This window comes from Zhongshania sp. (assembly GCF_047636175.1).
Taxonomy (GTDB): domain Bacteria; phylum Pseudomonadota; class Gammaproteobacteria; order Pseudomonadales; family Spongiibacteraceae; genus Spongiibacter.
Genome location: NZ_JBLIKC010000013.1, coordinates 1 through 57,671, shown reverse-complemented (window position 1 = coordinate 57,671; position 57,671 = coordinate 1). Strand labels below are relative to the sequence as shown.

General features: G+C 46.0%; 47 protein-coding genes and 1 pseudogene (1 of these 48 running past the window's edge). 15 read left to right on the top strand and 33 right to left on the bottom strand.

Annotated features, from left to right (window positions below; genetic code table 11):
• The 6 genes from metK to ACI955_RS09495 all read left to right on the top strand — a co-directional run.
• On the top strand, positions 1–875 hold the 3' portion of the coding sequence (metK, locus tag ACI955_RS09520) for a methionine adenosyltransferase (protein WP_415243511.1). 334 nt of this gene lie to the left of the window's left edge; the window shows 875 of its 1,209 coding nt (coding positions 335–1,209); its start codon lies off the left edge, out of view; the stop codon is at positions 873–875.
• Between the two features lie 35 nt (positions 876–910).
• Complete coding sequence (ahcY, locus tag ACI955_RS09515) at positions 911–2,314, top strand: adenosylhomocysteinase (RefSeq protein WP_415243510.1); 1,404 nt, start codon at positions 911–913, stop codon at positions 2,312–2,314.
• A 119-nt stretch (positions 2,315–2,433) separates the two neighbouring features.
• Positions 2,434–3,267 (top strand): methylenetetrahydrofolate reductase [NAD(P)H], encoded by an 834-nt coding sequence (gene metF, locus ACI955_RS09510; RefSeq protein WP_415243509.1) that lies wholly within the window; start codon positions 2,434–2,436, stop codon positions 3,265–3,267.
• A gap of 603 nt (positions 3,268–3,870) precedes the next feature.
• Positions 3,871–4,749 carry an LLM class flavin-dependent oxidoreductase gene (locus ACI955_RS09505; RefSeq protein WP_415243508.1) on the top strand — a complete coding sequence of 293 codons (879 nt, stop codon included), beginning with the start codon at positions 3,871–3,873 and terminating at the stop codon, positions 4,747–4,749.
• A 341-nt stretch (positions 4,750–5,090) separates the two neighbouring features.
• A complete protein-coding gene (locus ACI955_RS09500) occupies positions 5,091–5,684 on the top strand; it encodes a cytochrome b (protein WP_415243507.1) in 594 nt (197 codons plus the stop codon).
• Positions 5,681–6,262, top strand: coding sequence for a YceI family protein (locus ACI955_RS09495; RefSeq protein WP_415243506.1), 582 nt, complete (start codon positions 5,681–5,683; stop codon positions 6,260–6,262). Before ACI955_RS09500 ends, ACI955_RS09495 begins: the two co-directional genes overlap by 4 nt.
• 92 nt (positions 6,263–6,354) lie before the next feature.
• Here the strand turns inward: ACI955_RS09495 and ACI955_RS09490 are convergent, their stop codons facing one another.
• Entirely contained in the window at positions 6,355–7,764 is a 1,410-nt protein-coding gene (locus ACI955_RS09490; protein ID WP_415243559.1) for an ABC1 kinase family protein, read from the bottom strand.
• Positions 7,765–7,861: 97 nt separating this feature from the next.
• On the opposite strand from ACI955_RS09490, the gene ACI955_RS09485 reads away from it, so the two are divergent.
• Both ACI955_RS09485 and ACI955_RS09480 read left to right on the top strand, forming a co-directional pair.
• On the top strand, positions 7,862–9,061 hold the full coding sequence (locus tag ACI955_RS09485; protein WP_415243505.1) for an Nramp family divalent metal transporter: 1,200 nt from the start codon (positions 7,862–7,864) through the stop codon (positions 9,059–9,061).
• A gap of 84 nt (positions 9,062–9,145) precedes the next feature.
• Positions 9,146–9,343, top strand: a complete 198-nt coding sequence (locus ACI955_RS09480) for a hypothetical protein (RefSeq protein WP_415243504.1) — start codon at positions 9,146–9,148, stop codon at positions 9,341–9,343.
• A 330-nt stretch (positions 9,344–9,673) separates the two neighbouring features.
• On the opposite strand, the gene ACI955_RS09475 is transcribed toward ACI955_RS09480, so the two are convergent.
• From ACI955_RS09475 to ACI955_RS09460, 4 genes are all read right to left on the bottom strand, one after another.
• Positions 9,674–11,104, bottom strand: coding sequence for a hypothetical protein (locus tag ACI955_RS09475; protein WP_415243503.1), 1,431 nt, complete (start codon positions 11,102–11,104; stop codon positions 9,674–9,676).
• A 12-nt stretch (positions 11,105–11,116) separates the two neighbouring features.
• Entirely contained in the window at positions 11,117–11,542 is a 426-nt protein-coding gene (locus ACI955_RS09470; protein WP_415243502.1) for a thrombospondin type 3 repeat-containing protein, read from the bottom strand.
• Between the two features lie 305 nt (positions 11,543–11,847).
• The gene (locus ACI955_RS09465; protein WP_415243501.1) at positions 11,848–12,618 is read right to left on the bottom strand and encodes a dienelactone hydrolase family protein; all 771 of its coding nucleotides are present in this window, start codon (positions 12,616–12,618) and stop codon (positions 11,848–11,850) included.
• A gap of 283 nt (positions 12,619–12,901) precedes the next feature.
• Positions 12,902–13,159, bottom strand: a complete 258-nt coding sequence (locus tag ACI955_RS09460) for a hypothetical protein (RefSeq protein ID WP_415243500.1) — start codon at positions 13,157–13,159, stop codon at positions 12,902–12,904.
• Positions 13,160–13,330: 171 nt separating this feature from the next.
• On the opposite strand from ACI955_RS09460, the gene ACI955_RS09455 reads away from it, so the two are divergent.
• Together ACI955_RS09455 and ACI955_RS09450 are read left to right on the top strand one after the other, a co-directional pair.
• Complete coding sequence (locus ACI955_RS09455; protein ID WP_415243499.1) at positions 13,331–14,305, top strand: class 1 fructose-bisphosphatase; 975 nt, start codon at positions 13,331–13,333, stop codon at positions 14,303–14,305.
• 33 nt (positions 14,306–14,338) lie between these two features.
• Positions 14,339–15,172 (top strand): 23S rRNA (adenine(2030)-N(6))-methyltransferase RlmJ, encoded by an 834-nt coding sequence (locus ACI955_RS09450; protein ID WP_415243498.1) that lies wholly within the window; start codon positions 14,339–14,341, stop codon positions 15,170–15,172.
• 89 nt (positions 15,173–15,261) lie between these two features.
• Here ACI955_RS09450 and ACI955_RS09445 read toward each other — a convergent pair whose 3' ends face one another.
• Both ACI955_RS09445 and ACI955_RS09440 read right to left on the bottom strand, forming a co-directional pair.
• A complete protein-coding gene (locus tag ACI955_RS09445) occupies positions 15,262–16,284 on the bottom strand; it encodes an LLM class F420-dependent oxidoreductase (protein ID WP_415243497.1) in 1,023 nt (340 codons plus the stop codon).
• 369 nt (positions 16,285–16,653) lie between these two features.
• Positions 16,654–18,018 carry a cytochrome P450 gene (locus ACI955_RS09440; protein ID WP_415243496.1) on the bottom strand — a complete coding sequence of 455 codons (1,365 nt, stop codon included), beginning with the start codon at positions 18,016–18,018 and terminating at the stop codon, positions 16,654–16,656.
• A gap of 165 nt (positions 18,019–18,183) precedes the next feature.
• Here ACI955_RS09440 and ACI955_RS09435 point away from each other — a divergent pair, with 165 nt between their 5' ends.
• The gene (locus tag ACI955_RS09435) at positions 18,184–18,777 is read left to right on the top strand and encodes a TetR/AcrR family transcriptional regulator (protein ID WP_415243495.1); all 594 of its coding nucleotides are present in this window, start codon (positions 18,184–18,186) and stop codon (positions 18,775–18,777) included.
• A 149-nt stretch (positions 18,778–18,926) separates the two neighbouring features.
• Here the strand turns inward: ACI955_RS09435 and ACI955_RS09430 are convergent, their stop codons facing one another.
• Positions 18,927–19,802, bottom strand: a complete 876-nt coding sequence (locus ACI955_RS09430; RefSeq protein ID WP_415243494.1) for a TIGR03619 family F420-dependent LLM class oxidoreductase — start codon at positions 19,800–19,802, stop codon at positions 18,927–18,929.
• A 435-nt stretch (positions 19,803–20,237) separates the two neighbouring features.
• Between ACI955_RS09430 and ACI955_RS09425 the strand changes: the two genes are divergently transcribed.
• The gene (locus ACI955_RS09425) at positions 20,238–21,203 is read left to right on the top strand and encodes a ribonuclease Z (protein WP_415243493.1); all 966 of its coding nucleotides are present in this window, start codon (positions 20,238–20,240) and stop codon (positions 21,201–21,203) included.
• A 292-nt stretch (positions 21,204–21,495) separates the two neighbouring features.
• On the opposite strand, the gene galE is transcribed toward ACI955_RS09425, so the two are convergent.
• The 25 genes and pseudogenes from galE to ACI955_RS09300 form a co-directional block, all read right to left on the bottom strand.
• Positions 21,496–22,512, bottom strand: coding sequence for a UDP-glucose 4-epimerase GalE (gene galE, locus ACI955_RS09420; RefSeq protein WP_415243492.1), 1,017 nt, complete (start codon positions 22,510–22,512; stop codon positions 21,496–21,498).
• Between the two features lie 1,356 nt (positions 22,513–23,868).
• Positions 23,869–25,212, bottom strand: coding sequence for a UDP-glucose dehydrogenase family protein (locus ACI955_RS09415; RefSeq protein ID WP_415243491.1), 1,344 nt, complete (start codon positions 25,210–25,212; stop codon positions 23,869–23,871).
• Between the two features lie 682 nt (positions 25,213–25,894).
• The gene (locus ACI955_RS09410; protein WP_415243490.1) at positions 25,895–27,106 is read right to left on the bottom strand and encodes a glycosyltransferase WbuB; all 1,212 of its coding nucleotides are present in this window, start codon (positions 27,104–27,106) and stop codon (positions 25,895–25,897) included.
• 6 nt (positions 27,107–27,112) lie between these two features.
• Positions 27,113–28,540, bottom strand: coding sequence for a mannose-1-phosphate guanylyltransferase/mannose-6-phosphate isomerase (locus tag ACI955_RS09405; RefSeq protein WP_415243489.1), 1,428 nt, complete (start codon positions 28,538–28,540; stop codon positions 27,113–27,115).
• Positions 28,537–28,995, bottom strand: coding sequence for a GDP-mannose mannosyl hydrolase (locus ACI955_RS09400; protein ID WP_415243488.1), 459 nt, complete (start codon positions 28,993–28,995; stop codon positions 28,537–28,539). The genes ACI955_RS09405 and ACI955_RS09400 overlap by 4 nt, the downstream gene beginning before the upstream one ends.
• Entirely contained in the window at positions 28,992–29,951 is a 960-nt protein-coding gene (fcl, locus tag ACI955_RS09395; protein ID WP_415243487.1) for a GDP-L-fucose synthase, read from the bottom strand. Before fcl ends, ACI955_RS09400 begins: the two co-directional genes overlap by 4 nt.
• A gap of 11 nt (positions 29,952–29,962) precedes the next feature.
• The gene (gene gmd / locus ACI955_RS09390; RefSeq protein WP_415243486.1) at positions 29,963–31,084 is read right to left on the bottom strand and encodes a GDP-mannose 4,6-dehydratase; all 1,122 of its coding nucleotides are present in this window, start codon (positions 31,082–31,084) and stop codon (positions 29,963–29,965) included.
• A gap of 744 nt (positions 31,085–31,828) precedes the next feature.
• Complete coding sequence (locus ACI955_RS09385) at positions 31,829–33,034, bottom strand: glycosyltransferase (protein ID WP_415243485.1); 1,206 nt, start codon at positions 33,032–33,034, stop codon at positions 31,829–31,831.
• Entirely contained in the window at positions 33,034–34,149 is a 1,116-nt protein-coding gene (locus tag ACI955_RS09380) for a glycosyltransferase family 4 protein (RefSeq protein ID WP_415243484.1), read from the bottom strand. Before ACI955_RS09380 ends, ACI955_RS09385 begins: the two co-directional genes overlap by 1 nt.
• 348 nt (positions 34,150–34,497) lie before the next feature.
• Positions 34,498–35,247 carry a hypothetical protein gene (locus ACI955_RS09375; RefSeq protein WP_415243483.1) on the bottom strand — a complete coding sequence of 250 codons (750 nt, stop codon included), beginning with the start codon at positions 35,245–35,247 and terminating at the stop codon, positions 34,498–34,500.
• Between the two features lie 409 nt (positions 35,248–35,656).
• On the bottom strand, positions 35,657–36,001 hold the full coding sequence (locus ACI955_RS09370) for a hypothetical protein (protein WP_415243482.1): 345 nt from the start codon (positions 35,999–36,001) through the stop codon (positions 35,657–35,659).
• Positions 36,001–37,296 carry a hypothetical protein gene (locus ACI955_RS09365; protein WP_415243481.1) on the bottom strand — a complete coding sequence of 432 codons (1,296 nt, stop codon included), beginning with the start codon at positions 37,294–37,296 and terminating at the stop codon, positions 36,001–36,003. Before ACI955_RS09365 ends, ACI955_RS09370 begins: the two co-directional genes overlap by 1 nt.
• The gene (locus ACI955_RS09360; protein ID WP_415243480.1) at positions 37,293–38,474 is read right to left on the bottom strand and encodes a glycosyltransferase family 4 protein; all 1,182 of its coding nucleotides are present in this window, start codon (positions 38,472–38,474) and stop codon (positions 37,293–37,295) included. The genes ACI955_RS09365 and ACI955_RS09360 overlap by 4 nt, the downstream gene beginning before the upstream one ends.
• 154 nt (positions 38,475–38,628) lie before the next feature.
• Entirely contained in the window at positions 38,629–39,609 is a 981-nt protein-coding gene (locus ACI955_RS09355; RefSeq protein ID WP_415243479.1) for a hypothetical protein, read from the bottom strand.
• A 126-nt stretch (positions 39,610–39,735) separates the two neighbouring features.
• Positions 39,736–40,857 carry a hypothetical protein gene (locus tag ACI955_RS09350; protein WP_415243478.1) on the bottom strand — a complete coding sequence of 374 codons (1,122 nt, stop codon included), beginning with the start codon at positions 40,855–40,857 and terminating at the stop codon, positions 39,736–39,738.
• Positions 40,858–41,417: 560 nt separating this feature from the next.
• The gene (locus tag ACI955_RS09345) at positions 41,418–42,119 is read right to left on the bottom strand and encodes an acyltransferase family protein (RefSeq protein WP_415243477.1); all 702 of its coding nucleotides are present in this window, start codon (positions 42,117–42,119) and stop codon (positions 41,418–41,420) included.
• A gap of 81 nt (positions 42,120–42,200) precedes the next feature.
• Positions 42,201–42,362, bottom strand: a pseudogene (locus ACI955_RS09340) (DapH/DapD/GlmU-related protein); the annotation flags it as partial.
• 320 nt (positions 42,363–42,682) lie between these two features.
• Positions 42,683–43,510, bottom strand: a complete 828-nt coding sequence (locus ACI955_RS09335; protein WP_415243476.1) for a glycosyltransferase family 32 protein — start codon at positions 43,508–43,510, stop codon at positions 42,683–42,685.
• Between the two features lie 10 nt (positions 43,511–43,520).
• Positions 43,521–44,471, bottom strand: a complete 951-nt coding sequence (locus tag ACI955_RS09330) for a glycosyltransferase family 2 protein (RefSeq protein ID WP_415243475.1) — start codon at positions 44,469–44,471, stop codon at positions 43,521–43,523.
• Positions 44,468–45,679: a DUF2264 domain-containing protein gene (locus tag ACI955_RS09325; RefSeq protein ID WP_415243474.1), complete on the bottom strand. Its 1,212-nt coding sequence runs from the start codon at positions 45,677–45,679 to the stop codon at positions 44,468–44,470. Before ACI955_RS09325 ends, ACI955_RS09330 begins: the two co-directional genes overlap by 4 nt.
• Before the next feature lie 8 nt (positions 45,680–45,687).
• A complete protein-coding gene (locus ACI955_RS09320) occupies positions 45,688–46,482 on the bottom strand; it encodes an acyltransferase (protein ID WP_415243473.1) in 795 nt (264 codons plus the stop codon).
• Positions 46,483–46,547: 65 nt separating this feature from the next.
• The gene (locus ACI955_RS09315; RefSeq protein ID WP_415243472.1) at positions 46,548–48,080 is read right to left on the bottom strand and encodes a hypothetical protein; all 1,533 of its coding nucleotides are present in this window, start codon (positions 48,078–48,080) and stop codon (positions 46,548–46,550) included.
• Entirely contained in the window at positions 48,077–49,297 is a 1,221-nt protein-coding gene (locus tag ACI955_RS09310) for a glycosyltransferase family 4 protein (protein ID WP_415243471.1), read from the bottom strand. The genes ACI955_RS09315 and ACI955_RS09310 overlap by 4 nt, the downstream gene beginning before the upstream one ends.
• Before the next feature lie 352 nt (positions 49,298–49,649).
• Positions 49,650–50,576: a sulfotransferase family protein gene (locus ACI955_RS09305; protein WP_415243470.1), complete on the bottom strand. Its 927-nt coding sequence runs from the start codon at positions 50,574–50,576 to the stop codon at positions 49,650–49,652.
• Positions 50,577–51,066: 490 nt separating this feature from the next.
• Complete coding sequence (locus tag ACI955_RS09300) at positions 51,067–52,506, bottom strand: undecaprenyl-phosphate glucose phosphotransferase (protein WP_415243469.1); 1,440 nt, start codon at positions 52,504–52,506, stop codon at positions 51,067–51,069.
• A 1,186-nt stretch (positions 52,507–53,692) separates the two neighbouring features.
• Here ACI955_RS09300 and ACI955_RS09295 point away from each other — a divergent pair.
• The 3 genes from ACI955_RS09295 to ACI955_RS09285 form a co-directional block, all read left to right on the top strand.
• Positions 53,693–54,820, top strand: a complete 1,128-nt coding sequence (locus ACI955_RS09295) for a polysaccharide export protein (RefSeq protein WP_415243468.1) — start codon at positions 53,693–53,695, stop codon at positions 54,818–54,820.
• A gap of 64 nt (positions 54,821–54,884) precedes the next feature.
• Complete coding sequence (locus ACI955_RS09290; RefSeq protein ID WP_415243467.1) at positions 54,885–57,134, top strand: polysaccharide biosynthesis tyrosine autokinase; 2,250 nt, start codon at positions 54,885–54,887, stop codon at positions 57,132–57,134.
• A gap of 419 nt (positions 57,135–57,553) precedes the next feature.
• Positions 57,554–57,671 (top strand): adenylyltransferase/cytidyltransferase family protein (locus tag ACI955_RS09285; protein WP_415243558.1); only part of this gene is annotated, 118 nt, incomplete at its 3' end.

Sequence of the window (57,671 nt, the reverse complement as noted above, 5' to 3'; positions counted from 1 at the left end):
ACCCAGAAGATCAAGGCGCCGGTGACCAAGGTTTGATGTTTGGCTACGCTACCAACGAAACCGAATCATTAATGCCCGCTCCGCTGTTTTACTCTCATCGCCTGGTTGAGCGTCAAGCCTACCTTCGCAAGAACGGAGTATTGCCGTGGTTGCGTCCAGACGCGAAAAGCCAAGTTACGCTGCGCTATGAGAATGGCATGCCGGTTGCGATAGACGCCGTTGTACTGTCTACCCAACACAATCCCGAAATTGCACAAGCTGATTTACAAGAAGCCGTGCGTGAAGAAATAATCAAACACGTCTTGCCGCCTGAACTGCTGCATGCGGGCACAAAATTCCACATCAACCCAACAGGCAACTTCGTTATCGGCGGCCCCGTTGGCGACTGCGGCTTAACCGGCCGCAAGATTATTGTCGACACTTACGGCGGTATGGCCCGTCACGGTGGCGGTGCGTTCTCGGGTAAAGACCCGTCTAAAGTAGACCGAAGCGCGGCATATGCTGGCCGCTATGTTGCCAAAAACATTGTTGCCGCAGGCCTGGCAGACCGCTGTGAAATCCAGGTGTCTTACGCTATTGGTGTTGCAGAGCCAACCTCAATCGCTATTAATACTTTCGGCACCGGTAAAGTAAGCGACGCAAAATTGATTACGGCAGTGCGTGAAGTGTTTGACCTCCGCCCTTACGGCATCACCAAAATGTTGGATTTGGCTCATCCCATTTACCAACCGACCGCAGCTTACGGTCATTTTGGTCGAGATCCTTATCAACACACGTATACGTGGAAGGAAAACGGCGAAACTAAATCTGAAACTAGTACAGCATTCAGCTGGGAAAAAACCGACCGCGCCGACGCGCTTAAAAATGCGCTGTAATTCGGCGGCATTCAACGAAATCAAAGGATATGACTATGAGCACCGTAACGAAAATTAAAACTGAATTAACTGAATTCACTGACTTTAAGGTAGCCGATATCAGCCTAGCAGCATGGGGCCGCAAAGAGCTCAATATCGCTGAAGGCGAAATGCCTGCACTAATTGCTTTGCGCAATAAATACGGCGCAGAAAAACCTTTGGCTGGCGCAAAGATTCTTGGCTGTATTCACATGACAATCCAAACCGGAGTGTTAATTGAAACTTTGGTCGAGCTTGGTGCAGAAGTTCGCTGGTCATCATGCAATATTTTCTCTACCCAGGATCACGCCGCTGCGGCAATTGCTGCTACGGGTATTCCGGTTTTTGCTTGGAAAGGCGAAACCGACGATGAATATGAGTGGTGTCTTGAGCAAACCATTTTAAAAGATGGCAAGCCTTGGGATGCGAATATGGTGCTGGATGATGGCGGCGACTTAACCGGCCTGCTTCACGAGAAGTATCCAGAAATGATGGAGATCATTCACGGCATTACCGAAGAAACTACAACGGGCGTTCATCGTCTGCACGAAATGATGAAGAAAGGCGAATTGAAAGTGCCTGCCATCAACGTTAATGACTCGGTTACCAAAGCTAAGAATGACAATAAATATGGCTGCCGTCACAGCTTAAACGATGCCATTAAACGCGGCACCGACCACCTGCTATCTGGCAAAAAAGCGCTGGTTATTGGCTACGGTGACGTCGGCAAGGGTTCTGCACAGTCGCTTCGCCAAGAAGGCATGATTGTTAAAATTACCGAGATAGATCCTATCTGCGCCATGCAAGCGTGCATGGACGGCTTTGAAGTGGTGTCACCGTTTATCGACGGCATCAATGATGGCACCGCAGCCTGCATTAACACTTTAGTATTGGGTACTACCGACTTGCTAGTCACCACCACTGGCAACGTCAATGTATGTGATTCTAATATGCTGAAAAGCTTAAAAAATGCCTGCGTAGTGTGCAACATCGGTCACTTTGATAATGAAATCGACACTGCCTTTATGCGCAAGAACTGGGAGTGGGAAGAAGTTAAACCACAGGTTCACCTGATCTACCGCAGCAAGGCCGCTAACGACCATTTGATTCTGCTTTCAGAAGGTCGCTTGGTAAACCTAGGCAACGCAACTGGTCACCCAAGCCGTATTATGGATGGTTCTTTCGCCAATCAAGTATTAGCTCAAATGTACTTATACGAGCGTCGCTTCGCCGATCTAGAGCCCAGCGTCAAAGCGACCACAATCACCGTTGAAGTATTGCCTAAGAAGCTAGACGAAGAAGTGGCTGCCGCCATGGTTGCTGGATTTGGTGGCGTCATGACCAAACTCAGTACCGGCCAAGCAGACTATATTGGCGTTAGCGCTGAAGGTCCGTTTAAACCAGAAAGCTACAAGTACTAATATAAATACTAAGTAGTGTGTATTGGCGTGTCGTCCGCGGCACGCCAATAATTTTGTTATAGCATTTCTAAATCACATATTTATGAGGGGCTTTATTGCCTTTCTTACCGGAACATATCATGGCAAACCGCTACAGCTTTGAATTTTTTCCGCCTAAAACCGACATCGGCAGGGAAAAGTTAAAAGATATTCGCAAGCAACTGGCTGCACTCAATCCCGAGTTCTTCTCGGTGACATATGGCGCAGGCGGATCCACCCGCGATAATACCCGTGATATCGTCCTGGAAACAAAAAATGCCGGCTTGTCTGTGGCTCCGCATTTATCCTTTGGTGGCGATGAAGAGTCGGATATTTTAGAGTTATTAAACAACTACAAAGATGCTGGTATTGATCGTATCGTTGCCCTACGCGGTGACATACCTTCTGGCACCGGCGTAACCCGTTTGGTTTACGCGCGAGAATTAGTTGAGTTCATTCGCAAGCACACTGGCGATCACTTTCAATTAGATGTTGCGGCGTATCCTGAAATCCACCCCGACGCTAAAAACTACAACGCCGACATTAGCTTTCTCAAAGACAAATTTGATGCTGGCGCAAACAGCGCGATCACCCAATACTTTTTTAGTGCCGACTCCTATTTTTACTTTTTGGATGCCTGCGAAAAAGCCGGCATTGATAAACCGATTTATCCCGGCATTATGCCCATCACCAGCTATAAAAATCTGGCGCGTTTCTCACGTAACTGCGGCGCAGAAATCCCGCGCTGGTTATCTCAGAAATTAGACGGTTACGGTGACGACCAACAAAGTATTATTGAGTTCGGCAATGAATTTGTGACCGAGCTCTGCCACATTCTTATGGAAGGTGGCGCACCCGGCATGCATTTTTACAGCATGAACCAGATAGACCCTATCAAGAATATTGCCGAAGCAGTGATGCAGTCACACCCTTAATATTGTTCGAGGTGGCATCTAGGTTGTCCGGGTGTCACCCAAAACGTCCACCGCACTGTATCGCGGAATACCCGGCAGCCCATCAAAGCCACTGCAAACTCTGTCATACCCTACCATCCGGAAAAACACTCCATACCTCGTCCGTCATACCCGACAATGAACGGGTATTCTGGTGAGCGTAGCGAATACTTTTGCGAACCAAGCGTAACACTAGCCCCTATCTATGGAACCCCAGATGCAAGGTAGAGGTAACGCCGAACGCTTTATGTGGACAAGCGGCAAGTTCGTCAGCGCTAAGATCTCTAGCGCCACTCTGGCGAGCTAGTATTTTTCACTAGGCCAAAAACTCGTCCATACCGAGTATCTCTTTATTAGTTTTTGTCATTGATAATCTCACCGCAAGGTGGCGACAAATGATCATCTAATATCGGCAGTGCCCAATACCCTAGTCTGTTTATTTATACCTTTAGCATGTGTTTTTGCGGTATTCGCCCGCTGTATAAATTGAGAACGTACAATAGCTGTTAACGACTTTGCCCTGCGGCCATCTCTCGCTCAGACAAAGCCCTCTATCAATATAAAAATAAGCACACAGGATTTTATATGAAAATAGGTGTTTGCCTTCCCTATATGCAGCGCGGCATTAGTCGCCAAAATTTTAAAGACTGGTGTCGAATTATCGACCAAGGACCATTCGCCAGCTTGTCCTGCGGCGAGCGAGTGACTGGCTACAGCTATGAAATGCGCAATATTCTCGCCTTCGCCGCCGCAGCCACTGAGCGCGTCAGGATCATTCCTGCCTTATATGTTTTACCCATGCACAGCGCAGTGCAAGCCGCCAAAGAAATTGCCACCCTCGACATATTATCTGAGGGCCGTGTGACACTAACCGTCGGTGTCGGCGGACGCGAAAAAGACTATGAGGCACTTGATGCCAGCTTTAAAAATCGCTTTCAGAAAATGGATGATCAAATTGCCATTATGAAGAAAGTCTGGCGCGGTGAATTGCTAGAAGGCTTAGAGGAAGTGGGACCCACCCCCATCCAAGCTGGCGGACCACCGATTTTGGTTGGCGCGATGGGACCCAAAAGCATTCAACGCGTTTCTAAATGGGCCGACGGTTTGTATGGCTTCGCAATGGATGGCAACGCAGACCTTATTAACCACTTTTTCACCTCAGCCGATACTGCATGGCAGGAATCTGGCCGCGAAGAAAAGCCCTACCGCATGGCGGGGTTCTGGTATTCACTGGCAGCGAATGCCGAGGCAGCACTTAGCGACTATGTTTTTGATTACTTAAAAACCTTTGGCGAAAAAGACGCGCGTAATATTGCCAAGATGATGACCATGCACGACCCCATCGCAATCAAGGACGGCTTAGACGCGATAGAGGCCTTAGGTTGCGATGAGATTCAATTAGTACCAGCAAGCTCTGAGGTTGCGGAAGTTGATCGCCTAGCTAATATGTTGGCCGGTCGATAATTCGTCTAGCTCAACTGATTTTATGCGCCGCTATCTAGGTCAGCTCTTTTGCCTAGTGCAATAAACGCCACTTGTATTTACTATCAGTGACCGCAGCCCCCTGCACAGTCATTTTTGACCACGCTAACGAGCATGCCTCGCTTGTTTAGCTTTCCTAAACTCAATACTGCTTCCACATTGAATTCGGCATCTGGATGATGCCGATGGGATAGGCACAATTACAAGCCATACATACCGTTCATCTGATAATTCGATCAATTCAGTCAGAATTTTGCACTTTTCTATTAAAAAATTGTTTATATACTTATGCTATAAGAAATAGCTATACACAGGGAGCCGTCATGCCAGCAAAGAATACCCGCAGTCGCTACGGCTGGGTAAGCGTGGGCATTCATTGGCTGATGGCCATGGTCGTCATCGGCATGTTTGCCTTAGGTATTTGGATGCGTCAGCTGTCTTACTACGACCCCTGGTACCAGGATGGGCCGACCATTCACAAAAGCATTGGCGTTCTATTGTTCATATTATTGCTGGCTCGTATTGGATGGCGCAGTATCAATATTCGCCCCAAAGACGACCCTGTACTAAAAAAATGGGAGCGAACGACCGCGCATCTCACCCATTTCGCAATGTATGGCTTGATGTTGATGCTGATGACAGCGGGTTATTTAATCTCGACCGCAGATGGCCGACAGATAGAGGTTTTTAATTTTTTCAGCGTACCCGCCACCTTGCACGGCATAGAAAACCAAGAAGATATCGCCGGCGAGATACACGAAATTCTCGCCTGGGCACTAATTTTACTCGCCGGTGTTCATGCGCTTGCCGCATTGAAACATCACTTCATAAACCGCGACTCAACCCTGCTAAAAATGCTGGGGCGTGACGCCAACAACACTATTGCGAACTCACCTCAAAAGGAACCTGAACTATGAAAAAACTCATCGCCCTAGGCTTCACCGCACTACTTAGTTTGAGTGGTGGACTGCATGCGGCCGAATACAAAATCGACACCGCTGGCGCCCATGCCTTTGTGCAGTTTAAAATCAAACACTTAGGCTATAGCTGGTTATACGGGCGCTTTAATGACTTTGAAGGCCGCTTCAATTACGACCCCGACAAGCCCGACGCATCGTCTGTAAATGTCACGATTAAAACCGCCAGTATCGACAGCAACCACGCCGAGCGCGACAAGCACTTGCGCGACAAAGACTTTTTAGCGGTAGATAAATACCCCACGGCAATCTTTAAAAGTACCAGTTTCAAAGCCTTTGGCGACGGTAAAGCAGAGATGAAAGGCACTCTAACCTTGCGCGGCGTGACCAAGCCAGTAACCATTGCGGTGACTGAAATTGGCGGTGGCAAAGATCCTTGGGGCGGCGTCCGTCACGGCTTCCACGGCACCACTGAAATTGCCCTCAAAGACTTCGGTATCGACTTCGATCTAGGCCCTGCCTCGCAAATTGTAGAACTGACTCTTGACATAGAAGGTATCGCACAAACAATGATGTGAACCAAATAGACCTTTCCTACGTAAGATCACCCGACGTTTAGAAGTTACCACCCTATCAGTCTCAAACCTTTTTGGCCGCTTTGCGGCCTTTTTTATGTCTTGTCTTTGGCCACATACTTTTCTAGGGTGTCGTCAGCGGCAAACTTTGCATCAAGAAGAGCAATCAAGGCGTAGACCCCCATCAATTTTCGCATCACATAGAGAAAGTCTTTCGGCGGTAGCGCGAAATATTTACTTATCGACGCGGTGACTGCGCGCTTGGCAATACGCTGCGGCAGACCGCTATTGCGCCACCAGTATTGGCCACCCTCAGTGATCGCGCGCGCCGGCACGCTGCTATCGATTTTACGCAGCGGCTCGGCAATATCGACACCAATATCCACAAAGTTGTCGAGTACCGACTGAGGAAAATGCGACTTCATAAAGCCGAGGCTTATGGCGCGACTTAAAAAAAGCGGTTTATCGCGGGCGCAGGCCGCCAGTAACATATCGCAAAACTCGCTGGCAAAGCCTTCGGGTAATAGCCGCATGGCGCCAAAGTCTAGCAACACTAATTTATCATCGCTGCCATTTTCATCTATACGCACCCGATAGTTACCGAAATTGGGATCGGTCTGCATGCGACGCCACTCGAACAACTCCGTAAGAAACATATCTAGTACCGCCCGCCCCAAGCGATCCCGGCGCGGCTGCGCGAGTGCAGCAACCTCTGCCGAATTAACCGATGCTGCCTGTTCAAAGCTCATGGTTAAAACGCGCCGAGTGCAAAACAGCGGATAACTTTTAGGCACCACAAATCGGGGGTCTTCACACAGTGAATGTCTCACGAAATCCAGATCGCAACGCTCCTGCTCGTAATCCACTTCTTTATGAAGCAGCAAACGAATATCGCCGAACCAATCATCTAAATTGCGAGTGCTGGGTATTAGACGCGACACCCTCATTAACTGCATAACGGCGCTAAAATCGGCGTCGATAGTGTCTTCCACCCCCGGATACTGCACTTTGATACATAGCAATTCACCGGTTTCACGCAGTACCGCGCGATGCACTTGTCCCAATGAGGCGGCAGCCAAGGGCTCCGAGTCAATATCCAGTAGGGCGAGTGTCTCTTCCCCTAATTCCTCGACGATCACTTTTCTAATCGCGCGCCACGACATGGGTGGGGTATTGTCTTCTAATTTGTGTAAGGCCTCGGCAACCTCTGGCGGCATCATATAGTCGCCATAAGTGGCCATCATCTGGCCAATTTTCACCACGCTGCCTTTCAGGCGGCCAAGCTCTTCAACAAAAAAATCGATATTTTCAGTTCGCTTAGCCAAGGCCGCGGCGTTGTCACCGCCAATGCGCTGCCAAATGCTCTGCCGCACTGCCCGTGCGCCGTAGCGAACGCCAAGCTTAGAAAGCTCAAAACGACGGGAAAACGGCCCGGTTTTAAGCCGATCAAGTGATTTATCTTTTTCACTCATACCTTCAAGTACACCTTTTTCAATAACAACCATCACTACCGAAGACGCTAGCAGTATCTTACTATTGGTTTACATTCAGACATAAAGCCCACACGGCAAGCGCACACGCTATTCTAACAGGACACTCAGCATGAAACATCTCCGCACCCTAACCCTAATTGGCCCCGGCTTTGTGGTCGCCGCAACGGGCTTAGGGGCCGGCGATTTAGTAGCATCCGCGGTATCTGGCGCCCGCCTTGGCACTCAACTGTTATGGGCCATTGCCTTCGGCGCCCTCATTAAGCTCGCTCTCAACGAAGGCCTAGCACGCTGGCAACTGAGCAGCGGCAAGACCTTGCTGGCAGGATGGCTAGAGTATCTGCCGCGCTGGATACATTACTACTTTCTGGTCTATTTATTTATTTGGGCATTTTTAGTCGGCGCTGCGCTAATGGCCGCTTGCGGCTTGGCAGCTCATGCACTTATGCCTCAGCTCTCTATTAATAGCTGGGCATCGCTGCACTCATTACTCGCTATTGTATTAGTCTTGTTTGGACGCTACTCGCTGTTTGAGCAAGCAATGAAGATCCTCATCCTGCTTATGTTTGCCACTGTAATGGCGGCGCTGCTGGCCAGCGATTGGTCAAGCATTGGCAGTGCCTCGTCAACGACAAACAGCGAAAGCACTCAACATTTCAGTTTGATCCTCGCCCTTATTGGCGGTGTCGGCGGCAGCGTTACCTTACTCTGCTACGGCTATTGGATGCGGGAAAAAGGCTGGCACAACACCAATTCACTCAAACTAGCGCGTTTAGATCTACTCATTGCCTACTCGATTACCGCCTTATTTGGCATGGGTATTATGATTCTCGCCGCTCAGTCTGCGCCGGCATCAGAATCGGGCACTCATATATTACTCGCTATGGCCGACCAGCTTGGTGTCTTACTCAAACCAATCTTTAGAGAGCTGTTTTTAATCGGCGTTTGGGCTGCAGTATTCAGCTCTATGCTGGGTGTTTGGCAGGGCGTGCCATATATTTTCACCGACGCAACCGCACACTGGCGCAGTAAACTGCCAACCGCCGGGGTACATGATAAGGGCTACCGACTGGCCTTGGTGTATATAGCTATCCCACCCATCACGCTGCTATATATGGGTAAACCGGTTTGGCTGATCATTTTATATTCGGTGACTGGCGCCTTGTTTATGCCATTCTTAGCACTCACTCTGCTCTACTTAAACAACCGGATTATTGCACCCGCTTTACGCTATGGCCCGGCGAGTAATAGCGCGATCGTCATCGCACTGATTGTATTTTCATTTATTGGCGGGCAGTATTTTTTGTCGTGATGTGTCGTTTAAAAGCTAGGGAGCCGGTGATTACTATTGCTGGCGAGACGACTTTAGACGCCGACGATGATGGGGGAGCGCCGCGTGCATAACAGCAAGTCAACAGGCTTCAGCTTAACTCCGCCCATCACCGTAATCATGCAGAAACTCCTCGCCAGCGGCAATATCCCGCAGCGCACTCACACTAAAATCATGGTGCCAAATAAGGTTCGTGGATTTGTTGTAGTCCATGTACTTAAAGCTACCACCCACATCAATCAATCTAGCAGCGTCAGTGTGTAAACCTGCCTCACTTACCGACAGTGTTGCGCAGCTGCCCTGCTACTCTAGTCGCACGGGTAAATTGTCTTGTTCTCGCAAGCGTCCGCATGGACCCCCAGTATTACCTTTAAATACCAGTGGTCTCATCCAGTTACTCTTAACTAAATTTATAGCCTGTTTGTGCAGATGTGTCTTTCGAGATTACAGCATATGTGTCAATAGAGGGCTGTTTTGCAGAACGTATTGTATTCCCTGGTCTCCGTCCCAGTCTTCTACCCTTTCCACATTGCAGCCCTCACCGGCTTGCCAGGTGCCTTTTAGTGTATGTAAACGCTCCATCCTAACCTTGGATCATTCATCCCCCGTGGTGAAATGCCAAATCATAGGTGCTGCCAGTTTCGCGTTGGCATCTTCAGGTCCGCGGCGGTCATAGAGCTGTGTGGTAACAGCCACGGTGTAGCGATGATTGGGTTTGAGCTTCTTGTCTAGTAATTCAATTCGGAAACCATGGGCGGACATTGGGCTTGCCCAAGAGGGCAGCGTAGAGAATTTTACCGGTAGCTTGTTGCCATCTTCATCGAACACGGCAAAGGCGTCGCTTAGTTCAGCGTAGTCGCTGCCCATGCTGCCGGACATCGATACATAAATGTAGCGATCGGCTTCCGGACGTTTGTCATCCTCACAGTTGCTGAAGGGGCCAGAATTGGCACAGACGGTGGCGGGCAGCCCGCGCTCACCTGGCTGTGGGTGTACACCAACAATAAAGGGCTTGCCGGCTTCGTCTGGGCCGTTCACTACACGATCCCATAAGTGCTGGTAATAGCCGGCAATGAATTTTGCGCTATCTTCAATGCCGCCCGAGCCGCGAACATGGTTGTGCACTGAGTAGGGCATTTGTTCGCGCACACGGACATAATCCAGGACAGCGCTTACGCGTTCTGCCGCTACCACCATTCTGGCGCCCAAGGCTGCGCGCTGCACGGCCAGTTCGTCAAAATCGTTCTTTCCAACACGTTTGAAAGCTTCGACTAGATAATCCATAGGTGGAAAAACAAGTGCTGGGACTTCTTCCCAGGCAAATTCATCGCGGATGGCAATTACATCCATGGCATATTCGACGCCGTTAATGACTTCGAAGCCTCCAGCCAGTGCGTTGAATGCATCGTCGCCAAGGGCTTCTCGTATGGCGGTGCCAACGGAAGGGTCCGAGCCCGGGGGCACGGCATCGAGCGTATAGCCGGGGGAAGATTTCTGCATTTCATTGCGTTGGTACACGGTTGGCTCAAACAGTGCGTCCCAGACTTCGTCACCCATGCCGTGAGCGGCAATGCCCATCAGGAAGGCCACTAGGTAGCCACAGCTCTCTCCGTAGCGGAGTGGGATGGCGACCGCCTCGCGACCCAACTCATTCGTCAACCAATCAAAAGTGCCACCGAGTACCGGCAATACATCCCAGGCGTCTGCTTTTAGCTCGCCGCAGCCTGCGTCGTGAGCAACGCCGGCAAGGGCATTAGTGAAGCCATCCCAGTGGGCCGTTTCGGCAAGATCGCGATCACCCGGAAAGCCGCTACCGGTGAAATAGCCGCCATCTGGAAACATGGCGCCTGCAATCAGAGCGGGGCGATGAGCTTCGAGCAGGGGAATGAGCAGATGTCCCGGGGGTAAGTGAAAGCGGGCGCGATCGCCCATCATGGCATGCGAGGTCATACCGGCCGAGAAGGCCTCAGCAGACATAATCAGTAACAGAATTACCAGCCCAGTTTGTTTGGCAGTTCGGATCATTGTGGCAGGCACCTATGAGTTGATGTACTGGGTGAAGTGACAAAAGAGAGCATCAGCGCTATCCGGGTTATTGGGGCAGGATGCCGGGGCGGGTATTACTGGATCACAGGCATCACCCGCACCATCTTTATCGCTATCAAGCTGGTCTGAGTTGAGCGTGGCAGGGCAATTATCTTTGTGGTTCTCAACGCCATCCGCATCGTCGTCACCATTATCCAGATCATCGCAAGCATCACCTATACCATCTTGGTCGAGATCTGCCTGATCACTGTTTGCTAGCGTGGAGCAGTTATCAGTGGAATCCACAACCTTGTCTCCGTCGGAATCCAATGGAAGTGCTGTGTTTCCGTTGGCCGAATTATCACCGCAAGCGACCATGGCCGAGCATAGGGCGACAATAACCGTCGCTCTGCGTATTCGAATCTGTAAGCTATACATAATATATGACGACCTAGCCGACTGTGACTATGTTGTTCTATTCTCCTGCCTTCGCTTGGCGTCGATAATGCGATGAATATATCACCCCGATTCTGACAAAATGATGACATTTATTACGCAGGACACAAAAAAGTCCGCCGTGTACTCCTTTACCAAGAATGGCGCTTTTTGGTACTCGGTAGCACTTTGTCATATATCGCTTCGGTCATTCCAATTACAGTAGCAATTAAAAAAAACTAAAAAGACGCGATAAGATACCATTCCCACCCTATTGTTTGAGTGATTCAAACATCAGGGTGAAGCGATCACTGCGCCAACATAGTCATCAACGCCGCCCAACTCACTTGGTCTGCGTGAGTATCATACGCCAGCGGCATATCGTATTTTTTACCGAGCGCCGTTGAACCAGGATTTGTAAAACTGTGCATCACGCCAGGGAAACTCAGCAACTCAAAATCTACACCGGCAGCGGTCATTTCTTCAACAAAACCCGCCACCTGCTTTACTGGTACCATCGTATCTGCGGCGCCGGTAGCGACTAATACCTTGGCCTTAATGGTGCCTGGCTCTACTTTCGTTTCGGTACCCAATGAGCCGTGGAAACTCGCCACACCGGCAAGATCTAGTCCACGACGAGCTTGATTTAAGACCACCGCGCCGCCGAAACAGTAGCCAATCGCAAATAATTTACTGCTATCGGTCGACGGCTGCTTGCGCAAAATCGCCAGGGCCGCGTCAAATCGCGCATTCATTTTTTCTGGTTCGGCGAGCGCCGCATTCATAAATGACATTGCGTCTTTCGGGTGGCTAGTCGACTTACCCGTGCCGTACATATCTACCGCTATAGCGGTATAACCCAGCTCGGCTAGCTGATGCGCACGCTTGCGGGCGTAATCGTTCAATCCCCACCATTCATGAACCACCACCACAGCGGGCGCCGGTTTCATGGCTGTAGTATCGTGATACATCACCGCAGTTCCAAGCTCATTAGGTAAAGTGAGCTTCTCTTCAACAACAGCCGCATTTAAAAACGAACTCGCAAATGCGGTGGCGAGTAATAAGGTCAACAATCTCATCAGACTTTCCTCAAATAATAATCGGGATCACACGGAATATAGCCCCTTAACGATGACAAACAAACACAATAGACGCAAAGGCATTCGCTGCGCTTATCTGGGTACTAAATAGGTCGGGTATCCCTGCACCTGAGCCAAATTCTAAAAGTGTCGCGCCAAGCTAATCGGATTGGGTATGAGGGCTTCCGCATCTAACAATACAAGCGTCATCCTCGGCTTGATCGAAGATCCATAGGCCTCGATCTAGGCTGAAACGCCATCGACGAAGGGGGTCACGCCAGCATCACATCATATCCCGCTCTATATCTCGTAAACGGCTTGAATAGTAACGGCAATTTTTCCAGATCCAGTCTTCTTTTGCTCGGCGAGCCTTTTTCATTGCAGCGCCGCTGGTATAGCCGTTTAACTTTTTACCATCGCCAAGTGCTTGTTCAAGACGCACTGCTTCTATTTTTTTGGCGCGGCAGGCTTCCCAGCTCGCGGCATGAACGCCGGGAAATATACCCATGCAGCATACCCATAAGATCAGACGAGATTTCATAATGACTTCCTTATCATTGTTGAAAGTAGCACTTTAACAATAGGCTACTAGCCGCTAATTTGTAAAATTCTCGGCCCTATTTCTCAACACCCACTGCAGTTCGCCTGTCTTATCCCCCGACTGAATGACATAATAGTGGGCTGTTATCCCGCAAACCGGAATTTTTATTACATGAGCAGAACCGCCCTGCCCCAGTATTTAACGGATGCCTCAGTGGCAGCCGAGCTCCAATCCATTATTATCGGCTTGGCTGAAGTCAGCGCAGATATCAGTAAAGCACTGGCCAAAGGCGCCCTCGCAGGCATTCTTGGTGCTGCCGGCGCAGAAAACGTGCAGGGCGAAGATCAAAAGAAGTTAGACGTTATTGCTAATGATATGATCAAAGACGCACTTGCCTCCCTACCCGCTGTGCGTGGTCTTGCCTCTGAGGAAGAAACTGACGTCGTACCCTGCCACACCACCGGCAACTTCTTAGTCACCTTTGACCCATTAGACGGCTCATCAAATATAGACATCAACAGTATGGTCGGCACTATTTTTTCAGTGCTGCCACACACTGGCGACGTTGCGGTGACTGAACAAGATTTCCTGCAACCGGGTCGCAATCAAAGTGCAGCTGGCTATGTATTGTATGGACCCTCTGTGATGTTGGTGCTAAGTACGGGCAATGGCGTGGTGATGTTTACTTTGGACCAAGATACTGGCAGCTACCTGCTTACCGAATCTGAGGTTAATATTCCTGCTGACGCCAAAGAATTCTCGATCAATATGTCTAATCAGCGCCATTGGCTTGCGCCAATGCAGACTTACATCGCCGATCTGATTACAGGTAAAGATGGGCCGCGTGGCAAGGATTTTAATATGCGCTGGGTAGCCGCGATGGTCGCAGACGTACACCGCATTTTGTGTCGCGGTGGGGTGTTCACTTACCCCTGGGACAGTCGCAAGCCTGAGCAAGCCGGTAAGCTGCGCCTAATGTATGAAGCGAACCCAATGGGCTTTTTGGTAGAGCAAGCTGGCGGCGAAGTGTGGACTCCAGACGGTAAGATTCTCGATATCCAACCAGAACATATCCACCAACGCGTTCCCGTTATTTTGGGCGCTGCCAACGAAGTTGCGCTATGCGTTAACTACCACCAGCGCTGAGACCACTCAGCGCCAACATCGGAATAGCCGGCAATGCTTAGTTATCGCCACGGTTTTCACGCCGGCAATCACGCCGATGTGTTAAAGCACATAGTCGAGGTACTTATCCTCGACTATCTTATTCAAAAGCCCACCGCTCTGTCTTATATAGACACCCACGCTGGGGCTGGCTTTTATCACTTTGCCAGCACCTTCAGCGCTCAAAACCGTGAGTTTGAAACCGGCATTGCTAAACTGCGCAAGGCCGATGGCGAGCTTCCGGCACCACTCAAACGATACTTAGAAATCATTGATGCGTGCTGTGCCAATCAGGCTGCGGGCTATCCTGGTTCGCCTGCGATTGCGCTCGCCATGCTCCGCGACCAAGATAAGGCCCAATTATTTGAACTACATCCCAATGATCACCAAAACTTAAGTAAACGCTTTAAAGATCGTGCCCGCATTTACGATACCGATGGCTTTACCGGCTTGAAGGGTTTACTACCGCCACCGAGCAAACGCGCATTAATATTAATCGATCCGCCATACGAAGATAAAAACGACTACCGCAAGGTGATTAGCGCCTTAAAAGATAGCCAGCGCCGGTTCCCAAAAGGCGTCTATGCAATCTGGTATCCGCTTCTTCCCAGAGATGACTCTAAAGATTTAGTCCGACGCCTACGAGGCTTATCATCAGATAATTACCTGCACGCCCAGCTGTGTGTTCAAGCCGAGCGCGGCAGCCACGGTATGTATGGCAGCGCCATGTTTGTCATCAATCCACCTTGGCAACTGCAGGAGCAGCTGCAAGAAATCATGCCAGTCTTGCAAACTCTACTGGCAGATGACGAAAGCAAACCTTTCGAGCTAAACGCCGTTATTGCCTAATTCACTTTCCGCTGCACACAAAAAAGCCCATCAATAATTTGATGGGCTTTTAAAACTCGCATTAACTGGGTAAATGCCGAGCGCAGCACTTAAACCACTTCGTTGGCAATAAACTCCATAGTTTTAATCGACGTATCAAAGTGATTGTTATGACCAATCATCAGGGTTGTTACACCTGACTTTTTCCAATCTTGCAGGCGCTCTTTAATACGCTCCTTAGGACCAAGCAATGAGATTTCATCAACCAAGGCGTCGGGCACTGCTTTAATTGCCTCGTCGTGTTTGCCGTCGTACCACAAGTCTTGCACTTTCTGGGCCTCATCACCAAAGCCCATTCGGCCCATAAGATTTTTATGGAAGTTATCATGCCGCGCGCCCATGCCACCCAAGTACAGTGCCATAGTCATTTTTCCTGGGTACATAGCCTCTTCGAGATTATCGTTAACACTGCAAGTCACCATCGCGTTAATTTCAAAATCATCGGGCTTATTGGCGAGGCTGTCATCAAAAATATTTAAGCGGTAAGGCGATACAAAAATCGGCATCCAACCATCAAATTTTTCCGCCGCCAAGGCGATATTTTTTGGCCCCTCGGCGCCCAAAAACACAGGGATCTTTTTACGTAAAGGATGAGTAATACTTTTTAACGGCTTACCTAGGCCAAGATTATCTGGACCTTGATACGGTAAGTTATATTGCTTGCCTTGAAACTCTACCGGCGCTTCTCTCGCCACGACTTGCCGGAAAATATCCAGCCATTCACGAGTGCGCTCAAGCGGGCGCTTAAACTGCTGCCCGTACCAACCCTCGACAACCTGCGGTCCAGAAACACCCACACCCAAGCATAGGCGACCATTAGATATATGATCCAAAGTGATGGCTGTCATCGCCGCACACGCTGGGGAGCGGGCAGACAGCTGCATTACCCCAGTGCACAAACGAATCTTACTCGTTGTCGCCGCAATTGCTGCTAATGGCGTAAAGCAGTCAGAACCATAAGCCTCTGCGGTAAATACCGAATCGAAACCCATATTCTCGGCAGCTTGCGCCAATTCTATAAAACGGTCTGTTGGCTGCTTTTGCCAGTATCCAAGATGTAGTCCGAGTTTCATGCTAAATCCTCTTTAATATTCCTATGATGCTACAAAGATTATACGGGGCAGATAGCCCTGCAACGGTGACATCTCCGCTCAAATATCATCACTGAGGAGTGACGAAAAAGCTCATCGCGGGTTTACTTATATAGCGGGGAAAGGCCAAGATATTGGCATGTGCTCACCTAGATACCCGATCGGGGTCGGGTATGACGGAGCGTTTAGCGCGTTTGCGCAGATTGTAAAGAGGTAACGAGCCTAAGGTGGAAAGACTGCGTGTTTAGCGGCTTATACCGCCACAAGGTATAACAGGCAAAGTTCAACACCCTCTAGCTGTCATCCCCGACTTGGTCGGGGACCTCGGGCTTAAGGGCGCTGCCGCCTACTTCAAGCTAAGCGCTTTACCACAATCGGCAAATCGTCCATAGGCTTTGGCAAGGGTACGGTCTGCATTTTAGTGCTGAAATTATCCGCTAAACGGAATTCGTACTGACGTAAAAACTGATGCATAAAGTTTTTTACCTGCATCAACGCAAAGTGCATACCAATGCATTTATGCGCGCCACCACCAAAGCCAACAAAGCTAAACGTATGACGCTTGTGCTCGTTGCGTGGCTCTAACCAACGGTCAAGATCGAATTTCTCCGGCTGGTCCCAATACTCAGCCATGCGATGATTGTGCTGCGGCGCCATAAATAAAATGGTGTTTGCGGGTATTTTATAACCGCCCAACTCGCACTCATTAATGGTGCGGCGCTGCATCATCATTACTGAAGGATGCAACCGCTGCGCCTCTTTCACGGCCACTTCCATCAAGGGCATTTTTTCTAGATCTTCGTACTCTAAGAACGGCTTATCTATCGCCATTGCTTCGTCACGCAAACGCTGCTGCAACTCTGGGTTTTGACCCAAATAAAAGAGGATATGGCTCAATGCACTGGTAGTCGTGTCATGGGCAGCAAACAGCAGAAAGCTCATATGCGCGATGATGTCATCATCGGAGAAATATTCGCCGTCTTCTGTTTTTTCACGAGTGAAGAAACTGAAGGTATCAGTACCATCACCAGCACGACGCTCTTCAATTAGACCGCCGAAAAACTCTTTAAGATAACGCTCACCAATTTTACCCTTGCGGTACTTAGTGCCTGGTATTTCCTTAGTGACAATACCCATCAAGCCATTGGCAATATCTAAGAATGACTTGTTTAATTTGGCTGCCCGTTCATCGCTCTGTTCCAGACCGACAAAAATCTTCCCGGCCACATCTAACAAAATTTGTTTTATTGCGGGGAAAAACAGCATCTTCCCGCCGTTATCATCCCAGTCGGCAATAGCTTCTCCGATTATCGGCCCCATGGTGCCGATATAGCCTTTCATTGCCTCGTTCTTAAAGGCGGACTGCATCATGCGACGCTGAAATTTATGCTCTTCGTGATCGCGTAGTAACAAGGCGCCTTTGTAGAAGCGGCCCAAAGACCCCATATAGCCCATCTCGGTAGAGAAGTTTTTATCCTTATCTAGATAGATCTGCTTATACAAATCAGGTCCAATCAATAACGCACCGCTAAATCCCGCCAACCCAAAGCGACTAACGTTGCCAAATTTCTTGTATTGATTGTCGATCGTGCCATACAGATCGTTAACTAGCTGAAACGTCTGACCAATAATAGGGATGCCGAATGAACCCGGAATATGGTCCAAGTTGGTGTTGTTTTTGGCTAATTTGTATTCAGGATTAACTGTAGTGGTCATGATCGGCCCTCCAAGCGGGGTTCGATGAACTTGTTATTTTCAACAATCATAGGCCTGGACAAGATACATATCAAGCGTCCGATATGAAATATTGTTCATCTTAGGTATATTATCCGCCTATAATCGACGCACGCTGGCCAAATCCATGAACACAAGGTAAGAAAATTGAGGAAAGTAGACCACGACAGCCGCCGCGAAGAAGTGGCTGGCGCCGCAGCAAGCCTAATTGCAAATAAAGGTTTAGAAGCACTAACTACGCGCGCATTAGCCAAAGAGCTGGGCTGCTCTATCGGAGTCTTGTCGCACTACTTCAGTAGCAAAGAAGAAATCGTGATTGCCGCCTTTCGCTGGGCAGACCAACGTATAGACCTGCGAATGCAGGAAGCCATCGCCGACGACAGCCCAAATATAGAATCGTTTTTTCCCGTGATTAAAGCCGGTCTGCCGCTGGATGCAGAGTCAGATTTAGAATGGCGTGTACGCCTAAATCTGCAGACTTTTGCGCTAACTCACAGTGATAGCTTGCAGGCCGAGCGCGAAAAAAATAAGCAGTTCAGAGACTTGATGACCATTATGATTGCCGGCATGCAGTCCAAAGGACATGTTACCAAAGAGCTAAGTGCTGACGAAATCACCAGCGTCGCCTTCGACCTAGTCAACGGCATGGCCAAAAATCTACTGATGTGTCCTTTTGAGGAACGCGAAGAAAAAGCTGAGTATCTGTTTAAGCTGATAGAGCTCCTAAAACAGCCGGTCTAAGCGAAAAGCATTCACTCTCGCTCATATGGATACCCGATCGGAGTCGGGTATGACATATAATTTTTAATCTATACCCGCTCCAGCCAAGGTATTACAGTAGCGCTAAATAGACGTCCGATCATAAGCAGGTAGGACGCCCTAGCCATCAATTATCGAGACTTGGCAATGACCTCATTCGAATACCAGCTGAGCATACCCATTTTTTCTTCCACCGTCTTATCATCGGCTTCAGACGCGTAAACATCACGGAAGGCAACCAGCACCTCACCAATACCAATATCTTCAAGGCGCTTTATGCCGTCTGCAGAGTAGGCCTCAGCCGTCATAGATTGAAATTCAAAGGGCAGGTGATCACGTCCGTACTCTTTACGGAATTCGTTAATTTGATCAACCATTTCCTTAATGGATTCCAAGTCGCCGCCGGCAGCAATCCAGCCATCACCTAAACGCGCGGCTCGACGCAGCGCCGGTTTTGAATGCCCACCAACCAAAATCGGTGGTCGCACAGTGGGCACCGGACAAATCTTAATTTCAGGCATCTCAAACATGGCGCCCTTGTAGCCAAAATACTCGCCACTCATTAGGCCGTTAATGATCTCGATCATTTCGTCCATACGCTTGCCGCGCTTATCCCACGCCACATTCGTCACCTCAAAATCTTCTGACCAAGGACTAATACCAACCCCATAGCCAAAGCGATTGCCCGTGAGAACAGCAAGGGTAGCCAGAGACTTAGCAATCAAAGCCGGCTCGTGAACGGCAAGTTTATGCACTGAGGTAGTAAAGCGGACAGTACTGGTGAGCGCCGCCAAGTGAGCGGTCAGTAAAAAGGGTTCCATGAACGGTACACCGTCTAAAAATTCACGGCTGCCGTCACTGTTATACGGATATTTAGAACTGCCCTCTTTGGGGTAACAAATGCTGTCAGGCATGGTAATTGTGTCGAAGCCTAATTTCTCTGCCTCCAAGGTCAGCGGAATATATTGCTCACTGGGGCACATACTGTGGTGATACGCGAATTTCATTGCTACGTCCTCTGCCGTCGTTATTGTTTTGGTGTTTGATCGAGACATACGCTCGCAAACGATGATCGGTTGACAATAATACAAACCAAAACCCACCGCCTCACCCGAATGGCGCAGCGAGTTCAAGAAATCAGACCACTGCAGAAAGACTGCGGAAAAGACCTTCGCTTGTGCTCACCTGGATATCCAGTAGCAGTCGGGTATGACCGACCCTGGGCCAAACGAGCTAACTGCCATTATCAATCCAATCTAGGATCTATAGCCCTAGGATTTTGACTGACACTTACTTAAGTAACGGAAATATGACTTGATTACCGCTATCAATAATAAAACACCGAAAATACAAGTTATCAGCCAACTTAAACAAGCACATCTATGTAAATTAGACCACAATGTCATTGTGAATCTTATTTACGCTATGAACATACTCAGCTTATGCGTTTTACTTTCTTAGGCACCAGCGCCGGCAAGCCAACGGTTAGTCGCAATGTCACCGCACTCGCGCTGGCGATTGAAGACCATCGCGAGTGGTATTTATTCGACTGCGGCGAAGGTACCCAACATCGCGTATTAAAAAGTCGCTACTCATCCGCCAAACTTAAAACCATTTTTATTACTCACGTACATGGTGATCACTGCTACGGTCTGCCGGGTCTGATTGCCAGTGCAAATATGAGTGGCCGCACAGCGGCTCTCACCGTCTGCGCCCCCGATGGTGTTGAGCAATATGTACGAAGCACCTTCGCCTATACTGACGTACATAATTTACGATTCCCGCTCAACTTTGTGCGCTCAGATCACGACGACTTCCACTATGACGATGGCCACATCTCGGTTGACACGATAGCCATGTCACACCGCGTACCGTGCTTCGCCTATCACGTTACCGAAAAACCGCCATATCATATTAACGAAAGTGTTTTAGATTCTCTCGACGTTCCACGCGGACCGCTGTGGCATGAATTGCAATTGGGGAACGACGTTACTCTTGAAAACGGCGATATTGTTCGAGCGGAACACGTTCGCAATGTCGCGTGGCCACCTCGCAGTGCGGTCATCGGTGGTGACAACGACAAACCGGATTTACTGTTAGAGACTTTAAAGAAGAGTGACCTACTAATTCACGAAGCCACTTTCACAGAAGACGTACTCGCCCGCGTCGGCCCACAATATATGCACAGCACTGCAGCAATGGTTGCCAAAACAGCAGCCGATGCAAAACTCAAGCACCTTATACTCACCCATTTTAGCCAACGTTATCGGGCAGAAAAAAGTGCCCAAGAACATACCGTCAAGGATCTATACGACGAAGCGCGGAATTATTATCAAGGGAATTTACAGCTGGCTGAGGACTTACAAAGCTATCAGTTAGAAAAAGATAAAACCTTAAGTAAAATATAACATTCAAAGTCAGGCGCCATGCACTGCCGCCCACGTCATCCCCAACTTGACTGGGGATCCATAAGCCTCAGACTTTAAGTTGGAATGTACTTCGTTAAAAATCCAAGGCATTCGCTGGCGCTCACATGGGTCCCCGATCGTAGTCGGGGATGACGAAAGTGTTAAGCCGTTCGCACTGTCTCGGTCAGACATCATATAAATAAAGAATGACGGACTAGCTTAGCAGCACCCTCAGCCTAGACGCGCATCAGAACCTATTTTCATAAAAACTAACCGCAACAAAGCTACGATTTTACTCCCCACCATAACCATCAGGATTTCTGCTTTGCCAGCGCCATGTGTCCGCCATCATTTGCTCGAGCGAGCTTTCAGCAACCCAATTTAACTCATACTTTGCTTTGTCTGCATTCGCCCAAAATGCCGGCAAATCGCCGCTGCGGCGTTGAGCTATTTTATATGGCACCAGCTGCTCAGTAACGAATTCAAATGCCTTAACCACATCTAATACAGAGACTCCCTGACCAGTGCCTAAATTAAACGCATGTAAGCCCGGTTTCTCTAACGACAGCAAGGATCGACAATTACCTACAGCCAAATCCACCACATGCAAATAGTCGCGTACGCAGGTGCCATCAGGCGTGTCGTAATCATTACCAAAGATTGATAGCTCGGCCAATTTACCAACTGCAACGCGGCTTATAAAAGGCATTAGATTATTAGGAATTCCGAGAGGGTCCTCACCAATCAAGCCAGAGGAATGCGCACCTATCGGGTTAAAATATCGCAACGCAGCTACCGCCCAGCGCGAATCAGACACACATAAATCAGCTAGCACACGCTCCGCCATTGCCTTGAACGCACCATAAGGACTAGACGGTTGCCCTAAGGGCATAGTCTCAATATAAGGCCCTGGCGCATCACCATAAACTGTCGCCGAAGAGCTAAACACCAACTTAAAAATACCCGCATCAGCCATTGCCTGACATAAGACCATCGTGCCATGTACATTGTTATCATAGTAACGAAGTGGTTGCTCGACGCTCTCACCAACCGCTTTTAATCCTGCAAAATGAATAACCGCATCAATACTATGCTGGGCGAATACCGCCGCTAAAGCGTCGGCATCACGTATATCCGCCTTAACAAAAACCGGGGCAATACCAGAGATTTTCTCAATCCGCTCAAGAACCGCAGGATTACTATTCTCAAGATTATCGACAATAACAACCCCATAACCCGCCGTCTGTAATTCGACGACGGTATGGCTACCGATATACCCGGCGCCACCAGTGACGAGAATTGTCTTCATGTGCAATACCCAATAAATAAGCAGGTATTCTAAAGCAAATGAGGCCGAATTTATAACTTAGCTATGGAATCTCTTGCTATCCGGAGCTACCGACTAACCCATAACTTAAGACAAATCAGCTCAGCTCCATATCGCTGCAGATTAGACTCAAGCAAGTATTTAACAAACATATCAAACTCCCAAACCGGCATCCTTGCGAACACGAGGATCCATAGTAAAGGGCTTTGAAATACTCGGGGCTCCCAACCACTAATAAAGCCATTCACATAGGTTCCCTGCGAACTTGATCACAGCCAGATAAGACCTAAACTAGGTGTCGGCGAAAGGTATGTGGGAAATTTAAAACTGGCGAAAACTCTACTCCACTACAGAGCGAAAAAACCGTAGAGTAAAAAAGGTGGCAGGAACGCCTTGAGATCTATTCATGTACATAGTCCTTTACGCATGACCGTTCCTTGGTCAGCGTCCCTGCCAAGTGCTCTTCCTGAGCAATTTTAAGTTTAACGTCGATATCGCTAAATGCAAATTAAATATCTCGATAGCGCGACCATCATCGCAACGGAACTATATTTATTTAATAATTTTAAGTAACACAACATTAACTAATAACTAGCATTAACTCTCGTTAAAGCTCATATAGACACCGGATCGATGTCCGGTATAGCAGTAATATGGAGAAGATTACTTGTCCGCACCCGACATAATCGTCGTTCCATCAGAAATGACATTACTCTAAATTTCAGAGACTTAAACTCACCATGCAATTAAAAACCGATAAGCGCACCAAGCCCCCTAGCCGTCACCCATACAGAGACGAGGCCCCATATACCTAACGTTGAACCCCACTAGCCTCCGAACAACTAACAAAGTCATTCGCTTCGCTCACATGGATACCCGATCGGAGTCGGGTATGACGAGGTTTTATCTGGCCCCTCTACAGACCGCTGCTCTACACCAGCGACAGACCGTTGTTTTAACTCTGCTAAAGACCGTTATTCTGCCTGTACTCGCACATAAACCCACCAACCGTCATCCCCGGCTTGATCGGGAATCCATAAACCTCGAACTATGGGCAATTCCGCACTCATCATCACGGTAAGTATTTGCCACGATCATATGGATATTCGATCAGGGTCGAGCATAAGCCCAAAAGGAATTAGAGGTGCACTGGGGAAGGATTGTCGCCAGAATACTCAGGGATCATTAGTAGTACGAGGCTTTAGCGCAATCATGGACGGGGAACCGTATTATTCCAGTATCCGCACCGTTATCCCCGACCAGGTTGGGGATTCATATACCACCAACCCTGAATAAGCAGGTTATTACTTAAAACCACCTAATAATGACTAGATCGCACTACGAAAAGCTCAACACACTGCGGCCACGGCCAATGCCGTAATAGGCTATACCCTGCTGCTCCAACATTGCTGGATCGTACAAATTACGACCATCAAAAATGACTGCATGGCTTAAACGCTCTTTCACTAAATCAAAATCAGGTGCCTTAAACGCATTCCATTCAGTACAAACCACCAAGGCATCGGCAGCGTTCAATGCAGACTCTTTGGTCCCCATCAAACTTAAGTCAGAGCGCGCGCCATAAATACGTTGAGCCTCATTCATCGCCTCCGGGTCATAAGCCTGAACCATTGCACCCGCAGCCCACAAACTATCCATCAGCACGCGACTCGATGCATCACGCATGTCATCAGTATTAGGCTTAAACGACAAACCCCACAGCGCTATTTTCTTGCCATGTAAATCACCGCCAAAATATGCCTGAATATGCGTAAACAACTTTTCCTTTTGACGACTATTAACTGCCTCAACAGATTTCAGTAACTCTGGCACATAACCGACCTTCTCCGCAGTCCGCACTAAAGCCTGAACGTCTTTGGGAAAACAAGAACCGCCGTAACCACAGCCAGGATAGATAAAATGATAGCCAATCCGCGGATCCGAGCCGATTCCCTGACGGACCTTCTCAATATCAGCGCCCAGCTTCTCAGCCAAATTAGCCATCTCATTCATGAAGCTAATCTTGGTCGCCAACATACAATTGGCCGCATACTTAGTCAGCTCCGCAGAGCGAACATCCATCACAATCAACTTTTCATGATTGCGATTAAAAGGAGCGTACAACTCACGCATTTTACTTTCGACCGCAGGACTATCTGTACCAATAACTATCCGATCGGGTCGCTGACAATCCGCAACCGCAGCACCCTCCTTTAAGAATTCGGGGTTAGACACCACATCAAAGCCAAGATCAAACCCTCGCTCCTTTAATACGGCGCTAACGCAATCGCTGACCTTATCTGCAGTCCCCACTGGCACAGTGGATTTATCCACAATAATCTTAGGCGCAACCATATACGTCGCAATGGTCTTGGCCACAGCCAACACATACTGCAAATCCGCAGAGCCGTCTTCGTCCGGTGGCGTTCCCACCGCAATAAACTGAATGCGACCGTGCTTCACACCAAGCTCAGCATCAGTTGTGAACTGCAAACGGCCTGCGTCAGCGCTCTCTTTTACTAAAGCAGATAAACCAGGCTCATAGATAGGGATAATACCCTTCTTCAAGTTTTCTACTCGCTCAGCATCAATATCCACGCACACAACATCATGACCAACACCCGCCAATACTGCTGCCTGGACTAAACCGACGTAACCTATACCGAATACAGTGACTTTCATTAAACGGTCTCGCAATTCAAATTATATGTAAGAGATATATTTTAGCACGCTAAAACGACAAGAAATGAGATGCAAAGGCTTTCGATTTCACTCGCATTAAATCCGACGTAGAGCTCGGGAATATGTAGTTATCCCAAATAATAAGCGATGGCTTCGAGAATTTCGGTCGTAGCGCTCATTATCCTGAAAATTTGATTTCATCCTCAGAGTTGTAGCGACGTAACACATCTCTGGAGTTACTCCACTGAGAACGACACAAGAGACTCTAATTAACACTGATTTAGAAAATCACCAATATCAAACCAATCTCCCAAGCCCAACTTTTCTCATCAATACCGCAAAACCCAAACAAACACATGCTATGGCCAACGCTCCTGCGATAGCGTAAATATCCCCCCCGAAGCCCTGCCACCTGAACTCCTACTGAAAAAATACGGAAAAACCATAAATAACTAGCGGATTAATAAGGAATACCGACATACTGTTTTGCCCTATATATTCCAAAGATGACGCATCCTTTCCTGTAAGAAAGCTCTTTGCCTAGTCAGTGAAACGAACAAAAAACAAGGGGCTAACAAAATATAAATACGAATACAGGGTAAAAAAAGATTGCAGCACTACCAAAAACTCAATCAACATCACAAAAAAAGCTATTGTAAATTGCTGGGCACTATCGGCACTTTCAATCGCTCAACTCCAGCTCAAAACTACGCAAGACTTTCTCACTATCTATATTTTCCCGCGCATAATTGACCGCAGTATGGTTTGGTGACGCACTCAATAAGGCACGCTCAATACCCGCAACCAAAGCATTAACATCTTCAGGCGCTACGAGCTCAGCGATCTCTGGAAATTTTTCACAAAGCAATCCGAGCTCTGTATCACTCTCAGCGGTTATCACTGAGTTGCCACCCACAGCGAAAATATTGGTTAACTTAGACGGCAACACTGCATCTGCAACGCCACGCTTTTGAATAACCAAATGGCAATCAGCGGACGCCAGTAATACCGGCAATTGCTCAAGAGGGAGCAGCGAAGAAAAATGCACATTCTTTAGCTTTCTAGCTGTAGCAAGTGAGACCAATTTCTCGCGCCCCGCGCCATCACCAACAATAACAAAATCATAAGGCTTGCCTTTAAGCAGTTCCGCCGCATCAATAACCTGCTCTAAGCCCTGCTTATCGCCAATATTTCCTGAATATAAGATAAGTTTATTATCGCCCACGACACCTAGCGAAGCCCGCAGCTCGTTAGAAGAACTAACATTGGCAAAGCGTGAAGTATCAGACCAGTTTGGAAAGAAGATAATATTTTTCTCCGCCACGCCTTTGTCTTTCGCTTTATTGATCATCGATTGCGATATGGTTGAAACCTTATCAAAGGAAGACATAACAAGGCGCTCAAATCCGCGCGCTAACTTTCCTATTACTGCAACATTTGCCATACCTAAACCGAGCATAGCGTCTATTTCGTAGTCCTGAATATGCAAAATACTTTTGCCGCCACTTAGCCTTGCCACTAGAGCTGCCATCGGAGAAGAGAACAATGAAGGAACCGGATTAATAACAATGTTAGGGCGCCAAAATAACTGCCGAACAAGAATCGGAAAGGAAAATATCGCAAAGCTCAACAAATGAATAAGACGAGTCATGGTAGTTATATTTTTAGGTACATATAGCGGACACCTATAAACCAGGACTCCCTTTATCACCTCTATTTTATACGCGTAACTTTTATACGGCGGCGATACAAACCATTGCGGGTAATATGGCGGTGCTGTTATGACCCTAACTTCATGGCCTTGTTTGGCAAACCACTCCGCCATCTCCCCTGTATATTTGCCTATACCGGTGAGCTCAGGAGAATAATTCAAACCGACGACAAGTATTTTCACTAAGTGTTACGCCCGCCCATAGCGATCTTCAAAACGAACTATATCGTCTTCGCCCAAATACGAGCCCGACTGCACTTCGATTAATTCCAGCGGAATTACGCCGGGATTTTCCAATGCATGCACAACGCCTACCGGAATATATGTTGACTGATTTTCGGTTAGCATTAACTCTTTATCGCCGTTAGTAACCTTCGCCGTACCTGAAACAACAACCCAATGCTCAGCTCGATGGTGATGCATTTGCACTGAAAGCTTGGCACCCGGCTTTACGGTAATCCGCTTAACCTGATAACGCTCGCCATTATCAACTGAATCGTAAACACCCCAAGGCCGATAAACGTGACGATGCTGCATCACTTCGCTACGACCTTGCGACTTCAATAACTCTACAATCTTTTTGACATCCTGAACTTGCTCTTTGGCTGCAATCAAAACCGCATCGTTGGTTTCAACCACGACAATATTGTCTAAACCGACCGTTGCCACTAAACGATGTTCTGCACGAATATAAGAGTTAGACGTATTATGACTCAGCACATCGCCACTACTCACATTGCCCTTAGCATCCCGAGCACCAATATCCCAAAGTGACGACCATGCTCCTACATCACTCCAACCCGCAGACAAAGGCACAACAACCGCTTTTTCTGTGTTTTCCATTACGGCATAGTCAATCGATTCATCAGGACAAGCTTTGAAAGCCTCCGCCTCTACACGCAAAAAGTCTATATCACGCGCTTTACCTAAATACGCTTTTTCACAGGCTTCATATATATCTGATCGAAAAGCTTTTAACTCGGCTAAATAAACGTCAGCGGCGAACAAAAACATCCCACTGTTCCAGTAATAGCCGCCATCCTCTATATAAGACTGAGCGGTTTTAGCGTCAGGCTTTTCTACAAACCGAGAAACAGCGAACGAACCTACGCCACACTCAGTTCCGCGCTGGATATAACCGTAACCCGTATGAGCTGACTCAGGCACAATGCCGAAGGTTACAATTTTTCCGTTCTCAGCTTGTACTTTCGCAACGCTAACGGCTTTATGGAAGGCTTCCACATCTTCAATCACATGATCGGCGGCCATGACTAGCAATAAAGGAGCAGAAGAGGTTCCCGCAGCAGATTCCATCGCCTCGAATGCGGCAAGAGCAACTGCTGGCGCTGTATTTCGACCCACCGGCTCTAGAATAATTGAAGTTAAATTATGCTTAGAATCTTGAGATTGCTGAGCAACAATGAATCGATGTTCCTCATTGCAAATAACCGATGTACTGCAATCTAATATGCCAGAAACACGAGACAATGTTGCCTGTAACATTGTTTCTTCGCCTGCAATTGATAAAAATTGTTTGGGAAATAGACTTCGACTAGATGGCCACAGCCTACTTCCACTTCCACCCGCCATTACAACAGCTTGAAATTTCGCGCTCATATAAAATAATCCTTACTGTGTCGATGCACCAAATCAGATTCGCCGATAGCATCTTTTGCCATCCACTTATATTCACTGTGTTGCTGAGCGGGTAAATTTAGCTCCGCTAAATTTACGATAACTTCGTAGGCTAACACCACGTAGTGAGTCGACACACCCTCACCAAACACGAAATCATCGTAAAAATGCTCGTAAACACCAAACCAACAAGCATTAGGTCTAAATAAAAGAACGCCCAACTCAGTTTTGCTTAAGCGACTAAATGCATCATCCAAATTTTCATTTTTTTGAACTCGCCCGCCAGGAACAAACCAGTGATCAGCTGCCGGCCTATTTCGCCGCCATCCAAACAGATATTGCCCACTAGCTTTGTCTCTAACAATTAAATCGATGGACACTAACGGAAGTGACGCAATGCCGCTGGAAAACACTTGTTCATCAAGCCACCCAATCATAAACGAATATCGGACTGATGCTCTAAAAACCAAGCATACGTTGCACATAGCCCCGCTTCCAATGAGGTTTGTGCTTGCCAGCCCATATCCCCGAGACGCGACACATCCATAAGTTTTCGCGGCGCGCCATCCGGTTTAGTGGTGTCAAAAACAACGTCACCTTTAAACTCGACTACTTTCGCTAAGGTATGAGCCAATTCAGCGATAGTGCAATCTACACCTGTACCTACGTTGATATGTGACAACATTCCTTGAGTATTAGCATCGTAAGTTTGTTTATCTAAATTCATCACAAAAACAGAAGCTTGCGCCATATCATCGACATGCAAAAACTCACGCATCGGCTTACCTGTACCCCAAACCACTACCTCGGACGCATCGCTCGTCGCGGCCTCATGAAAACGTCTCATCATTGCTGGTATAACATGGCTATTCTGCGGATGAAAATTATCATTTTCCCCATAAAGATTTGTTGGCATCACGCTACGATAATCAACACCATGTTGGCGGTTATACGATTCGCATAGTTTTATACCGGCAATCTTAGCGATTGCATAAGGTTCATTGGTTGGCTCCAAGGTACCGGTCAGTAATGCCGCTTCCTGCATCGGCTGTTCTGCTAACTTAGGGTAAATACAAGAGGAACCTAGAAACAGCAAACGTTTAACACCTGATATAAATGCCGAGTGGATAATATTGCATTCGATCATCAGATTCTCATAAATAAAGTCGGCTGGGTAGCTATTGTTAGCCACAATCCCGCCCACTTTAGCTGCCGCTAAATATACTTCATCAACCTTCTGCGTAGCAAAAAAATCTGCCACCATCTTTTGATCCAGCAAGTCCAAAGTAACCCGATCAGCGGTGATTATTTCATAATCCTCCAACCGCTCTAAGCGACGAACTATCGCAGACCCGACCATACCGCGATGACCGGCAACAAAAACGCGTTTCATATATAAGTCCCTTAGTTCTCTCGAGCCACCGAAACATCAAATCCATAGTCTTTTAACAATGCATGACGCTTAGCTTTATCGAGATCAGACGCAACCATTTCTGCACACATCTCTTCAACCGTGATCTCAGGAACCCAACCTAACTTAGCCTTAGCTTTGCTAGGATCCCCTAGCAGCGTTTCAACCTCGGCAGGACGGAAGTAACGAGGATCAACCCGAACAACGACATCACCAACTTTAACACCTGGCGCAAGATCATTATTGACGCTTAGAACGGTTGCACACTCATCAATGCCGACACCGGAAAACTCAAGCTCGATACCCGCTTCTTTAGCAGACATACGAACAAATTCTCTAACAGAGATTTGCTTTCCCGTTGCTATCACAAAATCCTCTGCCTGCTCCTGCTGCAGCATCATCCACTGCATACGCACATAGTCCTTTGCGTGACCCCAATCCCGTAAAGCATCCATATTACCAAGGTACAAACACTCCTCTAAGCCATGCGCAATATGAGCAAGGCCACGGGTAATTTTTCGCGTAACGAAGGTTTCACCTCGACGGGGCGATTCATGGTTAAACAAAATACCATTGCAAGCATACATACCGTAAGATTCCCGATAATTCACGGTAATCCAATACGCATACATTTTCGCAGCCGCGTAGGGAGAACGAGGGTAAAAAGGCGTTGTTTCCTTTTGGGGAATTTCCTGAACATCACCATAGAGTTCGGAAGTTGAGGCTTGGTAAAAACGGGTCTTCTTTTCCAAACCCAACAACCGAATGGCTTCTAAAATCCGCAGTGATCCTAAGGCATCTACATCGGCGGTATATTCGGGGCATTCAAAAGAAACCGCAACATGAGATTGAGCACCGAGGTTATAGATCTCATCTGGCTGAACCTGTTTTATAATACGGGTTAAGTTAGATGAATCTGACAAATCTCCATAGTGCAAAATAAAATTTTTATTATCAGTATGCGGGTCTTGGTAAATATGGTCGACTCTTTCGGTATTAAAAGATGAAGCCCGGCGCTTGATCCCATGCACCTCGTAACCTTTTTGAAGAAGAAACTCTGCAAGATAAGAGCCATCCTGTCCAGTAACGCCTGTGATCAATGCACGTTTTTTCATGATATTTAGAAACCTGAATAATAAAAATTAAATAATAGATACTTGAAAAATTAATTTTCAAATATTCTATTAGTCGAACTAGCAAAAAACGCCACAATCCCTATTTCAAAATTGATATTAAAAACTCCACATAAGTAGCTATTTTCATTTACTCAAAAAATAGCGAAGCTTATTGCATCATTGGCCCCAACACTTAATATCTATAACGTATAAACTGGGCGGGATTACCAGCGTAAACACCATTTTCCTCGGCATTTTTAAATAGAACAGATCGAGCCCCGATCACTGCTCCACGGCCAACGGTTACACCTGGACCAATGAAGGCCTCAGCAGCCACCCAAGCCAGTGAGCAAATCTCGATTGGCCGAGTGATCAATTGGAAATAAGGATCGGATATGTCGTGTGTACCTCCACATAAGTAAGCGCCTTGTGAGATCACCACCTTCTCACCGATTGTGATGCACCCCATACAATAAATATTGGCACCAGGACCAATTACCGAATTCGCACCTATGGATAGATTTGGAGGATACCAAATACTGGCACCTCCATAGACACGAGCAGTAGGGTGCACACTAGCACCAAAAATTCGCAACAAAAGCCGGCGCCATCGATGCATCGGCGGCGGGGTCCACGCAGCTAGTAGTGCCCAAATAAGTGACCACACCAAACGAAATATCCGATGCTTTAACGGAAAAGAGGCGCCTCCTTCCAAAGGCTTACTCTGCTTAGCGTTCAGTGGATTCATTTTATAACCGGATCCTTTTGATTCTTAAAGTTGCTGGATGTATCAACGTTATGCTCTGAAATAATACGTATCAAGCTATCGGCTACCTTATCAATCTGATAACGATTCTGGAAGCTTACAAGCCCAGCACGCCCCATACCTTCCTTCTGATAGCCTGTAGTATTAATCCAGCGTCTTAAGTTGTCGACCGTACCTTCAATCGTGTCATCACTTACGAAACCAGCTCCATCCCCTTCTATTTCACGCCAGATATTAACTTTATTGCTGATTAGCACCGGCGTGGCACAAGCCAATGCCTCCGCCACAACAATGCCAAAATTCTCTTGATGCGAAGGAAGGCAGAACACTTCAGCGGCGTGAAAGGCCCCCCATTTTTCATCGCCCTGCAACATACCCAGCCATGAAATACGATGACTAACACCCAACTCCTTCGATTGCCTCTGCAACCGGGGAACCAAGCCCGTCTGATCAGGTCCAGCGATTACCAAATGCAAAGCAGGATCAAGAAAAGCCACCTTAGCAAATGCAGCGATCAATAAATCGCAACCCTTTTTCTCGTGAATCCGGCTAAGGTATAACAGTACCCGTTTCCCGCCAAGATCTGGATTAGCTACTAAAAATCTTCTTGCCAGCTCATCACCATTCGTAGGTGCGGATGCCGTACCGTAGCCACTTATAGCCTCCTGCCATTGAGTCCGCCAAAAAGATTTACGAGCAAGTAAGCGCTCCTCCTCACATGTAAAAATGACCGAGCGTGCATCACGCAAAACACGATATTCTGCCCATGGCCAATATAAACATTTTTTCAAATGCTTAAGAGGGTAGTTACGTTTAAACCAAGGATCTAGCATTCCGTGGGTAAAAACAAAATACGGCGTGCTTTTGCCAGCAAGCGCCAGCCAAACCGCAAAGCTATGGTACTGCCAGATGCCTTCAACGATGACTGCGTCATAATTGGCAACATTTTTTCTGAGCCAAGGCAATAGACGGGACGTGAAGGCGTAGCCGAAGCGGCTAGGGCCAAGAGCATATATATTAAGACCTTCTTCGCTCGCACATAACCAGGGGGCATCCGGTGCGTCACAACACGCAATATCGACGTCGTGCCCCATGCGCACAAGTGGCTCTTGAAGCTGCCGAACGCCTTCAATGACGCCACCACCCTTAGGGTCAACAGAAGATATAATTCGAAGAATTTTCATCAAGCAACCATTACTTTCATTGCCAACCCTGACAGGCTAAATCGCTTTACCACTCGATAACCGGCTTGCGACAATACCTTTAGATTAGTGATAGCTATAATGGCAGCAGCTTCCTCATGCTGATCAGGCTCTATAAAGCAAGCACCGTCACCACCGACCTCATTCATAGGCTCTGCCGCAGTGGTAAACACCGGACAACCCAAGGCCTGAGCTTCGGCAATTGGCCAACCGAAACCCTCGATATAAGATGGGAACAATAAGCACCGCGCACCGCGATACGCCGCCGCCAGATCTGCCTCGGCGGGCAAACCTGTCGCCACTACTCGGTCCAATAAGCCCGCTTCGGACAGCACTTCACGCTGTAAAGCGTTTAAGTCCGGACCAACCAGTAACAACTTACACCACTCGAATCCCGGGTGCTTTGACAAGGCACAAAATATCTTCACGACCCCCATCCTATTCTTGCGAGGATGATCTGAACCAACATGTAACACATACTCACCACCAAGGTGTTCCTTCAACCCAGCCCACAATGGCGTGGTATCCTCAGGACGGGCATCGATCAAACTCGGATCTACTGGATTGTAAGCCAGCTGAAGACGATCAATATCAAGCCCCCCCAGCGCAAATAAATGCTCTCTTGTGTAATTCGAAACGCAGACCACAGCATGGCAGCGCCGCAGACCCGCTAAAATTAGACTCTGAAGAATTTGGCCGCTACGCTTTACAGTCCAGCTACCCGAACCTCGCGCGGCCTCTACAGCAATGACGTCATGACAGGTCACCGTTACTCGTCTACCCCTCAAAATGAATCGATACATTGCGTTAGAGTGGTCACAAATATGGACTCGTTTCCAGCTTAGCTGAACAACTAACAAGGCAAATGCGCCCAACACAAACTTATCTATATAGGCTACCCATTTAAATCCTCGATTACCCGAACTTATAAACCGTGTTAGCACTGCAGGGGGATACCAAACATGAACAAGTGCACCGGCCTCTTCTAAGCCTGTCTTTAAAAGTTCAGCGTACCTTTGCATACTAAACTGTCCATCGGGCTTATAATTTGCTAAAAGCAAAATACGGCTGTCAGAACGCTGCTTAATTTTTTCCATCCTTACATTATCCTAGAAAGATCTTCATAATCTTTGGCCCCATGAATCGGAGTAGAAGTATAAACTAGTATTAGTTTCAGGCTTGCTAGCAACAACACACCAGACATAATAGAGAACCTCAAAAAGCGGATAGACCACGGTCTTCTTGGGGCCAAGAAAAATTAAGCATAACCAAACAGCTTGCTTTATACGCATTAAATCATCCCCGACACTCACTGTACCGGGGTAGCCAAACAACCAATTAGACTATGTTCCATAACTTTTACTTCCTATCCTCAACCACAGACGCCAGAATCTCCAGATAAAGATCTACAATCTCTGGCACAATTAATAACGCTCTCATTGGCACTAAGAGAGAGTGGTCGTCTTTAGATGTTTCTTACGATTGTCCGCATTCAAATAGTGTTCGTAAACACGGTCGCACTTATCAAGCAAATTCAAGAAACTCTCCTTGTTAAGCAGTAAATCAACTTCAGTCTTTATCATTTCGCGCAAAGGGTTTGGTCCAACATGGAACGCTTTACCTTTAATACTCTCTTCCGTGATTCTAACCGAGTCCCATGCACTCCAATCCTTTCCCGACCAATCACAGAACTCCATACTGACTTTATCAAACTCACTTATAATCCGCTCAAAATGCGCAACAAATATGTCATTTCGGTAGGGCAAAATATTACTGTGAAAGAAATGCCACCTTCTCAGCGCTTTGCGGACACGTGATGAATCAGGTAAAACAATATTCGACGCGTCAGCGTTCCGCTGCCTCAGATCTAATTCAATTTCAAATGAAAGAAGGCCGCGAACAGCATCTTTCGGGGCACGAATACAAAGCATTGTTGGTACGCCCCATCGAACAGCTTGGACAATCTGTGCTGGCGAATGCGTATGAGTGGCTATATGCAAACCTTTATCCTTCTGAGAGTCAAAAAATGTCGCATATGCAAAAGAATTAGCAGATCGCGGAAAACCATCGATCACACAATCTGTTTCTTTGCTCACTACCCACGGCCTCGACCAATGCCCACGTCTTTTTAAATGCAGCAGCCGTAGGTACAGGATAGGGCAGCGCTCTAAGAGCATCCTTACATCTTCATTCACTCATTTTCTCCCTCGCCTCATAAGGCATAATAGCTATCAAGGATGGCATCTGTGCAGCCCCCACTCCACATTTAAATTAGCGTCTTCATCACATAGACGATGGTGCATAAACCTATTTTAAAGGGGCTAATAGAATTTGCGTTTTATAAGCCGGAAACTCCTTAATTGAAACCACCTCTAATCTTTGGTATGCAAATAAATAGCGTGCTTCGCTTTTACCATTAGGAGAAATGCAGAACTGAAACCGCTATAAACTTATGCACTCAACTTTGGCTCAATCGACAAATACCGACGTGAATCATTACGGGTTTTATTAGAAGCTGATAAAAAATACTTACCTTGGCTAAACTCATGCCTAATAAAACTTTGATACGGCCCACCGGTGAAAGACACTGCGATTTGTGGATACTCACCCAATGCTGACCCTGAAGCCGTGACAGTGGATAGCATAACGCCTATCTTTAACTAACGGCACCCAAGGTGCTACTGCTTGATCAGAAAACACAAACATAGTCGAAGTGTGAACTTTACGCAGACGCCAACTAATCTGAAAGGGAAAAGTAATGTACTGATCTATATATCCAAGCCACCTTTTTAAGACTCGTGGTACAGGCAGTCGATAAAGAATAGGCTTTGGCGACCAAGTTACAACTTGATGCCCAAGCTCAGCCATACCGTCAAAAATCATTTTTACAAAAAGAGGCATACTAGTGCTGTTGAGAAAATCAGGATGAGTGGAAAGCACAATATTCATCAAATCTGCCCACTGCGTTCGAGTCGTAAACTGGCTATTGCTAGCCCAACCAATAAATACCCTAATACATTAATGGTAAGCTGCCCAATAATCGACCACGACAATAAGGCAAGTCCTGCTGTCATCCAAACCATCAAGCTGAGTAACCTTCCGGTTCTCATCGCGATAACACCCCCACGAGTTAGACCTAACAAGACAACAACTATTTTAAAAAGGAGAATCAACCAACCGAATATTCCACCTTCTTTAACTACACGCGCATTTTCAGTTTCCGCCAACAAAAATCGACTTTGTCCACCAGCAATTACCCCAGCTATGTTAGTGCCCATACCCACTCCAGCGCCAAGCAAGTCGACTTCGCCGGGGGGAAGAAAGTTATAGGCTAAGCGGCTTACAAAGGATTGACTGTTACTGGCAGCTTCAAAGCGCTGCTGAGTCGCTTCCACCGCGCGAGAAAATATTGAAAAAGACCCAGCGATCATTATTCCAACCAGTAACAGAATAAAAATAGCACTTCCTCCAGATCGCCCCCTACTAAAAAGAAGTTGACATACAACATAACTAAGCAGAAGAACTGTGAAAAAAATAATTCCCCCCCTAGAGCCACTTACTACCGTACAAATTAAAAGCGCAGCAAACGCAACGAATGACCAACTTTGCTTACGCCAAATACCATACCGTCGGTCCAAGCTCGCAAGTACAAACGGCGCTGCAAATGCCACAAACGTCGTAAATCCAGCTGTAAATGAAAATGTTCCGGTAGTACGAACAATGCCATGGACGACAGTAAAAATGTAACTTTCGCCAATCTGTTTATTCCAAAAAGAACCCACTGGTGAGTAGTGTTGAATCACGGCCAAGGGAGTCATAGCTATAAGCAAGCTAATTAAAACTTTTATAATTCTCTGGAAGTCATAAGCACTGATACTTATTGCAACGAAGATACTAAACCAAAGATAAAGTAACCAAAAGCGGAGCCCGTAAATTAGTATAACCAATGGGTATTCGATCAAAATAATTTGCAACATACCCCAAGCAACTAACATACAGCTTAATGCTAAGACGCTCGCAACCAATAAAGGTGCAAATCTTGCGTACCCTTTCTTTACGGCAAATAAGATACCGATAGTTGCTAAGATATCCCGTATAGCGACTAGCGGATACGTTAAGCTAGGACTAAGCCATTTCCGAAAGGCACCTTCAAAAATGGCAATTAGCAACACGCCAATAAAAAGCTTTGCCATTAAACCAAGGCGCTCTTCCCTGCCGTAATTATTCTCATCGAGAGTGATCATTTACAAAAACTCTCAAACAAATTCCCCGCACGTGTTCGATAAGCATCCCATGTAAAACTGCTTGCAGCCTCCTTTGCGTGCTCGCGGGCGCCAAAAACCTGGCTGCGATTATTCGCGTGGTCTTGCAAGCAACGATAGAGACTTTCTGCGCTTGGCTCCACAATCCAGCCGGAACCGGGAAATTGCTCTATCATAGCTTTGGCACCCACTTGAGTTGATACGATAGCCGGGGCGCCGCAGGCCATAGCCTCAGCCACCACCATACCAAATGAATCAAAGCGCGAAGGCAGCAACAAGCAATCTGCCTTAGAAAAATATTCAAATAATTGCGTTTGCTCCATATTAGGGAGGTATTCTGCATTAGGTGTGCGATGAATTTCACCAAGCCATTTCGTCTCTGCCAAGCCACCGACAAAACTGACACGTACCGACACACCCTCTGCGTGCAAACGGCGAAACACCGAAAGAATTAAGTCTATCGACTTCCTATAACTTAACGCTCCAGCAAAGACATAGTGAAGAGAATGCTCATGCGGCACCCACAAAGAGCGCATCGATGGTAATTCAGCACCGAGCAATAAGGGCCGTAATTTGGTACTGGCTACGTCGGCCTCCTCATAGCTTTTAGCCGCCAACGGCGAACACGTCAAGATTAAGTCCGCCTGCTCAATTTCCATATCTTTACGTCGATTGATTTCAGCCCGGAACGGCGTCGCTGAGTCAACCTGCCATCGAGAACCCGCCGTATGATGCAATGACGCTGCATCTAAAACGCAACGCGCACCCATAGCTTTAGCGACCTTAAACGTATGGTAGGCACTATTTTCATACGCCACAACCACATCCGGTTTTAAACTAGCTAAGCGACGGCTAAACCACCAATCATATAAATGAAACATCCGGTGCGTGAAGTCATCCCTATCCATCAGAATGGGCAGCCTACCTCCAGCCCTTAGCATAAGCTGAAAGCCAATAGGATGGCATCTTTGCCCCCGAGGAATAGGCACCACCTTTAATTTACGCGCAGCAATCTTCGAAAGCCAAAAGGGCTGCTGATCATCGGGGCTGAGTACAGGCACCCCTGAGTAATACATACTAAGCAAATTTCGCTCATACAAAGCTAAGGCCAATTGATGACTATGCTGTATGCCAGGATGACTAACGACAATCCCACCCACCTAACTATCTCCCCACAACAACTAAAGAACTCATATTTTAACCCCTTACCGATATCATTTATTAGCTAGAACCCCAAAAACCCAACACTCTGCAAACGGAAAGATTATCTTTTATGTGAGATCACAAAAAATTTAGCAAGAAGAAAAAACAAACTTACTTAACAAACTCTAAAAAAACGTCAGAATGAGCCGAGATATTATGCAATTGATACCAATTATACGCATTTAAGCCCAGGTTAATTGATTTTTCTAGCGCAATATTTTCAGACGGGATTGTAGGCAAATAATGAAAGTGACTATCCAACTTATCGCTATAAGAAGTTTTCTCAGTAATTAATACCGGGCAAACTCCATGGGCACAATAAGCGGCAAATACCCCACTTTTAGCAACCTGGCTGGCTAAATAGCAAACAACCCCAAATTGAGCTGTTTTCAATAACCGACTCACATCAATTTTAGATAGGCGGCCATGAACCACTACCCCTTCTCTTTTAAGCCTACTAGTAATCCCCTCGTTATTGACGTCTGAGCCAACGTCATGTATCTGCAGTCCCTGCCTCCCAGCCCATTCAAATAACTTGTTACCGGCGGCTTTATACGTTTTTTCTCGTAATGGAGCAGATCCCAAAATTACAATATTAGGTTTTCTCACAGCTGGAAGCGCTGCAGCTTCCCCCAAATTCGAAAACACAGGCATTACTGCGTGCGGCTTGCCTTGTGAATACTGACATAACCACCAGCCTGAAACCTCACAATTAGTGATCCAAAAATCAGATAATTGGGACAGCTCCTTTGCAATATAACGCTGCGCTGGCGACAACCAAAAAGCAGACGATAGTGGAGAACCAAAAGCGTAAAGCTCGTGAAAAAAAATCCCGAGGCGCCTTATCAAATGTCTGTTGAGTCGCAATTGGTTTAACAGCCACAAAGGCGCTCCTCGCCTAGAATAACCATAACCCGAATATTGAAGGAAGACACAATCTGACTCTAAGATGCTCGCCAACACTTCATCACAATTAGATTTAGACCACGCAATTACAACAACAGAAACCTGTGCATTACATTTTTCAGCAAGTAAATCCGAAAAGTCCCTAACTCCTCCATGCCCTTGAGGCGCTAATAGTGATATTTTCATCGTGGTAACTCTTTTAGCGTATACAGAACTAGCAAAGAATTTCTCATTATCATGCATTACAATCAAACAAACCGTTCTTTCAAAAATAATTCGAGTGAGCTTTTCACTCTTTAAGCCATAAAAACATCAACGTTGTTTTATGAGCTTTTTTAATTGACTACGCACTTTTGGACTTACGAACTTTCTCACCAACCTGAGAATGTCGACTGTCAATATTAATTTTTGGTCACGCTTGTTGTATTTCCACATACCTGCAGCGATCGCGACAGCATCTTCAATTGAGAGTACAGTCTCAGGTAGGGAATCCGTACCTGAATCAGATTGGTTAAATAAAGGAGCGCACAGCCCTGGAAAATAAGCTTGTCTCAGTCGTTCATTCGACTCACTGTATGAGTCTAACATTTTCTTCATTTTAGCGCTGGAAACTACAAATTTTCTTCTGTCAACATTATTATTACTTATCGCAAGTCCAATATCTCTACCGCGAAGAGGATTAAGCTTTCCATCTACCATTGCAGGAACATGTTTATTAAACAATCTTAAAAACTCTATCTGGGCGCCAGACAAACTTGCATTATCTTTGCGAGCAGGCATTTCAATAGCTGGCCTCGGTAAACCAGCAGCATCAACAAAATCAGATATTAAATCGTGATCCTTAAAATACTCCTCCCCAAATCTGCGAACAATAATATTGTCCTTACCGAATACACTCGACCATAGCTCTATCATACGAAAATAGTCGAAGTCATAAACATCGTTATATTTTGGAAATTCCAGATCCCGGTGAGAACCGACCATCACGTCAGTTGAATACTTACTCAGCCATAAATGATCTTGTCGACGGACATATAAAATCACTTTTACCGTAGAACTAAATTTGTAAAGTAGCTCTGAAAGCACCGCTATATGTTTTTCTTCACGAAGAATAGAAGAACAATGTTCATTTGATAATATTATTTGACGAGCACCTGCTCGCTCAACTTCCTTTTGCAGCTTGCGAGGAAATTGTTTTTTTAGCTTCTCCATATTAATTTTGTATATTAGCCTCAGCTCTTCCGGGTAGCTTCCCCCAGCCCCGTAAGCAGCCAAATTGACGTGATTTAAAAATCCGGGACAAACTGGATAATAAGACCCTAATAACGAAAGATTGTCTCGATTACGAGTCAGCCAGCTTTGAATTGCGCTACTACCAGTTTTCTCAGTGCCAATATGAAGTATAGTCTCCGGTCTATTCATAACTTTACTCATTTTACTTTATCCATTTGATGCTTAAAGTCATACGTTAAAAATAGGAAAGAATAAATAATAAGGCTTTCACTAAGGACTTTGTAAAATACGTACTATCTCATACACCAGCTTTCTATTCACTATCAACACTATTCATCCAGTCGAAAATAACGTAAAACGCTGAAAGCATACTTTCATGACCGAAGGATTTAACACAATCAACTAATATGCAAATTGTGCTGCAGCTGGGCTAAGCAACATAAATGAGAGACCAAAAATGGGTTTCCTCATCTAACCGAGACATCAGAAAACCCACTACTAGCTTGATCACCATTAGCGCAATAACACCGCGCGCCACCATCAACATTACCCAAGCCCGACATCTATCGGTCACTGACAAAAGCTCGAACGGCATTTCTCGTGACGAATACCTATACGACGGGAAAGCAGAATCATTCTCTAAGACTGGGCCGTAATACTGCGTCGCGCCAGTGCACTCGACCACCTTCGACCAACTCTAATACAGGGCTTTTCAATTAGGTAATAACTGACTGCCGCTATGGATAATATCGCAATCATAACTACCAGAGGTTGCTCCGAGAAATTAAATTTGAGGTAGTACTTGGAGGGCATAGTAAAAATCTGTTGCCACAAATAAATAGAATAAGAGATGCGACCCAACTCGGCCCGGCTGCCTCTGCGGCTCGTGATGCGACAGCCAGAGATATAATACTCACCATGTATACAATTGACACGGCAAGAAATGTTACTTTTTTATGCGATTGATTAAGGACCAGCAATACTAAGGGCATAAGCAAATAGAACTGTTCTTCAACAGAGATGCTCCATGTATGGCCCACTGCAAAATTATTATGAATGTCTATTATGTGAGGAAGAATATTGGTCATAAAGATCGCAGCAGCCCAGACATTTCCACCATCAATGATTTTTAAATAATCAAGTAGCAAAACAGCGGCTAAATACATATACAAAGCCGGCACAATCCTAAAAAAACGGCGAATATAAAACCCTCTGACACTTACAGCACCTAAACTCTTTTCCTTAATTAGCAGAGTAGTAATAACATAGCCACTAATGAGAAAGAATATATCGACGCGCTTGGGACCAAACCACAGTAAAAATTCCGAAACAAACGGAGGGCCTTGCGGCACACTTTGCGCATATATATATAGGTGAAAGAAAGCGACACCGAGCGCAGCAAACGCTCGTAAACCATCCAACTCCATAATCCTTCCCGGGACTTCTGAATCAAGAACCTTCATATCAAATTTAAATTCCGTTATACATCGCCAGCCTCATTGAAAAAGCCGGCGATAATTAAGGCGATACGGAGACGTATCCGCCCGCTTCCTGACAAACTGCGCAGGAACACCTGCAACGACATGATGTGGCTCAACGTTCTTTGTGACTAAAGCACCCGCAGCAATAACTGCACCATCTCCGATCTTTACCCCAGGAAGGATGGTCGCTCGGGTACCAATCCATACATTGTCACCAATAACAACCGAACGGTTCCTTCCCGTAAAATAAGGGTCGTCCATATCGTGATCAGCTGTCAAAATTGCCACATCAGATGACACGGACACTCCACTGCCTATTATTACCCCTCCCCTGGTATCTATACGACAACGAGCACTAATGACCGACCCACCACCAAGTAGAAAGCCGCCTTTTGAATCAAAACTACAGTCCATAAGTATTGAACTACCTTGACCAATTTTGAAGCCCATAACCATGCTGTAAAACTTTAAGCGCAGTATATGGCTTGGAATCCTATTAACCCAAAAATTACAGCTGTAAAGCCTAAGCTCCGACAAAACTTTACCTACTGCCATAATCCCCTCAAGACCCGTTTTAATTTTCTGACTACTCTATAAATAAACTCGATGTATGGGTATAGCCAAGGATGCCAGTTTCTTATTTTGTATAAGAACTGTCCATACGCCGACCGGTCAACCCAACTTCCGTTGACATGGTGAATCACATAGGACTCTGAGGTTAACAACGCAGTATTGCCGACAAGAACATCAGCGGGAAAAATCTCGACGCCGGACTCTAGTGACTGATGCTCATTTCGATAACGAAAGCCGTAACTCTCAGCAACTTCAGATAAGATGGCGCCGATAATGAATTTTTTAGTATTCAGAGTACCATCGTCTCCAATGAAACTAATAGAACGATATTTTTGTAAACAATCGACTACGTATGGATGTCCGGCCTCAGCAGCCATGACAGCAGAAAAAACACTAAAGCCATTGATATCCGTGCCCGCCACTTTGGGCAGATAATTCCTATCGAGCTTTTCTTCTCCTGCAGGGTAGAAAAGGTCTGGATGAAGCTCAACAGCGCTATAGAATCGATAACCCCGCCAGCTTTCCGGGAAGCACCTTTTGACCTCCACATCCGTGTCAAAGTAAATTCCGCCGATAGTATTCAAAGCATAAAGCCGGACATAGTCAGCAACAAATGCCCATTTCCCTCTGTCATATGCCTCCTTAACAAAATCAACGCTATTGACATCAAAATCATTTTCGGTCCAGCATCGAATTTCATAATCCGGAAAATGCTGCCTCCATGTTTTAATACAATTTTCTATCAGCACTGATTTGGATGCACCACCGAACCAACAATAATGTATGATCTTTGGAATCATAAAGAAATCTCTATAAGTTAAACTTATGTATCAATTCAACTGCCAGCTTCCACCCAATAATAAGGCGAAGCAATTTGAGTGCTCGTCGATCCGGGAGAATTAGCGGCGCACCAATTTCGGCCAACAATATCTCAATATCTGGCATGATTGACTTGATATGCGGATATTGCGTGAAAACAAAAAGGCCTATGTAGCGTGCACACACCTCCCTTGTAAAAGGCGTATCAGATTTCGATAGAATGACCCGTGAAATTTCAACATAAGAATCAAATTTTGAACGTAGCGCACACAAACCAACTTGTGAGCTTATGCCAACACCTGTTTGACGCCATATTACATAATCATCCGCAACGGATATTGCCTTATCAGCACTAGCAAGCAGCCGTGCGAAAAATTCTCCATCTTGATTTTTTAATAATGCTTCATTCCAGCCGTCAGCTTTTTCCACTAGATCACGATGCATTAAGTAACAATGGGGGCAGTTAAAACCACCGAAATTCCAAATAGCGATCTGTAAGTCTATGGCGGGTTCAAAATTTAGATCTATTTTCCTCTCCGGAAGAATTGAACGACCATCTGAAAACAACATCCTTAATGGAGAAAAAACTACGGTTTGATTAGTTTTACCAACCAACGCGGCCATCTGACGCTCTATCAGAGTATTGTTGCAGAAGTCGTCCACGTCCATGAACTTGATATAGCTTCCAGATGCTTTACGAAACGCATGATTTCTTGCTGAACAAGCTCCTTTGCCGGGATTCAAAAAAACTTTAAATCGGGGACCTTCATATTCGCTAACCAACTGCAGTGAGTCATCGCTCGAATGATCGTCCACTACCACTATCTCAATATTAGGATAGGTCTGCTCACTCAGCCGAGAGAAAGTTTCTCTGATATATTTTTCCGCGTTAAACATCGGAATGCATACCGTAACAAGCGGCGCAAAATTAACATTACTCATCGCAACCACCACGAAAAACTCTTATTCTTAACTCGCTGCACGAAAATCCATATAAGTCTTTCTACTATCTCGCGAAAACTTTCATTCTCATCATAAGCAACATCAACCGGAAATTGGTGGCCAGAAAAAGCCTTTAAGGAAGTCCATTCGCTATCTGAATCAGCCCAGAATGGCGAGGTACTTGAAAGCCCCAAAGAAACAAAGAAAGTGGCGCAATGGTAGGGGCTACCAGAAGACACATAGTCTTCTGCTATATCTCGCTGGCAACCATTAAAGCCGATAGTCAGAAAGCCTTTTTTCCCCAAATTCGATTCGCTAGAAAGACTTCTTAGCAACACCGCGTGCAAGGCGCATCGAACTTGGGCAGGAACTAGCGACATTGACAACTGCTCTTTAAACGCGGCATGTGAGAGCGCGTGAAAGGCACCAAATCGGCATACAAGTGTTCTACCAACTACCGGCCATGCGCCCTCCGGAGATATCGAACGCTCCTGCACCTCAGTAAATCTCCTAAATCTTGGCAAGTGGCGCGCCATCAACGCGTCTGCTCCGGGTACGCCATGCTGTGTCATCACAGTTAATGTGTCGAATAGCATTGGATGGATAACAAAACTGTTGTAATAATCGTGATGGAACTGGGCCCCATCGCCATATACGCCATCACCAACATAGAAATAGCGGACAAATTTGCGGACACCAGATTTCAACCTATTTTGATCAACAGGCTCTCCAATATCGAGTAGAAACGCTTCTATTATCGAAGCAAAAAGCAACCAGTTAGTATTTGGTGGGATAATACGGCGAGTTTTTACGAGCTCCAAGATTAGTTTCTTTCGCGTCGCGGGTAACAAACCTCTCAACAATTGTGGAGACCGCAGCAAACCATGAGCCAAGTAGGCTCCGTCGACAAGCGACTGTCTATTTGCGCCAAAATCTAAGTAGTCGCCGGCAGTCGTGTCCAATAAGTTCGTAATAGCCTGAACGGCCATTGAGCGACACGAATTACGCGCAAACCCCTCTGCCGATTCGTCATCAGGTAAATTTAGCCAAGGACCAATACCACAGATTATACGCCCAACCGCTTCCAAACATTTCTGTTGGCTACAACCATCATAGTCGAGCATCGAGTCTCGTAAGCGATCTTCAGATGCTGCCTCAAGAACGGGCCCACATATATCCAACAAGGCCTTCACCCAGACGTCTCTCATATTGGGTCTCAAAAGTTATTCGGAAAAGTAGTCAGGCTAGGTTTACTGACTACTGTGGTGCCGGGTTCACACCCCACCCCTATTAACACTGCCCCAAAGCCAACTACACATCCGTCCCCCACGCTACTCCCACGAAGTATTGCAGCTCTGCGCCCTATCCAACAATCACTGCCAATCCTGACAGCACTAGTTTTCGGCTTTTCTGTTTCGACACCGAAATCAGGGTATTGCTCATCCGTCAGCGCTCGCCTTTTCTCAGCGTTATACATACAATGAGTATTCGTGTCCCAAATAATACATTCATACGAGATTTGATTATAATCACCTATTTGAAGCAACTCATCGCAGCGAAGTTCAGTTCCTTGGTTGATCGCATTTCGCGAACCAATTACTGCGCGCCCACCAAAACGCACCCAGACGTCACAACTAACTCGGTTGTGAGTGCCAATGGACAAGCTGCCACTAATATCTAGAGCAGGCTTTCGAAGACCACTGGGCTGCTTGAGAATAGTATAATTTCCTACCGTGCAAATACCCGACCAAACAGCAATTTCATATCCTGTAACGTAACAATTCATGCCCACATCAAGAGTAGCACCCATGTTTCGAAGATATATTGTACTGTCAACAATTTGTGAGTTATCTCCAATACGTAAAGTTGTCCCCTTACATACATAAACCACACTACGTTTAATCGTGACCCCTTTCCCGATCTCCAATTTCCCACCCGGTTCCACTATTACTCTCGAGTTACTTGTCAAAAACTGTAATTTATAGCTTTTAATTTTACTTAGGATATTCATAAAAAATTCATTCTCACTGATCGCTCTGCCCCTATTCTGTAACGACAAAGAGCTATAGCTTTGCCCTACGAAAGCAGTCTTCTAAAGCGATGTTCAAAACTCTCTCGAATAACTCGTTTTTCATTCCCTCGCAATCCGCCAAAGTAGATCAGAATCGACGTTGAGCAAGTTGCAACAGCGCTAACTAAACACACTCGAAACCAACCCTCATCGAGACTCCAATTAACAGCCCCAGGTAAAATAAAACTTAGTGCTGTAATAACAATAGCCGTACCCATTGCCTCAGTCATAAATCGCCTAAAGTTCAATTTCGTCATTCCTTGAAGCATATAGGCACTTGCCACAGTTGCAATCAACAGAGTCAAAAACAGTACGATAGAAGTCACTTCAGGTTTTGCTCCAAAAGAAAGTAAGACGTAACTAACTGGACATATCGTCGTCAAAATAGATATTACGACTAATTGGTATTTTTTTAACTCGCCGCTCGCCATAGCGGATGTAACAAGCGGCGCTCGAATAGTCATTGCCATAGAAACAAGTAGACCAATTCGTAAAAATGCCACCGTGTGGTCCGGCACGTCTGTAAGCCAAAAATCAAGTAGGAATCGAGCCTCAAGAAAAAGGGGAACTGCAAAAATTAAGACGAGATACTGTGAAAATTTTGAGCTTCTAATTACAAGATTTTCCATTGCAGAGTACTGCTTCTGCGCAAATGTTTTGGTGATTTGCGGATTCATCGCTTGCTGGAAATTAACCCTAAACTGATTCACCATATTGGCGGCCTGTCCAGCAATACCGGCGGCAGCATTTGTAGCCGGGCCAAAAAAAAGATTGATCAACATTGTCAATCCTTGCGTGTAACTTATGAAGGCGAGATTCCCCGACAATGACCAAAATGCCAAGCGCCACATATCTTTAAATAAACTCTTATCCCAACCGAATCTAAACCGGGCCTCTTCAAAATTCAGCCGACTAAAAACCTGAAAGAGAAAGAATTGCAGAACCTGACCAAGAAAAAGCAAGCCAGCGTAAACTATAAGTTTATCTCCTATAACCCTAGGTAAGACAAAGCAAATAATCAACCTCAGTACCGCATCTGCGATAGATATATATGCAAGAGCACTCATACGCTCATGCGCCGAAATGACACCAATAAATGGGACGCTCAACATCTGAAGCGCGACCGTCGCCACTGAGATATGAAAAACCCATCGAACCGCATCACTGCGTTCGAGTGGAAAAACAGCATAGGAGTCGAGATACCACAACCCGATTGATTCACATATAATTACCGCTATACATAGAACACCAAGTTGCGCCGTCATACCTATCGCAAATACCTTATTTAATAACGCTCTATCATTTTTCCCCAGGGCAAATGTGATCCATCTTTGTGTTGCCCCTGACATTGAGCCATTCAAGAGCGAAAACATACCAACTATTCCGCCAACGACAAAATACATGCCATAATCTTCAGCACCTAATTCTTCGAGCACAATACGAGCGGTAAAAAAACCTATGACCATCGTAACCAATGTTCTGGAGTAGAGGATCATCGTATTATCAACGATCCTGCGATTGCCTGCCGACATGGTCACTTTGACGCCCTTGAATGAGGGGACTCTTCTGGTTCAGAACGAGAATTCGTGCTTGCTTTCACTAATGATCGAAGTTTCTGCTCGTAGCTTTTAAGAAACAAGCCCGCAACTCGACTCGCCTTGAATTGTCTTGCGTGTGCTTTACATCTATCGCTAAGTCGGAGATAGGCTTCTTCTGGCATACTCTGAATTTCTATAGTTTTCCTAACCATAGCTTCGATATCGCCAGCCTCAACCAATAGCGATGTATCTAACTCGCGAAGAATATCACGGGGGCCGGGTACGTCGTAAGCTACGACCGGCACTCCGCAAGCGAGCTGCTCTACTATAGCCAAACCGAATCCCTCAATATAACTTGGAAATATTCCCACTCGACAGTCTGTAAGCAGGTTTTGAAGCTGGCTAGTAACGAAGTGCGACATTACAAAAGTGGATGCATGAAACTCTGGATTCAACGTTTCAAAGACGTAATTTTGGTTATAACCTGAACCAAGCACCTTAAACTTCAACTCCCCAACACCAGCATGCAAGCCCGCAAGGATAGCATTGAGATCGTGAATTCCCTTACGCGGTGTCCACGAAGCGAGAAAAACTACCGCGCCTCTTTTTTCAGCTGACAGCTTACTTACTTCCTCGATAAATCTATCTGACACCCCATTAGGCACCTGCACGATGTGATCTTTCTGGATTCCGATTTCAAGGAGGTATTCGTATTCCGTGGAGTTCAGACAATGCACTAAATCAGCATGACGTAACGACGCGTCTAGCTCCTTTGGACCTAGCTTCCTCTGAATAGCTCTATATATATTGCCAAAACGCGTTCTCAACCGAACAGGTTGTTTCGGCGCACCCATGATCATTCTTTGATAGACGGCAGCCTGCTCAGCTCTACGATATACATCAGGAAGGCCATGCGAGCGAAACACCAGCAATCCTTTGAAACCGAATGTCCGCTTATCGTAGGGGACACACTGAAAGTTGGCGTCTATTACATCGTAATTCCCTGAAATATCACATAACTTCCGATGCAACATATATGAGATTTTCGGAGAGATCAGTTCAGTAAATTTTGATTGCCCTTTAGGATAAATATCATCATAGGCTAACACATCAACCACGTGACCTAATCTTTCATACTCTTCTTTTAAATCTAAATGAACTTTAGCAATTCCGATATCCGCACCCCACGGACATTGTAGTACAAATAGAATATTCACTTTCAGCACCCCCTCCTCTTAAAACTTTTAGAATATTCCAATCGAATTTTGTACTACAAAAAGTCAGGTAATATTGAATATAAACCGCAAAAAATCCTAACTTAATTTTCGAAAAAACTTTATTATCAGGAAATAACGCACCGCCTTGACTGGCAATTTCTATTAAAAACCGGACTTCTTTAATCTATTCTAAAAATGACTAATTATTTAGATAAATCGCTTCCGCGAACTAACGCATTAATTTTTGGAGCCAAAGATACAACTATCAATTAATAATTATATCTTAGACCTTCACTTCTAATACGGTGACGCGTATGTAACTGCGCTCCACCCACTATGAGTGAGAAAATCTCTATTCGGTGTAGCCTAGCTCAGCCAGTAATTCACCTGCCACCTTTTGGGCAATCCCTCGTTGCAACTCCTTCTGATTGTTAAGACTTATCCCAATAGAAGATGCAAATGCTGACTTCAGCTTTTTACGAACCCGCTCATTCATGGGCACGTCCAGAAAATTCAGTATTCTTCCAGCCCACTCCATTGGATCTTTAACAAAATCCTCATACCGGATCTCAAAATAACGACTCTTATCAACCGCCTTTACATTACGCGCGCGCCCTACCATCTCCTTCCACATCCAGATAAATTTTCCATATTGAGGTAGCTCAATAAACTCCGCTTCAGACCCTTTCGCAACCCACCACGGAACACAAACTCCGTTATTCTCACGATACATACCGATTTCCGAGTTTTTGTTTCCCGCAAGAAATCCATCGCTCAAAACTTCATCAGATAGGGCGTCAGGATAAGTCCTTTCAAGTGAGTCCGCGTTATCTCTACCATCTCGAATAATGTGAATGAACCTAGCATTAGGGAAATAATTAGCAAATTCTTCAGCGGCAAAGCACAAGAACGGCTCTTTATAACAAAACTTGGTCCCATCAATACTTGGCGCAGCCATAAATTGTGCAATTGAAATATTCTTCTGCAAAAGCTGAAGGAGTCTCTCATGCCGATAGTATCGGCGGCGCCAAAATGATTGCCAGAATACGTCACGAATACAATTCATAAGCTCTTTTTGATAGGGCTTATCTTCGCAAGACCCTATAAGGTGCATTATTCGAGGGGGAGCTAATACACCTACAAATTCTTCAAGTCCATCCACTGCCGCAAGACATTTTGATAAGAACGTAGTGCCAGACCGAGGGCAACCCAGAATGAAAATAGGCCCAAACTCATCCAGCCTATACGGCGAATCCTCAAGGGGTAATAACAAGCTCATATCAAAAATACTCTAAACAATAAAATGTAATGCACGAAACTTAATTTAGTTAACCAACACTGTTAGACAATGTCCTGCTTAGGAGACTTTCAACAGGTATAGACACAAAACGTAATCAGCGGTGGCACCTTTCACAAATAGCTTCTCAGTTGAATACGTTTACTTCGGATAAATTTCAACACAAGTAACGACTGAGCATTCATCAACTATAAAAACGCCTAGCTCAATGGAAAGAAGTTCTCACTAATCAATCGACCGGCCAGCGATAACCCCCTATCACAAGCACAGATTTGTCAGTATGGTAACGTCAATCTAAATAGCAAGACCTCTCAAAACAGAACATATTAATTGCTTATATCCAAAGACAACATGACGTACTGTCAAGTTAAGATTAGGAGACTTTGTCTTGAATAGAGCACGAACCAACAAATCAAAATTTAATATTAAGTTAAACTAACACCACTTATTATAAGAAGCTTCGCTCTAAATACTAATAGGCAAAGGGCGATACAAACCCTTTAAAAAACGTCACAAAAATTATTCTAAGATCAAATAATATTGACCAATTTCGAATATAGTACAAATCAAACTCAATACGCTTTTCCATTTTTTGAATCGTATCCGTCTCACCGCGCCAACCATTTACCTGCGCCCAGCCAGTTATGCCCGGCCTGACCAAATGACGCTGCATATAACCGCTAATTTGATCACGATACAGCTCATTGTGAGCTATGGCGTGCGGACGAGGACCAACAATGCTCATTTGACCCTGCAATACATTTATGAACTGAGGAAGCTCATCAAGCGAGGACTTACGAAGAAACGCACCCACCTTTGTAATGCGCGCATCCCCCTTAGTTGCCTGCACTACCACATCGCCGTTATCGCAAGCAGTCATCGAGCGAAACTTCCAAACCATAATTTCCTCCCCGTTAATACCATAACGGCACTGCTTGAATATCACGGGGCCTTTGGAGCTCAACTTTACGGCTACAGCAATCAACAACATTGGTATCACAATGATGCACAGGATAATCGAGCTGAGGACAACATCCTCTAGACGCTTGGCAACTGCATCAAATGAGTCAAATGGGGTGTCATAAATACTAACTACAGGCAGACCACCAATTTCTCGACTGCGTGCATTTAACATTTTAAAGGTAAAGACATCTGGAACTATGTGAACGCAGCAAGAGCTGTTTGCAAGGTACTCGACTAAGTCTTTGATCGTTTCTTCTTCTCGCATCGGCAACGCAATATAAATGTCGTCAAACTCGCCAGCCCGCGCCTGCTCTTTTAAAAACTCAATATCACCCAATACTTGAAGCTTTTCTTTTTCTAAAGGACGGCTGCCAACACTGACTCGGTTATCATAGAAGCCGGCAATATTCATGCCCATCCACGGGCTCTGCAATATACTTTGCGCCAAGGTAACGCCTGGCTCTTTAGCCCCAACAATGGCAACTTTCCGCGCATTAATACCCGCACGGCGCATTTCTCGCAAAACGATTCTAGCGGATACACGGTAAAAGCTAATAGCGGCAGGCACGGCCAAAGACCACGCCACCATAACTCCACCGCCATAGGCTTCGCTTAACTCAAAAACAAAGACAACGCAGAGCAATGCGCCCATCACCACTAGCCACGTGATAAAAACAGTTTTTACTTCATTTATTATCGACTGGCCGCGCCAAGAGAAATATAGACCGTTTTTATGAGCACAGATGTGGTAGCAAAGCGAGCTGACAAAGGCGGCAACTTGGTAGCATATTTCCCAACTCACACCCGCGAGATTGACCAGTACAGCTAAAAACCCCCAGATTAAGAGCACATCTGTAAGCTGATGCATCCCAATGAGCATGGATTGGTGCTGGCGAATAAAACCACCGGCCTGCATTGTATTTTTGACATTTAGCTGCTCCGAGTTCACAACACCCCCTTTGCTAAGGAATTTAATATTTAACTATAAGATCGAAGGCTGGCAATCCGTTGACGGCTTTCTATAACATCAAGCTACTGGTTCAAAAACCTAACACCAATTGAACACTAACATTTGAGGTATTAAGGTTTAGCTCCAAAATCGAGTTTCGCACTACATCTGCTCAGCTAATTGCACCAAGCGCGCAATGTTGCGCCAATTAAGTGCGGATTCCAAGTGCCCCCATGAGTATTTAACCGTCAATAAGTCGGGTTGCCGCGCATTATACTGAACCTTTATTACAGGTGAGTGTTGATTGCAGGGGTTATCACATAGGCTCTTAGCTATTCGTTGCTAGCAATTAATAGGCCAAGGTTTTGGTGGCTTGCCGTTAATAGTGAGGGTGTTTTTAGCCTTGAGTATTTGGACGGTCATAGAGCATTCGCTTCACTCATGTGGATCCCCGATCGGAGCCCGGGATAACAATGCAGAGGCTTAAACTTTGAGAGCCAAGTATAAGGCCCCATACCTTCGTCATCCCCAGCTTGACTTGGATCCATTGGTTTCGGGCTCCTGTTAGTAAGTGCTTTGGTAAAAATAACGACACTTCCATGGCTTTTGGTTTTGGGCCTTTAAAGATCAAAAGCATTCGCTTCTCTAACATGGGTCAGGGATAACGATACTTAAAGAGGTAAAGAATGACGAGGCTTGGACTTAGGTTCTTAGCAGTTAGGGATAGCGGGGATTTAGAGATGCGCAAGGAGCCTTGGGACTAAAGAGATTCAGATATGTACGCGAGCCGGGGGGGGATGGGTTTAAGTTAAGCCCAAAACAACTTAAATAGTGGCATTTAAAGTACCTACCGCATTAATCTCGAAAAACCCCAAGCAAGTAAAAAAAGACGAAATAATGGTTGATTGCCCCACTTTTGCTGTCCGGGTGACTCGGTTTGCGCTATTAGTACACAGAAAGAGCGCTGGCAGGATTTATGCTATGCCGATATGATTAGCACCGCCTGCACGTGGCTATACCTTAAATGCGACTTCGAAAAAATGTTTCAAGGATGGTAGTATATGTCTTGGCATGAAACATGGGTGGAGGTAAACCGCTCCGCAAATCTTTCCTTAAATGCTCCACTTGTTACGAATCTCGCCTTTGTTAACCGCTAAATAATGACTGTTGTAATGGATTTTTCTGCATGAATATGATTAAAGCCTCGGCGTTAGCGGTGTTAATCGCTGCTACTTCTGCCTGCACTATTGTCCCAGGCAGCAGCATGAACTCTTTTAATTCAAGATGGTTTGATGACACACCAGAGAATTACACTCCGGCCACCACCAACACCAACTTCATTCCTATTAATGCGACGCTGTTGAGCCATCTTAATATTGAGCAGCCACGCACCATACCGCCAAGTAATGGGTTAAAACAATTGCTTATGGCTTATGAATACCGCATCGGACCAGGCGACGTGTTGACTATTACTGTGTGGGAGCATCCAGAATTAACTATTCCCGCCGGTTCGTATAGAACAGCATCAGAAGGTGGCAACGAAGTTAAGGCCGATGGATCGGTATTTTATCCCTACGCTGGAGACCTCCCAGTAGCCGGTTTAACAACGAATGAGGTTAAATCTTTACTTGAAAACAAACTTAGTTCAGTCATCAAAAATCCTCAGATTGATGTCCGCGTGGCTTCCTTTAACAGCCAAAAAGTATATGTAAGCGGCTCGGTAATGCAGCCCGGCATCATTCCTATAACAACTACTCCCCTCACTCTTATAGATGCTATAACAACGCTTGGAGGGCTAAGTAACGATGCATCTCCCGACAACATCACGCTTACGCGAAATGATATTAGCAGCAATATTTCCTTAAAATCGCTGTACCAAGAAGGGCGCTGGGCTCAAAATATACTACTGCAAAATGGCGACCTAATTCATATCTCTCGGAATGATGCAGAAAAGATTTTTGTACTCGGGGAGGTTCGATCTCCATCAGGCTTAGTCATGCCGCAAACCGGGATCAGCTTAGCTGAGGCTCTAGCAGAAGCAAAAGGCATAGACGAAAACCGCGCTGACGGGCGAGGAATTTATGTACTGAGAAACATGGGGGTAACAAACGGTGCAGACGGACTGCCTGTGTATAATGCTACCATCTACCATTTAAATGCCTCGAGTGCAGTAGGCTTTATGTTGGCAGACAAGTTTCCACTGGAGGCGCGCGATGTTGTCTACGTCTCGGCCGCACCTATAGCACGCTGGAACCGATTTTTATCCCAATTACTACCATCTATATCGGTGAGCGATCGAATTGGTACCAACTAAGCACAGACCATAATATGTCAAAATTCATTTAGAAAAATTAAATTTATATTGGTACTAAAGACTTATGGCCACGCAAAAAGAAACTACTACTCCCCCCAACTCGCATGTGCGTCCAGGAGAGGAGGTTGATATCCTTCCGCTGCTATTAAAACTATGGGAGCGCAAATTTTTTATATTATTCTCTACAATATCTTTTTCAGTAATTGGCTTTATTCACGCGACATTTTTAACGCCGATATTCCTTTCGAACACAATGATCCAAGTCGAAGAGAAATCCAGAACATTGCCTGGAATGACCGAAATAACAGACACACTTGGCGGTGACTCGTCGTCACAAACTGAGATCGAATTAATAAAAAGTCGGAGGATTATCGGTGCTGCCGTCGATAAACTGAAGCTTGATCTGTATGCAGCGCCAATTTACTTCCCAATAATTGGGGAAAAAGTAGCAAGCAAGTTTCCAACAACTGAAAGCGGGCTTGCAAAACCGTTTTTGGGAATTGACGGCTATGCCTGGGGAGGAGAGCAAATTGAAATCCACGAATTTCAAGTGCCACCCAGGCAATATAATAATACATTTAAAATAATCGCAAATGGTGATAACTCTTATACGTTAACGTCAACCGAAGATAAATTTATACTTAAAGGCGTAACAGGGGAAAAAATCACCGAAAATGGTTACTCCATTTTTATTTCCACGTTAAAAGCCAGGGACGACACGTCATTTATTGTAAGGCGAAAGGCTAGGCTAGGTGCGATTCTTGGACTTCAAGGTAGGCTATCCGTTTTTGAAAAGGGCAGTCGCACTGGCATAATCGTGTTATCGCTCGCAGATTCGGACCCAAGCCGAGCTGAAAATACTCTCAATGTAATCGCCAAAACGTATGTTCACCAAAATATTGAGCGCCAATCTGCACAAGCTGCGAATAGTCTTGAATTTTTGCGAGACCAGATTCCATTATTAAAGACGGACTTAGTCAAAGCAGAGAAAAAACTTAACGAATATCAAGTAGACGTAGGCTCAGTCGATATAACAGCCGAAGCGAGCTCGATATTAAACCAAGTAGTTTCTATTGAATCGAGCATTGCCGAGTTACAACTAGAAAAGTTTGAGCTAGATCGACTTTACACCGAGGACCACCCAGCATACCAAGCTTGGAAAAGACAATTAAAAGAGCAAGTTTCGAGGAGAACCGAATTTAACGAGCGAATTAAAAGTCTTCCATTAACGCAACAAAAATTGCTTGGCTTAAAACGAAGTGTAGAAGTGGGCACTGAAATATATACGCGAATGCTAAACAATATTCAAGAACTGGATATTGTTAGAGCAGGCACAGTCGGCAATGTCCGCATAATTGACGAAGCCGTGACAAACATGGCACCAATAAAGCCAAAGAAGTCGTTAATTATTATGATTAGTGGCATTCTTGGGGCTTTTCTAGCTGTTACATTAATATTCTTTCGAGCCGCATTAAATAAAGGAGTTGAAAACCCAGACGACATAGAGGCGATTGGTTTACCCGTTTACGCGTCTATTCCTCTGTCTGACGAACAGCGTAAATTGGACGCTGGTAGCCGTCGGTCCGCGAAAAATCTAAGCAAAATGAAAAATCAACACCCGACTGCTTTGCTGGCACATCGCAATCCTACCGATATTACTATTGAAGCATTGCGTAGCCTGCGCACCAGCTTGCACTTCGCCATGCTGGAAGCCAGTAACAACATCATGATGATTTCTGGCCCAAGCCCCAACGTAGGTAAATCGTTTGTGTCTGGTAATCTAGCTGCGGTTGTAGCGCAGGCCGGCCAGCGCGTGCTGCTGATTGATATGGATTTGCGCAAAGGCTATATGCACAAGATGTTTGATATGGGCCCAGAGGATGGCGTATCCGATGTTTTGGCTAAGCGAGTGGACTTACAAAAAGTGATTAGACCCACCAAGATAAACGAGCTATTTATATTGCCCCGTGGCGCTATTCCGCCCAATCCCTCTGAATTATTGATGAGCAAGGGTTTAACTGAACTTTTCAAAACAGTCAGCGGCCAGTACGATTTAATTATTGTTGATACTCCGCCGATTATGGCGGTAACCGATGCTGCGATTGTAGGCCGCCAATGTGGCGTAACGATGATTGTTGCGCGCTTTGGTTTGAACCCCATTAAAGAGCTGGAAGTAACCAAACAGCGCTTTGAGCAAAATGGTATTACGGTTAAAGGCGTTGTATTAAATGCCGTTGAGCGCCGTGCTTCAGGCTATGGTTACGGGTATGGTTACGGGTATTACCAATACGAATATAAATCAGATAAGTCCTAAACCCTTTCTTAACGGATACCCGGTCTGGCTGGGTATCCGTTAATGTTCCTTGTTGCTCCACCCTGGCTGCGCTTTCTGCTTTTTCTACCCATAGGGCTAGATATTACTCTGCTGAGTCATCCCCAGCTTGATTGGTGCCTATAGTATTTGGGCTTTGTGCTGGGGCGCACTTCGTTAAAATCAAAGGCATTCGCTATGCTCATATGGATCCCCGATCGGGGTCGGGGATGACGAGGTTTTGATTTAGTACGGCGTGAGTCGGGGATTAAGGGGTTTGTAAATTAGTACTGTGTGAATCGGCCATGACGGAGTCTTTAATTACGTTGCGAGATTAGTCATATCGCGCTCCAATCAGTATCACCTTGTTACCTCCGCCTATATTCGCTACCATTTCCGGCCCACAGACCCATCGGTGATTTATGAAACGTATTGTTTATCCTGGCACGTTTGACCCTATCACACGCGGACATATTGATTTGGTAGAGCGCGCTTGCCAGCTGTTTGATACCGTTGTTATTGGGGTTGCCAATAGCGAGA

Coding starts and splice junctions, on each gene's coding strand:
- ahcY (WP_415243510.1), top strand. CDS start 911: ATGAGCACCGTAACGAAAATTAAAACTGAATTAACTGAATTCACTGAC.
- metF (WP_415243509.1), top strand. CDS start 2,434: ATGGCAAACCGCTACAGCTTTGAATTTTTTCCGCCTAAAACCGACATC.
- ACI955_RS09505 (WP_415243508.1), top strand. CDS start 3,871: ATGAAAATAGGTGTTTGCCTTCCCTATATGCAGCGCGGCATTAGTCGC.
- ACI955_RS09500 (WP_415243507.1), top strand. CDS start 5,091: ATGCCAGCAAAGAATACCCGCAGTCGCTACGGCTGGGTAAGCGTGGGC.
- ACI955_RS09495 (WP_415243506.1), top strand. CDS start 5,681: ATGAAAAAACTCATCGCCCTAGGCTTCACCGCACTACTTAGTTTGAGT.
- ACI955_RS09490 (WP_415243559.1), bottom strand. CDS start 7,764: ATGGTTGTTATTGAAAAAGGTGTACTTGAAGGTATGAGTGAAAAAGAT.
- ACI955_RS09485 (WP_415243505.1), top strand. CDS start 7,862: ATGAAACATCTCCGCACCCTAACCCTAATTGGCCCCGGCTTTGTGGTC.
- ACI955_RS09475 (WP_415243503.1), bottom strand. CDS start 11,104: ATGATCCGAACTGCCAAACAAACTGGGCTGGTAATTCTGTTACTGATT.
- ACI955_RS09470 (WP_415243502.1), bottom strand. CDS start 11,542: ATGTATAGCTTACAGATTCGAATACGCAGAGCGACGGTTATTGTCGCC.
- ACI955_RS09465 (WP_415243501.1), bottom strand. CDS start 12,618: ATGAGATTGTTGACCTTATTACTCGCCACCGCATTTGCGAGTTCGTTT.
- ACI955_RS09460 (WP_415243500.1), bottom strand. CDS start 13,159: ATGAAATCTCGTCTGATCTTATGGGTATGCTGCATGGGTATATTTCCC.
- ACI955_RS09455 (WP_415243499.1), top strand. CDS start 13,331: ATGAGCAGAACCGCCCTGCCCCAGTATTTAACGGATGCCTCAGTGGCA.
- ACI955_RS09450 (WP_415243498.1), top strand. CDS start 14,339: ATGCTTAGTTATCGCCACGGTTTTCACGCCGGCAATCACGCCGATGTG.
- ACI955_RS09445 (WP_415243497.1), bottom strand. CDS start 16,284: ATGAAACTCGGACTACATCTTGGATACTGGCAAAAGCAGCCAACAGAC.
- ACI955_RS09440 (WP_415243496.1), bottom strand. CDS start 18,018: ATGACCACTACAGTTAATCCTGAATACAAATTAGCCAAAAACAACACC.
- ACI955_RS09430 (WP_415243494.1), bottom strand. CDS start 19,802: ATGAAATTCGCGTATCACCACAGTATGTGCCCCAGTGAGCAATATATT.
- ACI955_RS09425 (WP_415243493.1), top strand. CDS start 20,238: ATGCGTTTTACTTTCTTAGGCACCAGCGCCGGCAAGCCAACGGTTAGT.
- galE (WP_415243492.1), bottom strand. CDS start 22,512: ATGAAGACAATTCTCGTCACTGGTGGCGCCGGGTATATCGGTAGCCAT.
- ACI955_RS09415 (WP_415243491.1), bottom strand. CDS start 25,212: ATGAAAGTCACTGTATTCGGTATAGGTTACGTCGGTTTAGTCCAGGCA.
- ACI955_RS09405 (WP_415243489.1), bottom strand. CDS start 28,540: ATGAGCGCGAAATTTCAAGCTGTTGTAATGGCGGGTGGAAGTGGAAGT.
- ACI955_RS09400 (WP_415243488.1), bottom strand. CDS start 28,995: ATGATTGGGTGGCTTGATGAACAAGTGTTTTCCAGCGGCATTGCGTCA.
- fcl (WP_415243487.1), bottom strand. CDS start 29,951: ATGAAACGCGTTTTTGTTGCCGGTCATCGCGGTATGGTCGGGTCTGCG.
- gmd (WP_415243486.1), bottom strand. CDS start 31,084: ATGAAAAAACGTGCATTGATCACAGGCGTTACTGGACAGGATGGCTCT.
- ACI955_RS09385 (WP_415243485.1), bottom strand. CDS start 33,034: ATGAAAATTCTTCGAATTATATCTTCTGTTGACCCTAAGGGTGGTGGC.
- ACI955_RS09380 (WP_415243484.1), bottom strand. CDS start 34,149: ATGGAAAAAATTAAGCAGCGTTCTGACAGCCGTATTTTGCTTTTAGCA.
- ACI955_RS09370 (WP_415243482.1), bottom strand. CDS start 36,001: ATGAATATTGTGCTTTCCACTCATCCTGATTTTCTCAACAGCACTAGT.
- ACI955_RS09365 (WP_415243481.1), bottom strand. CDS start 37,296: ATGATCACTCTCGATGAGAATAATTACGGCAGGGAAGAGCGCCTTGGT.
- ACI955_RS09355 (WP_415243479.1), bottom strand. CDS start 39,609: ATGAAAATATCACTATTAGCGCCTCAAGGGCATGGAGGAGTTAGGGAC.
- ACI955_RS09350 (WP_415243478.1), bottom strand. CDS start 40,857: ATGAGTAAAGTTATGAATAGACCGGAGACTATACTTCATATTGGCACT.
- ACI955_RS09345 (WP_415243477.1), bottom strand. CDS start 42,119: ATGAAGGTTCTTGATTCAGAAGTCCCGGGAAGGATTATGGAGTTGGAT.
- ACI955_RS09335 (WP_415243476.1), bottom strand. CDS start 43,510: ATGATTCCAAAGATCATACATTATTGTTGGTTCGGTGGTGCATCCAAA.
- ACI955_RS09330 (WP_415243475.1), bottom strand. CDS start 44,471: ATGAGTAATGTTAATTTTGCGCCGCTTGTTACGGTATGCATTCCGATG.
- ACI955_RS09325 (WP_415243474.1), bottom strand. CDS start 45,679: ATGAGAGACGTCTGGGTGAAGGCCTTGTTGGATATATGTGGGCCCGTT.
- ACI955_RS09320 (WP_415243473.1), bottom strand. CDS start 46,482: ATGAATATCCTAAGTAAAATTAAAAGCTATAAATTACAGTTTTTGACA.
- ACI955_RS09305 (WP_415243470.1), bottom strand. CDS start 50,576: ATGAGCTTGTTATTACCCCTTGAGGATTCGCCGTATAGGCTGGATGAG.
- ACI955_RS09295 (WP_415243468.1), top strand. CDS start 53,693: ATGAATATGATTAAAGCCTCGGCGTTAGCGGTGTTAATCGCTGCTACT.
- ACI955_RS09290 (WP_415243467.1), top strand. CDS start 54,885: ATGGCCACGCAAAAAGAAACTACTACTCCCCCCAACTCGCATGTGCGT.